Source organism: Streptomyces sp. NPDC056061, assembly GCF_042266885.1.
Lineage (GTDB): Bacteria > Actinomycetota > Actinomycetes > Streptomycetales > Streptomycetaceae > Streptomyces.
Genome location: NZ_JBHJWQ010000023.1, coordinates 1 through 57,671, shown reverse-complemented (window position 1 = coordinate 57,671; position 57,671 = coordinate 1). Strand labels below are relative to the sequence as shown.

Annotated in this window: 47 protein-coding genes and 1 pseudogene (1 of these 48 running past the window's edge); 17 read left to right on the top strand and 31 right to left on the bottom strand. The window is 71.7% G+C overall.

Annotated features, from left to right (window positions below):
* On the bottom strand, nt 1–1,197 hold the 5' portion of the coding sequence (gene glnA / locus ACFC79_RS27500; RefSeq protein WP_376245169.1) for a type I glutamate--ammonia ligase. 213 nt of this gene lie to the left of the window's left edge; the window shows 1,197 of its 1,410 coding nt (coding positions 1–1,197); it begins with the start codon at nt 1,195–1,197; the stop codon falls past the left edge of the window.
* Between the two features lie 304 nt (nt 1,198–1,501).
* On the opposite strand from glnA, the gene ACFC79_RS27495 reads away from it, so the two are divergent.
* Nucleotides 1,502–1,969: an RDD family protein gene (locus tag ACFC79_RS27495; RefSeq protein WP_376245166.1), complete on the top strand. Its 468-nt coding sequence runs from the start codon at nt 1,502–1,504 to the stop codon at nt 1,967–1,969.
* 150 nt (nt 1,970–2,119) lie between these two features.
* On the opposite strand, the gene ACFC79_RS27490 is transcribed toward ACFC79_RS27495, so the two are convergent.
* From ACFC79_RS27490 to lipB, 4 genes are all read right to left on the bottom strand, one after another.
* Nucleotides 2,120–2,827, bottom strand: coding sequence for a DUF4191 domain-containing protein (locus ACFC79_RS27490; protein WP_376245163.1), 708 nt, complete (start codon nt 2,825–2,827; stop codon nt 2,120–2,122).
* Between the two features lie 19 nt (nt 2,828–2,846).
* Nucleotides 2,847–3,047 (bottom strand): hypothetical protein, encoded by a 201-nt coding sequence (locus ACFC79_RS27485; protein ID WP_376245161.1) that lies wholly within the window; start codon nt 3,045–3,047, stop codon nt 2,847–2,849.
* A 347-nt stretch (nt 3,048–3,394) separates the two neighbouring features.
* A complete protein-coding gene (gene lipA / locus ACFC79_RS27480; RefSeq protein WP_376245159.1) occupies nt 3,395–4,360 on the bottom strand; it encodes a lipoyl synthase in 966 nt (321 codons plus the stop codon).
* Between the two features lie 131 nt (nt 4,361–4,491).
* On the bottom strand, nt 4,492–5,304 hold the full coding sequence (gene lipB / locus ACFC79_RS27475; RefSeq protein ID WP_376245156.1) for a lipoyl(octanoyl) transferase LipB: 813 nt from the start codon (nt 5,302–5,304) through the stop codon (nt 4,492–4,494).
* A gap of 426 nt (nt 5,305–5,730) precedes the next feature.
* Between lipB and ACFC79_RS27470 the strand changes: the two genes are divergently transcribed.
* Nucleotides 5,731–7,350: a regulator gene (locus tag ACFC79_RS27470; protein WP_376245153.1), complete on the top strand. Its 1,620-nt coding sequence runs from the start codon at nt 5,731–5,733 to the stop codon at nt 7,348–7,350.
* A 129-nt stretch (nt 7,351–7,479) separates the two neighbouring features.
* Here the strand turns inward: ACFC79_RS27470 and ACFC79_RS27465 are convergent, their stop codons facing one another.
* Nucleotides 7,480–8,787 carry an NAD(P)/FAD-dependent oxidoreductase gene (locus ACFC79_RS27465; protein WP_376245150.1) on the bottom strand — a complete coding sequence of 436 codons (1,308 nt, stop codon included), beginning with the start codon at nt 8,785–8,787 and terminating at the stop codon, nt 7,480–7,482.
* Between the two features lie 563 nt (nt 8,788–9,350).
* The gene (locus tag ACFC79_RS27460) at nt 9,351–10,250 is read right to left on the bottom strand and encodes a TIGR01777 family oxidoreductase (RefSeq protein ID WP_376245147.1); all 900 of its coding nucleotides are present in this window, start codon (nt 10,248–10,250) and stop codon (nt 9,351–9,353) included.
* 97 nt (nt 10,251–10,347) lie between these two features.
* On the opposite strand from ACFC79_RS27460, the gene ACFC79_RS27455 reads away from it, so the two are divergent.
* Nucleotides 10,348–10,875, top strand: a complete 528-nt coding sequence (locus ACFC79_RS27455; RefSeq protein ID WP_376245144.1) for a GNAT family N-acetyltransferase — start codon at nt 10,348–10,350, stop codon at nt 10,873–10,875.
* A gap of 57 nt (nt 10,876–10,932) precedes the next feature.
* Here ACFC79_RS27455 and ACFC79_RS27450 read toward each other — a convergent pair whose 3' ends face one another.
* From ACFC79_RS27450 to ACFC79_RS27420, 7 genes are all read right to left on the bottom strand, one after another.
* Nucleotides 10,933–11,454: a DUF4240 domain-containing protein gene (locus tag ACFC79_RS27450; protein ID WP_376245377.1), complete on the bottom strand. Its 522-nt coding sequence runs from the start codon at nt 11,452–11,454 to the stop codon at nt 10,933–10,935.
* A gap of 113 nt (nt 11,455–11,567) precedes the next feature.
* Nucleotides 11,568–12,539 carry a helix-turn-helix transcriptional regulator gene (locus tag ACFC79_RS27445; protein WP_376245141.1) on the bottom strand — a complete coding sequence of 324 codons (972 nt, stop codon included), beginning with the start codon at nt 12,537–12,539 and terminating at the stop codon, nt 11,568–11,570.
* A gap of 105 nt (nt 12,540–12,644) precedes the next feature.
* Complete coding sequence (gene aceE, locus ACFC79_RS27440; RefSeq protein ID WP_376245138.1) at nt 12,645–15,311, bottom strand: pyruvate dehydrogenase (acetyl-transferring), homodimeric type; 2,667 nt, start codon at nt 15,309–15,311, stop codon at nt 12,645–12,647.
* 265 nt (nt 15,312–15,576) lie between these two features.
* Nucleotides 15,577–16,200 (bottom strand): GntR family transcriptional regulator, encoded by a 624-nt coding sequence (locus tag ACFC79_RS27435; RefSeq protein ID WP_376245135.1) that lies wholly within the window; start codon nt 16,198–16,200, stop codon nt 15,577–15,579.
* Nucleotides 16,201–16,396: 196 nt separating this feature from the next.
* Nucleotides 16,397–18,217, bottom strand: a complete 1,821-nt coding sequence (sucB, locus tag ACFC79_RS27430) for a 2-oxoglutarate dehydrogenase, E2 component, dihydrolipoamide succinyltransferase (RefSeq protein ID WP_376245133.1) — start codon at nt 18,215–18,217, stop codon at nt 16,397–16,399.
* A gap of 62 nt (nt 18,218–18,279) precedes the next feature.
* Entirely contained in the window at nt 18,280–19,668 is a 1,389-nt protein-coding gene (gene lpdA, locus ACFC79_RS27425; protein WP_376245130.1) for a dihydrolipoyl dehydrogenase, read from the bottom strand.
* A gap of 379 nt (nt 19,669–20,047) precedes the next feature.
* On the bottom strand, nt 20,048–21,592 hold the full coding sequence (locus ACFC79_RS27420) for a leucyl aminopeptidase (RefSeq protein ID WP_376245127.1): 1,545 nt from the start codon (nt 21,590–21,592) through the stop codon (nt 20,048–20,050).
* A 258-nt stretch (nt 21,593–21,850) separates the two neighbouring features.
* Between ACFC79_RS27420 and ACFC79_RS27415 the strand changes: the two genes are divergently transcribed.
* Both ACFC79_RS27415 and ACFC79_RS27410 read left to right on the top strand, forming a co-directional pair.
* Nucleotides 21,851–22,693: an endo alpha-1,4 polygalactosaminidase gene (locus ACFC79_RS27415; RefSeq protein ID WP_376245124.1), complete on the top strand. Its 843-nt coding sequence runs from the start codon at nt 21,851–21,853 to the stop codon at nt 22,691–22,693.
* A gap of 9 nt (nt 22,694–22,702) precedes the next feature.
* A pseudogene (locus ACFC79_RS27410) lies at nt 22,703–22,873 on the top strand (IS5/IS1182 family transposase); the annotation flags it as partial.
* Nucleotides 22,874–22,931: 58 nt separating this feature from the next.
* Here ACFC79_RS27410 and ACFC79_RS27405 read toward each other — a convergent pair.
* Nucleotides 22,932–23,711 carry an adenosylcobinamide-GDP ribazoletransferase gene (locus tag ACFC79_RS27405; protein ID WP_376245121.1) on the bottom strand — a complete coding sequence of 260 codons (780 nt, stop codon included), beginning with the start codon at nt 23,709–23,711 and terminating at the stop codon, nt 22,932–22,934.
* A gap of 89 nt (nt 23,712–23,800) precedes the next feature.
* Between ACFC79_RS27405 and ACFC79_RS27400 the strand changes: the two genes are divergently transcribed.
* Nucleotides 23,801–24,562, top strand: a complete 762-nt coding sequence (locus tag ACFC79_RS27400) for a hypothetical protein (protein WP_376245118.1) — start codon at nt 23,801–23,803, stop codon at nt 24,560–24,562.
* Here the strand turns inward: ACFC79_RS27400 and ACFC79_RS27395 are convergent.
* The 5 genes from ACFC79_RS27395 to ACFC79_RS27375 all read right to left on the bottom strand — a co-directional run bounded on the left by ACFC79_RS27395 (nt 24,505) and on the right by ACFC79_RS27375 (nt 30,565).
* The gene (locus ACFC79_RS27395; protein WP_376245116.1) at nt 24,505–25,239 is read right to left on the bottom strand and encodes a hypothetical protein; all 735 of its coding nucleotides are present in this window, start codon (nt 25,237–25,239) and stop codon (nt 24,505–24,507) included. The two genes, ACFC79_RS27400 and ACFC79_RS27395, sit on opposite strands and share 58 nt — an antisense overlap.
* Nucleotides 25,236–27,038 (bottom strand): phosphatidylglycerol lysyltransferase domain-containing protein, encoded by a 1,803-nt coding sequence (locus ACFC79_RS27390; RefSeq protein ID WP_376245113.1) that lies wholly within the window; start codon nt 27,036–27,038, stop codon nt 25,236–25,238. The genes ACFC79_RS27395 and ACFC79_RS27390 overlap by 4 nt, the downstream gene beginning before the upstream one ends.
* A gap of 80 nt (nt 27,039–27,118) precedes the next feature.
* Nucleotides 27,119–28,237: a nicotinate-nucleotide--dimethylbenzimidazole phosphoribosyltransferase gene (cobT, locus tag ACFC79_RS27385; protein WP_376245110.1), complete on the bottom strand. Its 1,119-nt coding sequence runs from the start codon at nt 28,235–28,237 to the stop codon at nt 27,119–27,121.
* Nucleotides 28,238–28,413: 176 nt separating this feature from the next.
* Entirely contained in the window at nt 28,414–29,253 is an 840-nt protein-coding gene (locus tag ACFC79_RS27380; protein ID WP_376245107.1) for a class I SAM-dependent methyltransferase, read from the bottom strand.
* A 106-nt stretch (nt 29,254–29,359) separates the two neighbouring features.
* Nucleotides 29,360–30,565 (bottom strand): bifunctional adenosylcobinamide kinase/adenosylcobinamide-phosphate guanylyltransferase, encoded by a 1,206-nt coding sequence (locus ACFC79_RS27375; RefSeq protein ID WP_376245104.1) that lies wholly within the window; start codon nt 30,563–30,565, stop codon nt 29,360–29,362.
* Between the two features lie 314 nt (nt 30,566–30,879).
* Between ACFC79_RS27375 and ACFC79_RS27370 the strand changes: the two genes are divergently transcribed.
* On the top strand, nt 30,880–31,098 hold the full coding sequence (locus ACFC79_RS27370) for a hypothetical protein (protein WP_376245102.1): 219 nt from the start codon (nt 30,880–30,882) through the stop codon (nt 31,096–31,098).
* Nucleotides 31,099–31,162: 64 nt separating this feature from the next.
* Here the strand turns inward: ACFC79_RS27370 and ACFC79_RS27365 are convergent, their stop codons facing one another.
* From ACFC79_RS27365 to ACFC79_RS27355, 3 genes are all read right to left on the bottom strand, one after another.
* Complete coding sequence (locus tag ACFC79_RS27365) at nt 31,163–32,263, bottom strand: S1C family serine protease (protein ID WP_376245099.1); 1,101 nt, start codon at nt 32,261–32,263, stop codon at nt 31,163–31,165.
* A 128-nt stretch (nt 32,264–32,391) separates the two neighbouring features.
* Nucleotides 32,392–33,144 carry a class I SAM-dependent methyltransferase gene (locus ACFC79_RS27360; RefSeq protein WP_376245374.1) on the bottom strand — a complete coding sequence of 251 codons (753 nt, stop codon included), beginning with the start codon at nt 33,142–33,144 and terminating at the stop codon, nt 32,392–32,394.
* Nucleotides 33,145–33,239: 95 nt separating this feature from the next.
* Nucleotides 33,240–33,839, bottom strand: a complete 600-nt coding sequence (locus ACFC79_RS27355) for a DUF3043 domain-containing protein (RefSeq protein ID WP_376245096.1) — start codon at nt 33,837–33,839, stop codon at nt 33,240–33,242.
* A 295-nt stretch (nt 33,840–34,134) separates the two neighbouring features.
* Between ACFC79_RS27355 and ACFC79_RS27350 the strand changes: the two genes are divergently transcribed.
* The 5 genes from ACFC79_RS27350 to ACFC79_RS27330 all read left to right on the top strand — a co-directional run bounded on the left by ACFC79_RS27350 (nt 34,135) and on the right by ACFC79_RS27330 (nt 40,656).
* Nucleotides 34,135–34,914, top strand: coding sequence for a PspA/IM30 family protein (locus ACFC79_RS27350; protein ID WP_376245093.1), 780 nt, complete (start codon nt 34,135–34,137; stop codon nt 34,912–34,914).
* A gap of 9 nt (nt 34,915–34,923) precedes the next feature.
* Entirely contained in the window at nt 34,924–35,202 is a 279-nt protein-coding gene (locus ACFC79_RS27345) for a hypothetical protein (protein ID WP_376245090.1), read from the top strand.
* Between the two features lie 183 nt (nt 35,203–35,385).
* Nucleotides 35,386–36,642 (top strand): sensor histidine kinase, encoded by a 1,257-nt coding sequence (locus ACFC79_RS27340; protein ID WP_376245087.1) that lies wholly within the window; start codon nt 35,386–35,388, stop codon nt 36,640–36,642.
* Nucleotides 36,639–37,334, top strand: coding sequence for a response regulator (locus ACFC79_RS27335; RefSeq protein WP_376245084.1), 696 nt, complete (start codon nt 36,639–36,641; stop codon nt 37,332–37,334). The genes ACFC79_RS27340 and ACFC79_RS27335 overlap by 4 nt, the downstream gene beginning before the upstream one ends.
* Nucleotides 37,335–37,500: 166 nt before the next feature.
* Complete coding sequence (locus tag ACFC79_RS27330; RefSeq protein WP_376245082.1) at nt 37,501–40,656, top strand: efflux RND transporter permease subunit; 3,156 nt, start codon at nt 37,501–37,503, stop codon at nt 40,654–40,656.
* A gap of 103 nt (nt 40,657–40,759) precedes the next feature.
* On the opposite strand, the gene ACFC79_RS27325 is transcribed toward ACFC79_RS27330, so the two are convergent.
* A complete protein-coding gene (locus ACFC79_RS27325) occupies nt 40,760–40,954 on the bottom strand; it encodes a DUF397 domain-containing protein (RefSeq protein WP_376245079.1) in 195 nt (64 codons plus the stop codon).
* On the bottom strand, nt 40,951–41,778 hold the full coding sequence (locus ACFC79_RS27320; RefSeq protein ID WP_376245076.1) for a Scr1 family TA system antitoxin-like transcriptional regulator: 828 nt from the start codon (nt 41,776–41,778) through the stop codon (nt 40,951–40,953). The genes ACFC79_RS27325 and ACFC79_RS27320 overlap by 4 nt, the downstream gene beginning before the upstream one ends.
* Before the next feature lie 149 nt (nt 41,779–41,927).
* Between ACFC79_RS27320 and ACFC79_RS27315 the strand changes: the two genes are divergently transcribed.
* Nucleotides 41,928–42,236: a hypothetical protein gene (locus ACFC79_RS27315; RefSeq protein ID WP_376245073.1), complete on the top strand. Its 309-nt coding sequence runs from the start codon at nt 41,928–41,930 to the stop codon at nt 42,234–42,236.
* 17 nt (nt 42,237–42,253) lie between these two features.
* Here the strand turns inward: ACFC79_RS27315 and ACFC79_RS27310 are convergent, their stop codons facing one another.
* The 3 genes from ACFC79_RS27310 to nadA form a co-directional block, all read right to left on the bottom strand.
* Nucleotides 42,254–47,299, bottom strand: a complete 5,046-nt coding sequence (locus ACFC79_RS27310; RefSeq protein ID WP_376245371.1) for a tetratricopeptide repeat protein — start codon at nt 47,297–47,299, stop codon at nt 42,254–42,256.
* Between the two features lie 16 nt (nt 47,300–47,315).
* The gene (locus tag ACFC79_RS27305) at nt 47,316–48,725 is read right to left on the bottom strand and encodes a hypothetical protein (RefSeq protein ID WP_376245069.1); all 1,410 of its coding nucleotides are present in this window, start codon (nt 48,723–48,725) and stop codon (nt 47,316–47,318) included.
* A 198-nt stretch (nt 48,726–48,923) separates the two neighbouring features.
* Nucleotides 48,924–50,132 (bottom strand): quinolinate synthase NadA, encoded by a 1,209-nt coding sequence (gene nadA, locus ACFC79_RS27300; RefSeq protein WP_376245066.1) that lies wholly within the window; start codon nt 50,130–50,132, stop codon nt 48,924–48,926.
* A gap of 224 nt (nt 50,133–50,356) precedes the next feature.
* Here nadA and erpA point away from each other — a divergent pair, with 224 nt between their 5' ends.
* On the top strand, nt 50,357–50,713 hold the full coding sequence (erpA, locus tag ACFC79_RS27295) for an iron-sulfur cluster insertion protein ErpA (protein ID WP_335931768.1): 357 nt from the start codon (nt 50,357–50,359) through the stop codon (nt 50,711–50,713).
* Between the two features lie 114 nt (nt 50,714–50,827).
* Here the strand turns inward: erpA and ACFC79_RS27290 are convergent, their stop codons facing one another.
* Both ACFC79_RS27290 and ACFC79_RS27285 read right to left on the bottom strand, forming a co-directional pair.
* Nucleotides 50,828–52,309 carry a hypothetical protein gene (locus ACFC79_RS27290; RefSeq protein WP_376245062.1) on the bottom strand — a complete coding sequence of 494 codons (1,482 nt, stop codon included), beginning with the start codon at nt 52,307–52,309 and terminating at the stop codon, nt 50,828–50,830.
* A 209-nt stretch (nt 52,310–52,518) separates the two neighbouring features.
* On the bottom strand, nt 52,519–52,731 hold the full coding sequence (locus ACFC79_RS27285; protein ID WP_376245059.1) for a hypothetical protein: 213 nt from the start codon (nt 52,729–52,731) through the stop codon (nt 52,519–52,521).
* A gap of 160 nt (nt 52,732–52,891) precedes the next feature.
* Here ACFC79_RS27285 and ACFC79_RS27280 point away from each other — a divergent pair, with 160 nt between their 5' ends.
* The gene (locus tag ACFC79_RS27280) at nt 52,892–53,866 is read left to right on the top strand and encodes a carbohydrate kinase family protein (protein WP_376245056.1); all 975 of its coding nucleotides are present in this window, start codon (nt 52,892–52,894) and stop codon (nt 53,864–53,866) included.
* Between the two features lie 13 nt (nt 53,867–53,879).
* Here the strand turns inward: ACFC79_RS27280 and ACFC79_RS27275 are convergent, their stop codons facing one another.
* Nucleotides 53,880–55,289, bottom strand: a complete 1,410-nt coding sequence (locus ACFC79_RS27275; protein ID WP_376245053.1) for a cysteine desulfurase/sulfurtransferase TusA family protein — start codon at nt 55,287–55,289, stop codon at nt 53,880–53,882.
* A 335-nt stretch (nt 55,290–55,624) separates the two neighbouring features.
* On the opposite strand from ACFC79_RS27275, the gene coxB reads away from it, so the two are divergent.
* Nucleotides 55,625–56,587: a cytochrome c oxidase subunit II gene (gene coxB / locus ACFC79_RS27270; RefSeq protein WP_376245050.1), complete on the top strand. Its 963-nt coding sequence runs from the start codon at nt 55,625–55,627 to the stop codon at nt 56,585–56,587.
* Nucleotides 56,584–57,671, top strand: a 1,088-nt coding sequence (locus ACFC79_RS27265; protein WP_376245047.1) for a cbb3-type cytochrome c oxidase subunit I, incomplete at its 3' end; no start/stop codon positions are given. The genes coxB and ACFC79_RS27265, both read left to right, overlap by 4 nt.

Sequence of the window (57,671 nt, the reverse complement as noted above, 5' to 3'; positions counted from 1 at the left end):
CAGCTCGTAGAGGTCCTTGTCGATCGGCTCGGCGGGCTCGATCTTGTTCTTGATGCCGTCGAGGCCGGCCATCAGCAGCGCCGAGAAGGCGAGGTACGGGTTGGACGACGGGTCCGGGGCGCGGAACTCGACGCGCTTGGCCTTCGGGTTGGAGCCGGTGATCGGGATGCGCATCGCGGCGGAGCGGTTGCGCTGCGAGTACACCATGTTCACCGGGGCCTCGAAGCCGGGGACCAGGCGGTGGTACGAGTTCACCGTCGGGTTGGTGAAGGCCAGCAGCGACGGGGCGTGCTTCAGGATGCCGCCGATGTAGTGGCGGGCCATGTCCGAGAGGCCCGCGTAGCCCTGCTCGTCGTAGAAGAGGGGCTGGCCGCCGGCCCACAGGGACTGGTGGACGTGCATGCCCGAGCCGTTGTCGCCGAAGATCGGCTTCGGCATGAAGGTGGCGGTCTTGTTGTTGCGCCAGGCGACGTTCTTCACGATGTACTTGAAGAGCATCAGGTCGTCGGCGGCGGCGAGCAGCGTGTTGAACTTGTAGTTGATCTCGGCCTGGCCGGCGGTGCCGACCTCGTGGTGCTGGCGCTCGATCTGGAGGCCGCTGTTCTCCAGCTCCAGGGACATCTCGGCGCGCAGGTCGGCGAAGTGGTCGACCGGCGGGACCGGGAAGTAGCCGCCCTTGTAGCGGACCTTGTAACCGCGGTTGTTCTCCAGCGCACCGGTGTTCCAGGCGCCGGCCTCGGAGTCGATGTGGTAGAAGCTCTCGTTCGCCGACGTCTGGAAGCGGACGCTGTCGAAGACGTAGAACTCGGCTTCGGGGCCGAAGTACGCGGTGTCGGCGATGCCGGTGGAGGCCAGGTACGCCTCGGCCTTCTTCGCCACGTTCCGGGGGTCGCGGCTGTACTGCTCGCCGGTGATCGGGTCGTGGATGAAGAAGTTGATGTTGACGGTCTTGTCGCGGCGGAACGGGTCGACGCGGGCGGTCGACAGGTCCGCGCGCAGCGCCATGTCGGACTCGTGGATGGCCTGGAAGCCGCGGATCGACGAGCCGTCGAACGCGAGGTCCTCGGCCGGGTCGAAGGTCGCCGCCGGGACCGTGACGTGCTGCATCACTCCGGGCAGGTCGCAGAACCGGACGTCGATGAACTTGACGTCCTCGTCGGCGATGTACTTCTTCGCGTCGTCGGCGTTCTGGAACATCCAACTCCTCCTACTCCCGGCCCGGGAGGGACGGGGTTGTGGCCCATCGTGCGGCAGGTGCGGTGGCACACGCTGGCCCCGACCATAGGCAGACCGGATTTCTCAATCATGACCCATTTGTTTCGCAGAAGTTAACCGGAGCGTGTGCGCACGGCACCGCGTGGCCGGTTCGGAGCCGTCGTTCCGGGGCCGTCCGGGTGCACGGCGACGGGGTGCGCCGCGGGTGCGCGACCGCCCTCGCCGCGGGGGGGCGTGACGGGCCCCGCCCGGCGGGGTGCGCGGGCGGGCGCAGTACCGTGGTCGGGTGGACAACAGGCAAGTAATCGGATCGTGGCTCTCCGGACCGCGCGCGGCCGCCGAGGAGATGGGCGTCGACTTCGGCTACCGGGGCAAGCGGCTCGGCCTGCCCGAGAACGGGCCCGGGTCCGTGGCGCCGCTCGGCCGACGTTTCGGCGCGCTCTTCATCGACTGGGCCCTGTGCATGCTGATCGCGTACGGGCTGTTCGCCCGCGGTGACCAGCAGGCGGCCGGGAACTGGGCACTCGGCGTCTTCCTGGTACTCAGCGTGCTCACCATCGGGACCATCGGCTGCACGCCCGGCAAGCGCGTCCTGGGCATCAGGGTGGTCTCCGAGAACGGCGGCCGTCTCGGGTTCGGGCGGGTCGTCGTCCGCAGCCTGCTGCTCTGCCTGGCCGTCCCCGCGCTGGTCTGGGACCGCGACGGGCGCGGCCTGCACGACCGGATGGCCCACGCCGTGCAGGTGCGCATCTGACCGGACGCCTGACCGGGCACCGGTCGGAGGACCTGTATCGCACCGGCCGGAGAACAGGCGGCGGAACGAGGACGAGGGCGACGACGAGGGCGGGGCGCGAACCAACCGGTTCGCGCCCCGCCCTCGTCGTCCGCTCCGCCGCGTCGGGCGTCAGCGCATCTTCCCGCCACGAGGCATCCGCATGTTCTTCGGCATCGGCCCCTTGGGCAGCGGCATGTTGCTCATCAGGTCGCCCATCGCACGCAGCCGGTCGTTGGCGGCCGTCACCTGCGGGCCGGCCAGCACGCGCGGAAGCTTCAGCATCTTGGTGCGCACCTTCTTCAGCGGCACCTGGCCCTCGTCGTTGCCGACGATGATGTCGTGCACCGGTACGTCGACAAGGATGCGGGCCATCTTCTTCTTCTCGGCCGCGAGCAGCACCTTCACCCGGTTCGGGTTGCCCTCGCCGACCAGCACGATGCCCGCCTTGCCGACGGCGCGGTGGACGACGTCCTGGTTGCGGTTCATCGCGACCGCGGGGGTCGTGGTCCAGCCGCGGCCCACTCGGTCCAGCACCGCCGCCGCGGCGCCCGGCTGCCCGTCCATCTGCCCGAAGGCCGCACGCTCGGCACGCCGTCCGAAGACGATCGCCATCGCGAGGAGGGCCAGCACGAAGCCCAGGATGCCCAGGTAGACCGGGTGGTCGGTCAGGAAGCCGACCCCGAGGAGGACACCGAAGGTGACGATTCCCACGCCCGCGACGACAAGACCGACCTTGGGATCGGTCCGCCGGGTCATCTTGTAGGTCAGGGCGATCTGCTTGAGCCGCCCCGCGTTCTCGGCGCTCTCCGCGCCTTCAGTGTTTGCCTTCCTCGCCATGAACAGAAGTTTACGTGGCTCAGGAACGACGGTCCGCCGCGGCCTCCAGTACATGCTCGGCCTCGACCCGGTCCTTGGCCCGGCGCCGGTCCTCCAGGACGGCGGTCCAGGCATTGCGGCGGGCCGTGCGCTGGCCGCCGCCCAGCAGCAGCGACTCGACGGCACGGAGGGCGTGGGTGACGGAGGGGACGGCGGTGGCGCGTACCGGCACGGCCTGCATCGTGGAGATCTCCTCGGAGCGGATGTGCGGACTGAGTCGCGTGATACTCAGCTGCCCGGACCGAACTGCCCGGGACTGCGTTGCGCGAAGCGGGTGGCGTGCGCGGGTACGGGAAGCGGCGGTGACGGTGGCCCGGGGGCTGCCGCGCCCCGAGCACCCAGCGTCACTGCTCGGTGTTACCAGCGCATGACCGGTCGGTCAAACACCAATGAAACCTTGATCCGGTCGCCGCGCACGCCGAAGCGGCCCATACGCGCCCCCGACCTGCGGGGAGCGTACGGGCCGCGACGGACCTGCGATTACTGATGAGTAGCCTCTTGTGATCGGATTCACACGAGAGTTCGACTTCAGACGGCGGGCGCCGCGGCGGCGGCGTCGCGGCGCTGGATCGCCTGCTGGAAGAGGCGGCCGGCGCGGTACGAGGAACGGACGAGCGGCCCGGACATCACACCGGAGTAGCCGATCGCGTCGGCCTCGTCCTTCAGCTCCACGAACTCGTGCGGCTTCACCCAGCGCTCGACCGGGTGGTGGCGCACGGAGGGGCGCAGGTACTGCGTGATGGTGATCAGCTCGCACCCCGCGTCGTACAGGTCCCGGAGCGCCTCGCTGACCTCCTCGCGGGTCTCGCCCATGCCGAGGATCAGGTTGGACTTGGTCACCAGACCGGCCTCGCGGGCCCGCGTGATGACCTCCAGGGAGCGCTCGTAGCGGAAGCCGGGGCGGATCCGCTTGAAGATCCGCGGCACCGTCTCCACGTTGTGCGCGAGCACCTCGGGGCGCGAGGAGAAGACCTCGGCGAGCTGCTCGGGAACCGCGTTGAAGTCGGGGATCAGCAGCTCGACCTTGGTGCGGCCGGCCGCCCGCTCCGCGGTCAGCGCGTGGATCTGGCGCACGGTCTCCGCGTACAGCCAGGCACCGCCGTCCTCCAGGTCGTCGCGGGCGACGCCGGTGATGGTGGCGTAGTTCAGGTCCATCGTGACGACGGACTCGCCGACCCGGCGGGGCTCGTCCCGGTCCTGCTCCTGCGGCTTGCCCGTGTCGATCTGGCAGAAGTCGCAGCGCCGGGTGCACTGGTCGCCGCCGATGAGGAACGTGGCCTCGCGGTCCTCCCAGCACTCGAAGATGTTGGGGCAGCCGGCCTCCTGGCACACCGTGTGCAGACCCTCGCTCTTCACGAGCTTCTGCAGCTGGTTGTACTCGGGTCCCATCTTCGCCCGGGTCTTGATCCACTCGGGCTTGCGCTCGATGGGGGTCTGGCTGTTCCGGACCTCCAGGCGCAGCATCTTGCGCCCGTCGGGTGCGACAGCGGACACTCCGGCACTCCCCTTTGCTTTCACTGCATTGGATTCTTCGGCGAACACCAGGGTACGCCCGTGGTTCAGACGGCTTTACCTCTGGCCAACCTGTGGCCGGCAGGGCCTATTCCCTGCCGGGCCTCAGGCTGTCATGCCGTGGCCACGGCATCCGTCGGGCGTTCGACGGCGCGCGGGGCGAGTTCGGCGTTCTCCAGGACGTCGCGGAGGTGCTTCTCGACGACCGGGAGCACGTCGGCGATCGTGATGTCGCGGCCCAGCTCGTACGCGAGCGAGGTGACACCGGCGTCCCGGATGCCGCACGGCACGATGCGGTCGAACCAGGTGGTGTCCGGGTTCACGTTGAACGAGAAACCGTGCATGGTGACGCCCTTGGCGACCCGGATGCCGATCGCGGCGAGCTTGCGGTCCTCGCGGCGCTGACCGGCGTTGGACGGGGCGTACTCGGGGCCGTGCAGCCGCGCGTCGAACTCCTCGTCGTTCATCCGCGGATCGAAGTCGAGGGAGAGGCCACCGACGGCCGGACGGTCCTCGACCGGGTCGCCGAGGACCCAGACGCCGCTGCGCCCCTCGACCCGGGTGGTCTCCAGACCGAACTCGGCGGCGGTGCGGATCAGCGCCTCCTCCAGCCGACGGACGTGCGCGACCACGTCCACCGGCCGGGGCAGCTTCTGGATCGGGTAGCCGACCAGCTGTCCGGGGCCGTGCCAGGTGATCTTTCCGCCGCGGTCCACGTCGATGACCGGCGTGCCGTCCAGCGGGCGCTCGCTGTCGGTGGTGCGCCGCCCCGCCGTGTACACCGGCGGGTGCTCCAGCAGCAGACAGGTGTCGGGGACCGTGTCCTCGAACCTCGCCGCGTGCACCTCGCGCTGCTTCTGCCAGGCCCTTTGGTAGTCGACGGCTTCCTCGCCGAATCCCAGCCGGACGAACCGGAGCTCGGTCACGACAGATGCCTCCCTACTCGCGGTGTCGCGAGCCGGGGATGCCCGAAGCCGCGTCACCATGCACTGAATCAGCCCCGGGCCACTGTACGACCGGCCCCCGGGCCGCGGCCCGGCAGGTCGATCCCGTCAGCGCCGACCCCAATCCTCACACGATCGGATGAAAGCGGGGTGATGGCGCCTATGACCGCTGCTCAGGCCGCTAAATTCACGCCGTTCCATGAGGGCCTGTCCGGTGGATCAAGGCCGGACGGGACGCGGCGCCCGGTGCGGTGCATCGCAAGGCGACGGAGCGTCCCGGCAGCGAGGCTGTCGGCGTTTCGGCAACGCCGCGAGGCGCTGTGCCGGACGCCGCGACCCCGGCCCCGATCCACCGGACAGGCCCCAGGGCTGCCCGCCCGGCCCCGCAGGCAGGAGACCGTACAGCTGATGTCGGAACGACCTCCGCAGCGCACCCCCAACCGACGACTCGCCTCGCTCATCACCGAAGCCGGCTTCTCCCACGCCGGCCTGGCCCGCAGGGTGGATCAACTGGGGCTGGAACACGGCCTCGACCTGCGGTACGACAAGACCTCCGTGACCCGCTGGCTGCGCGGCCAGCAGCCACGCGGCACCACCCCCGCGCTGATCGCCGAGGTCTTCACCCGGAAACTCGGCCGCCGCCTCTCCGCGCAGGACCTGGGGCTCGACGCGTGCGCGCCCGTCTACGCGGGCCTGGAATTCGCCGCCACCCCCGCCGAGGCCGTCGACATCGTCAGCGGCCTGTGGCGGAAGGACTCGGGCAGCCACGCCGAACTGCGCAAGATCGCCTTCACTCCGGCGGGGCTGGTCGTCCCCAGCCGGGACTGGCTGATCGGCAGGCCCGACGAGTGGGTGGGACGGGACGGCGAGTACACCGCACCGGTGGCGGGCGCCGTGGGCGCGGGCCGTGCGGCCGACGGTGTCCACGCGTCCGGGGGACGGTACGGGTACCGGCCCGGTGGCCCCGGCGGACCCGGGGCGGCGAACGGGGTGGGAGGCCTGGGCGGTACGCGCGGACCCGTGCCGTCCCGGCCCACCGGACCGACCTCGCCCTCCGGCGCCGCCATCGGCTTTCCCGGTGCCCCCGGCGTCCCCCGGCAGCGGCAGACCGACCGGGGACCGGGCCAGCGGGTCGGCGGCGGCGACGTCGCCGCGCTCCGTTCGGTCGGGGAACTCTTCCGCACCCTCGACCACACCTACGGCGGCGGCCACGCCCGTCAGGCCCTCGTGCGCTACCTGGAGCACGAGACGGAACCGATGCTGCGCGGGACGTACGGGGAGGCCACCGGGCGCCGGCTCTTCTCCGCCGCCGCCGACCTGACCCGGCTGGCCGGCTGGACCTCGTACGACATCGCGGCCCACGGTCTGGCCCAGCGGTACTTCGTCCAGGCGCTGCGGCTCGCCCAGGCCGCCGGGGACCGTGCGTACGGCAGCTACGTCCTGATCACGATGAGCCGGCAGGCGGTCTACCTCGGCCACGGCAGGGAGGCCGTCCAGCTGGCCCGCGTCGCCCAGCAGGGCATCGGTTCGTCGGCGCCGCCCGTCGTCCAGGCACTGCTGCACTCCGTCGAGGCACGCGGCCACGGGGTGCTCGGCGACGCCCGCTCCTGCACCGCCTCGCTGGCGCGCGCGGAACACGCCCTGGCGGTCGCCCGCCCCGGCGACGAGGCCCCGTACTGGGCGCGGTACTTCGACGAGGCGCAGCTCGCCGACGAGTTCGGGCACTGCCACCGGGATCTCCAGCAGCACCGGGCCGCGGCGCAGCACGCGGAGCGCTCCCTTCAGCTGCGTGCCCCGGCGTACGCCCGCAGCCGGTTGTTCTGCCGGGTGGTGCTGGCCTGCGCGCGGCTCGGACTGGGCGAGCTCGACCAGGCGTGTGCCCTGGGCGCCGAGGCCGCCCAGCAGGCGATGGAGATGCGGTCGGCTCGTGCGGCGGAGTACGTCCGGGACTTCGAGCGGCGACTGGAGCCCTACCGGGACGCGGCCGCGGTGCGCGGCTACCGCGAACGGGTCGCCGCGCTGGGATGAGCCGAGCGGGCCCCGGGGCCGATCCGGTGGGGGCGCGTGGGGAGGGGGAACGGGGGACGGGGGAGGGGACGGCGTGCTTCCGGTGGGTGCCGGGTGCCGGCCCGGTTCCGGTGACCGTCCCCACGGCTCCTACGCGGCTTCGGGCAGCGGTGTCCCGCTCCCCAGCCCCGGTCGCACACCCAGGTCGGTGAGGATCGCCTCGGCCGCGCGGCGACCGGAGAACAGGGCTCCCTGCACGGTGCTGGTGTCGCGGTGGTCGCCGCACACGTACAGTCCGGCGAGCAGCCGGACCGGGCGACGCAGGTCGTGCGGGGCCGGCATGGCCGGGACGGCCTCGGGATCGTGGTGGGCGGCCAGCAGCTCCCAGTCGTCGGTCGGGGTGCCGTACAGGGTGGCGAGATGGGTGCGGACCGTGCGGCCCAGGTCCGGCGGCGGCGTGCCGAGCACCGTCGACGTGATCAGTGTCCGGCCGCGCGGGGCGCGCGACGGGTCGACCGCACTCATCACGGCGGTGTGCGCGACGGGGCCCGAGCGGTCGGCGTTCAGCAGCAGCGAGGAACCGGTCGGCGGGGCCACGGGCGCGGTGTGGTGAAGAACCGTCACCGGGTGGAAGGACGGCGTCCGCAGACCGGGCAGCAGTTCCGCCGCGGCGCCCGCGCCCGTCGCCAGCAGCAGCGAACGGCAACCCAGTTCGCCGTGCTCCTCGGTGCGGACCGAGGTGATGTCGGCGGCCGTGACGTGCACGCCCGTCCGTACGGTGCCGGGCGGCAGCGCCGCCGCGAGCAGGTCCGGCAGCCTTCCCGAACCGCCCGCGGGCACGCACAGCCTGCCTCGCGCGTAGTCGCGCAGGGCCAGATCGGCGCACCGGCTGGACGTGGTGAGCCCCGGGTCGCTGAGGAGTGCGGAGAGCAGCGGGCGCAGGAAGCCGGTGACCGTGCGGGAGGGCAGGCCGCGATGGGACAGGGCGGCGAGCGCGTTCTGTTCGGGCCGGGCCAGGATGCGGGAGGCCGGGGTGGTGGCGAGGCGGCTCAGGGCCGCGCCCAGCCGGGCCTGGTCGATCGGTCCGCCCATCGGCGGGCGGGGGGCGCCCGCCAGGGCGCGAGCCGCCTTGAACGCGCCCCGCGCGCCTCGTGCGTCGCCGATCCGGTACTGACGGCCCTCGCTGTGGACGAGCACCCCGGGGGCGAAGGCGCACAGGTCGAGCCCCGCGAGGGCGGGGGCGAGGCGGAGTTCCGGGTACGCGGTGCTGAGCAGCGGACCGAGGTGGTCGAGCAGAAAGCCGTCCGATTCGATGGTGGTCATCCTGCCGCCCATCCGGGGGCCGGCCTCCAGGACGGCGACGCTCACCCCCGCCGAGGTCAGTCGATGGGCGGCTGACAGGCCGGCGATCCCGGCCCCGATGACGACGACGTCCGCGTGGTGTGCCGAGCTGAGCACGTGCCCTCCCCGAGTCGGCGCAACTGGTGGGAGGCTTCTTGCCCCCCGACAGGCCCCCGGAATGTCCGAGGGCGCTGGTGCGGTGAGCGGAAGGTCCGTCGGGAAGCTCGCGGTGTCCGGTGCGGTGCGCCGCAGGGCGGGGCGCCGTCCGCGTACGGGATGCACGGGGCGACGCGACAACGCTGCGGGGGACGGGGTCTCCCTGGTCGAGAGCTCGGGGAAGTGCCGGGCGTCGCGAGCCGGTGAACCTTTCGGGTCACAGCACTGGGAGGCTAGGAGCGCGGCGGTGGCGGGCGCAGACGCGCGCACCGGGGGCACTGGTGCACGGGGTCGCACGCCCGTCCGAATGCCGGGCGGAGGCGTGGCCGGGCCCTGCGGGGGTCGGACCGATGTGTGCCAGTACCTCCCCGATGCGCGCGGCGCGGGCCTCGTCGGCGCGGGCCTCGCCGACGTGCCGGGTGCCCTGCACGGTCCTCGCCGACGCACGGGACGGCCCCGCTCGGCCCGCGTACGGGCTCGTACAGGTTCCTCGTACGGGCTCCTCGGGCGGGGTGTGCGGTCGTTCAGCGCAGTGCCGCACGGATCGCGGCGTCGATGCCCGGGAAGGCGAAGACGAAGCCGGAGTCCAGCAGCCGGACCGGCAGGACGCGCTGGCTGCCCAGCACGTCCTGGGCGAAGTCCCCGAGGGCGAGCCGCAGGGCCGGGGCCGGGGCGGTCAGCACGGTGGGGCGGCGCAGTACCCGCCCCATGGCGGCGGTCACCTCGGCATTGGTGACCGGGTCGGGCCCGGTCAGGTTCACCGGCCCCGAAAGGGACTCCGTGTCCAGGACGTGCCGCAGCGCCGCGACCTCGTCGTGCAGCGCGATGAAGCTCCAGTACTGGCGCCCGTCGCCCAGCCGTCCGCCGAGTCCGGCCCTGAACAGCGGGAAGAGCCGGCCCCAGGCCCCGCCCGCCCGGCCGACGACCAGACCGGTGCGGGCGTGCACCGTCCGCACGCCCGCCTCCTGGGCGGCGGCCGTCGCCGCCTCCCACTCCACGCACACCGACGGCAGGAACCCCTCGCCGGCCGGGGCGCTCTCGTCGACCGCGCGGTCCCCGGTGTCGCCGTAGTAGCCGACGGCCGATCCGGAGACCAGCACCTTCGGCGGCACGTCCAGCGAGGCGACGGCCTCGGCGACGGCGGTCGTGCCGAGCACCCGGCTGTCCCGGATCTCCCGCTTGTACGCCGCTGTCCAGCGATGGTCGCCGACCCCGGCACCGGCGAGATGGACGACGGCGTCGCACCCCACCAGGCCGGCCACGTCGACGTACCGGCGGCGGGGGTCCCACTCCACCTCGTCACCGGCCCGTGCCGGGCGGCGCACCAGACGCACGACCTCGCGGCCGTCCGCCCGCAGCGAGCGGACGAGCGCCGCTCCGACGAGTCCGGACGCCCCGGTGACAGCGATACGGGAGTGCAGCATGGAATCCATCCTGCCTCAGCGACTCCCGGATGCCCCACCGGCCGGGCCGGGGCAAAAGGGGCTGACCGGCGGGGCCCGGCGTGGCACAGTGGCGCGCATGTCCGAGATTCACATACGCCCGGCGTGTTCCGTCCGTCCAGCGACCGCCGCCGACGATGCCGCCCTCGCCGAACTGGACCGCTCCACCTGGTCGACCCTGCACGCGGTGATGCCGAGGCCGCAGCCGCCGTACGAGCCCTTCTTCGACGACCGGCACACCCCCGAGGACTTCCTCGTCGCCGAGTCGGAGAACGCGGCGGGCGAGCCGGGGATCGCCGGGTACGTCAGGGTGGTCCCGCCGACCCCGCTGGCCTGCAACGCGCATGTCCGGCAGATCCAGGGCCTGGCGGTGGCCGAGTGGGCGCGCGGTCGCGGGGTGGCCAGGACCCTGCTGCGGGCCGCGTGCGCGGCGGCACGGGACGACGGAGCCAACCGGATGACGCTGCGGGTGCTCGGGCACAACGCTCCCGCGCGCGCCCTGTACGCCTCGGAGGGATTCGTCGTCGAGGGCGTGCTGCCCGGTGAGTTCTTCCTGGACGGCCGATACGTCGACGACGTCATGATGGGCCGTTCGCTCGCCCCGTGACCCGGGCCCCCTCGCAGGCGTCCCGGTTCCCGTCGACGGTCCCGGCCCCCGCCCTTCTCAGGCGCCCCGGAACCGCTCCCAGAGCGCGGGGAAGCGTTCGGCGAGTGCCGCCTCGTCCTCGACGCCGAACGGGACACCCTCCGGTTCCTCGGCCTGGGGCGGCAGTCCGAGGTCCGGGGTGACCGTGCCGGTGAGCTGTTCGTACGCCTCGTCGGCGGCGAAGCCGAGATCCTCGCCGTCGCCGTCGATCTCCTCGTCGAAGTCGTCGAGGAGATCGGCGAGGCCGTCCGGATCGTGCAGCGCGCCCTCGAAGACCTCCCGGCCCTGCCCGATCAGCCAGCAGCGGAAGAAGTCGAAGGCGTCCTCGTTCGCCCCGCGCAGCAGCACGGCGGCGGCGCCCCACACGTCCCAGCGGTACGCGCGGTGGTATCGGGCCTCGAAGTGCCTGGCGAAGTCCAGCACGGCCTCCGGGTCCAGCCCCAGCAGCCGTTCGACGAGCAGGTCGGCCTGATCCTCGGGGTCGCCCTCGGCGGCCCCGCGGGTGCTGTCGACGATCTCCCAGAACTCCGTCTCGTCCATCACGGAACCAGCATCGGGCGTGCCGTCGCGCGCCGCACGCGGACGGCGGGCGAAGGAGGAGCCTGCGACCCGGCGAGGGGTGGGGAGCCCGCTCGCTCCTGCTCCCCGGGGCGTCAGCGATACAGCTCGTGCAGTCGCTGTGCCGCGGTGGCGAAACGGTCCCGCAGCGGAGCGGGGCCGAGAACCTCCAACTCCGCGCCCAGGCCCAGGAGCTGGCTGTACGCGATATCGAGGGTCTCGACACGCAGCGTGACCGTGCGCCACCCCTGCGCGTCGGGCGGGCCGGCCGTTCCCAGGGCCTCCCGGACCGCCGAACGGTCCATCACGTACGGCAGTCGGCGTACGCCTTCCGCGGACACCCGCACCGTCGCCTCGGTGCGCAGCAGCGAGCGGGCGAACTGCGCGGCCCTTTCCTCCCAGAACCCCGGCAGGTCGAAGCCCTCGTCCCGGGTGAACCGTTCGTCCGTCACCTCGACGGCCGAGAACCTGTCGATCCGGTACACCCGCAAGTCGTCCGCCACCCGCGCGCAGAGATACCAGACCCCGGCCTTCAGGACGAGCCCGTACGGGGCGAGGACCCGTTCCACGTCCTCGTCCCGGCCGCTCCGGCGGTAGCGGGCGCGGACCATCCGGTCGTCCCAGACCGCCTCCGCGACCACGGGCAGCAGCTCGGGTGTGACCGGCTCCTGGTACCAGCCGGGGGCGTCCAGATGGAAGCGACGGGCGGCGCTGTCCGAGGCGTTGCGCAACGACGGGAGCAGGGCCGCCGACACCTTGAGCCGGGCGGCGGACGCGGCGTCCTCCAGACCCATCTCGCGCAGGGCGGACGGCAGTCCGGAGAGGAAGAGTGCCTCGGCCTCGGTGCGGGCGAGGCCGGTGAGGCGTGTGCGGTACCCGCCGATCAGCCGGTAGCCACCGGCCCTGCCCCGGTCCGCGTACACCGGGACGCCCGCCTCGGAGAGGGCCTGCGCGTCCCGGGTGACGGTGCGCTCGGACACCTCCAGCTCATGGGCGAGCTCGGCAGCGGTCATGACGGGACGGGACTGCAGGAGCAGCACCATTTTGATGAGACGGGCGGCACGCATGAGGCCATTGTGGCCGTCGGCCCGGTCCGCCCCGGCCGAGGACGGGAACGGAACGGACCGACGGCCCAAAGCGGTGACCGGGACGGGCCCGGCCACCGCATCGCCTCACAGCCCGTAGCGCTCCCGGGCCTCCTTGACCGCGGACGCGTTCAGCTCGCCGCGACGGGCCAGCTGGGCCAGCGCCGCGACCGTGATCGACTGGGCGTCGACGCCGAAGTGGCGGCGGGCGGCGTCACGGGTGTCCGACAGGCCGAAACCGTCCGTGCCGACCGAGGACCAGTCCTGCTCCACCCACTGGCTGATCTGGTCCGGGACCTGCCGCATCCAGTCGCTGACCGCGAGCACCGGGCCCGGGGCGCCTTCCAGCGCCCGGGTCACGTACGGCACCCGCTGCTCGCCCCGGAGCAGCGCCTCGTCGCACTCCATGGCCTCCCGGCGCAGCTCGCCCCACGAAGTGGCGGACCAGACGTCGGCCGTGACACCCCAGTCCGCGGCCAGCAGCTCCTGCGCCGCCAGGGCCCAGTGGATCGCCGTGCCGGAGGCCAGCAGCTGGACGCGCGGGGCGTCCGCCGTCGCGGGCGTGCCCTCCTTGAAGCGGTAGAGCCCCTTGAGGATGCCCTCCTCGACACCCTCCGGCATCGCGGGCTGCGGCTTCGGCTCGTTGTAGACCGTCAGGTAGTAGAAGACGTTCTCCGCGTCGGGGCCGTACATCCGGCGCAGACCGTCCTTGACGATCACCGCGATCTCGTACGCGAATGCGGGGTCGTAGTTGAGCGCGGCCGGGTTGGTGGCGGCGATCAGGTGCGAGTGGCCGTCGGCGTGCTGGAGGCCCTCGCCCGTCAGCGTCGTCCGGCCCGCCGTGGCACCGACCACGAAACCGCGGCCGAGCTGGTCGCCGAGCTGCCAGAACTGGTCGCCGGTGCGCTGCCAGCCGAACATCGAGTAGAAGATGTAGAAGGGGATCATCGGCTCGCCGTGCGTCGCGTACGACGTGGACGCGGCGATGAAGTCGGCCATCGCACCGGCCTCGGTGATCCCCTCGTTGAGGATCTGGCCGTCCTTGGCCTCCTTGTAGTACATCAGCTGGTCGCGGTCGACCGGCTCGTACGTCTGGCCCAGCGGCGAGTAGATGCCGGCCGACGGGAACAGCGACTCCATGCCGAAGGTGCGGGCCTCGTCCGGGACGATCGGAACCCAGCGCCTGCCGGTCTCCTTGTCCCGCATCAGGTCCTTGACGAGGCGGACGAAGGCCATCGTGGTGGCCATCTCCTGCTTGCCGGAACCCTTCTTCAGCGTGGCGAACGCACGCTCCTCGGGCTCCGGCAGCGCCACCGCGTGCACCCGGCGGGCCGGGGCGGGGCCACCGAGGGCGGCACGGCGTTCCTGGAGGTAGCGCACCTCCGGCGAGTCGGCGCCCGGGTGGCCGTAGGGCACCAGGCCGTCGGCGAACGCGCTGTCCGGGATCGGGAGCCCGAGCAGCTCGCGCATGTCCTTGAACTCGTCGACGGACAGCTTCTTCATCTGGTGGTTGGCGTTCTTGGACTCGAAGCCCTTGCCGAGCGTGAAGCCCTTCACCGTCTGGGCGAGGATCACGGTCGGCGCGCCCTTGTGCGCCAGGGCGGCCCGGTACGCCGCGTACACCTTGCGGGGCTCGTGGCCGCCGCGCGAGGTGTAGAAGCACTCGGCGATCTTCGCGTCGGTGAGCAGCTTCGCCAGCTCGGCGAGTGCGGGCTCGGCGCCGAAGAAGTGCTCCCGGATGTACGCGATGTCGCGGGTGGCGTACGTCTGGAACTGGGCGTCCGGGACCTCGCGGAGCCGACGGACCAGCGCGCCGGCGGTGTCCAGCTGGAACAGCTCGTCCCAGGCGCTGCCCCAGAGCGTCTTGACGACGTTCCAGCCGGCGCCGCGGAAGGCGCCCTCCAGCTCCTGGACGACGCGGAAGTTGGCGCGGACCGGGCCGTCGAGGCGCTGCAGGTTGCAGTTGATGACGAAGGTCAGGTTGTCGAGCCGCTCACGGGCCGCGAGGGCCAGGGCGGCGGTCGACTCGGGCTCGTCCATCTCGCCGTCGCCGAGGAAGGCCCAGACGTGCGAGTTCGACGTGTCCTTGATGCCGCGGTTGTGCAGGTAGCGGTTGAAGCGCGCCTGGTAGATCGCGGAGAGCGGGCCGAGGCCCATCGACACGGTGGGGAACTCCCACAGCCAGGGCAGCCGGCGCGGGTGCGGGTAGGACGGCAGACCGTCGCCGCCCGCCTCCTGGCGGAAGTTGTCGAGCTGCTGCTCGCCGAGCCGCCCGTCGAGGAAGGCGCGGGCGTAGATGCCGGGGGAGGCGTGGCCCTGGACGTAGAGCTGGTCGCCGGAACCGTCCCCCTCCTTGCCGCGGAAGAAGTGGTTGAAGCCGGTCTCGTAGAGCCAGGCCGCCGAGGCGAAGGTGGCGATGTGGCCGCCGACGCCGAGCCGGGAGCCCCGGGTGACCATCGCGGCCGCGTTCCAGCGGTTCCAGGCGGTGATCCTGCTCTCCATCTCCAGGTCGCCGTCGAACTCGGGCTCGGCGGCGGTCGGGATGGTGTTGACGTAGTCGGTCTCCAGCAGCTTGGGCAGCGCGAGACCGGCGCCCTCGGCGTGCTGGAGGGAGCGGCGCATCAGGTACGCGGCGCGGTGCGGGCCCGCGGCCTTGGTCACGGCGTCCAGGGAGGCCGCCCATTCGGCGGTCTCCTCGGGGTCGCGGTCCGGGAGCTGGTCGAGCTCGCTCGGAAGCTTTACGAGGTCGGTCATGATCGCCGCCTTCCGGAGTGGGAGGGGGGTGGAGAAGGCCCTGACTGGCAGGACAGGGCGATGGGGCCGGTGAGCCCGCGAGTGAACTGTAAGTCGCCGATCGATGATCGATCAAAGGATGAAGGGCAAAACTTCTCGATATGAAGAAATTGGCATTCCGTGCCGCGAAACGGGGCACGGAGTGACGGGATTAATCACATAAATGGGGCGCCGTTCTGCACGGCCGAGCACGCCCCGCATCAGATGCGCCGCCCGCTTCCTTCGCTCAGGCGCGCGGCGCGCAGCCGAGCACGTGCGCCTTGACCAGCGGCCCGATGTCCGGGTCCTTCCGCAGGAACGCCTCGATGAGCGCCTCGTGCTCCTCCGCGTACGACTTCTGCACCGTGCCCAGCCACCGGATCGACAGGGCGGTGAACACCTCGATGCCCAGCCCCTCCCAGGTGTGCAGCAGTACGGCGTTTCCGGCGGCACGGACCATCTCGCGGTGGAACGCCACGGTGTGCCGCACCTGAGCCTCGCCGTCGGCGAGCCGGTCGGCCTCGTAGAGCGCGGTCACGTGCGGGGCCAGGCGCGAGCAGTCCTCGCCCAGGACCGGGGCCGCCAGCTCCGCGGCGATCTGCTCCAGACCGGCCCGGACCGGATAGCTCTCCTCCAGGTCGGCCGCGGTGAGGTTGCGGACCCGCACGCCCTTGTTGGGGGCCGACTCGATCAGCCGGAGGGTCTCCAGTTCGCGCAGGGCCTCCCGCACGGGCGTCTGGCTGACCTCCAGCTCGGTGGCGATGCGCCGCTCCACGATCCGTTCGCCCGGCTTCCAGCGCCCGCTGACGATCCCGTCCACGATGTGCTCGCGGATCTGTTCGCGCAGCGAGTGGACGACGGGCGGGGTCATGAGGAGCTCCTTCGGGGCAAACCGGTGCTGTCCGCGCCATCACGGCCTCCGGGCGACCGGCGGTCTTCGACGCGGCGACCGGAAGGGTTCACCGGCAATCCTTCCCGGTCACAGCACTAGACAATACGGCGGCGCCCCCGCCCGGAGGAGTTCCGGGCGGGGGCGCCGCCGGTGAGGCTGGTTACAGCCGCGGTGTTCAGAGGCCGAGCTCGACCTCGAACTCACCGGCCTCCAGGATCGCCTTGACCGTGGTCAGGTAACGGGCGGCGTCAGCGCCGTCCACCAGACGGTGGTCGTAGGAGAGCGACAGGAACGTCATGTCGCGCACCGCGATCGTCTCGCCGAGGTCCGGGTGGTCGATGACCACCGGGCGGCGGACCGTGGCACCGATGCCCAGGATGGCGGCCTGGTTCGGGGGCACGATGACGGTGTCGAACAGCGCACCGCGCGAGCCGGTGTTGCTGATGGTGAAGGTGGCCCCGGACATGTCGTCCGGCGTCAGGCCGCCACCGCGGGCCTTGCCGGCCAGCTCGGCGGTCTTCTTCGAGATGCCGGCGATGTTCAGGTCGCCCGCACCCTTGATGACCGGCGTCATCAGACCCTTCTCGGCGTCCACGGCGATGCCGATGTTCTCCGAGTCGAAGTACGTGATGGTGCCCTCGTCCTCGTTGATCCGGGCGTTGATGACCGGGTGGGCCTTCAGCGCCTGGGCCGCCGCCTTGACGTAGAACGGCATCGGGGACAGCTTGACGCCCTCGCGGGCCGCGAACGCGTCCTTGGCCCGGGCGCGCAGCTTCATGAGCTTCGTGACGTCGACCTCGACGACCGAGGTCAGCTGGGCCTGCGAGTGCAGCGCCTTCATCATGTTGTCGCCGATGACCTTGCGCATGCGGGTCATCTTGACCGTCTGACCGCGCAGCGGGGACGCCTCCAGCTTCGGCGCCTTGGCGGCGGCATGGCCTCCGGCGGTCGCAGCGGGGGCGGCGGGCGCCGGGGCGGCGGCGGCCTTGGCGGCCTCCGCGGCGGCGACGACGTCCTGCTTGCGGATACGGCCACCGACACCGGTGCCCTTGACCGCGCCCAGGTCGACACCGTTCTCGGCGGCGAGCTTGCGGACCAGCGGCGTGACGTACGCACCGTCGTCGACGGAGGGCGCGGCCGGGGCGACCGGGGCCGGAGCCGGGGCGGCGGGTGCCGGAGCGGCCGGTGCAGCCGGGGCCGGGGCCGGAGCAGCGGGTGCCGGAGCCGGAGCAGCCGGAGCGGCCGGGGCCGGAGCAGCCGGAGCCACCGGTGCGGGGGCCGGGGCGGGAGCGGCCGGAGCCGGGGCAGCGACCGGGGCGGGGGCGGCCGGAGCCGGAGCCGCGGCCGGGGCGGCCGGGGCAGCGGCCGGAGCGGCACCCGGGGCGCCGATCACCGCGAGCTTGGCGCCGACCTCGGCGGTCTCGTCCTCGGCGACCACGATCTCCAGCAGCACGCCGGAGACCGGGGCGGGGATCTCGGTGTCGACCTTGTCCGTGGAGACCTCCAGGAGGGGCTCGTCCTCCGTGACCTCCTCGCCGACCTCCTTCAGCCAGCGGGTGACGGTGCCCTCGGTGACGCTCTCGCCGAGCGCGGGAAGGGTGACGTCGGTGCCGGCCGCGCCACCGGCCGGAGCGGCGGCGGGGGCCTCGGCCACGGCGGCCGGGGCCGGTGCGGCGGGGACCTCGGCGACCGGAGCCGGGGCCGGAGCGGCCGCGGGCTCGGCAGCGGCGGGGGCCGCCGCTGCGGCGGGCGCGCCCGTGCCGTCGTCGATGACGGCCAGCTCGGCGCCGACCTCGACGGTCTCGTCCTCGGCGACCTTGATGGACGTGAGGACGCCGGCCGCGGGAGCCGGGATCTCGGTGTCGACCTTGTCGGTCGAGACCTCGAGCAACGGCTCGTCGGCCTCGACGCGCTCGCCCTCGGCCTTCAGCCAGCGGGTGACAGTGCCCTCGGTGACGCTCTCACCGAGCGCCGGAAGGGTTACGGAAACCGACATGGTTTCGGTTGCTCCTTACGAATGTGCGGAAGTTGGTCGGTCGTCGCGCCCGGTCGGCGGGATCAGTCGTGGGAGTGGAGGGGCTTGCCGGCCAGAGCCAGGTGGGCCTCGCCGAGCGCCTCGTTCTGAGTCGGGTGGGCGTGGATGAGCTGCGCGACCTCGGCGGGCAGCGCCTCCCAGTTGTAGATCAGCTGGGCTTCGCCGACCTGCTCGCCCATACGGTCACCGACCATGTGGACGCCGACCACCGCACCGTCCTTGACCTGGACGAGCTTGATCTCGCCCGCGGTCTTCAGGATCTTGCTCTTGCCGTTGCCCGCGAGGTTGTACTTCAGGGCGACGACCTTGTCCGCGCCGTAGAGCTCCTTGGCCTTGGCCTCGGAGATGCCCACGGAGGCGACCTCGGGGTGGCAGTACGTCACCCGCGGGACACCGTCGTAGTCGATCGGGACGGGCTTCAGACCGGCCAGCCGCTCCGCGACCAGGATGCCCTCGGCGAAGCCGACGTGCGCGAGCTGGAGCGTCGGGACCAGGTCGCCCACGGCCGAGACGGTGGGCACGTTGGTCTGCATGTACTCGTCGACGAGGACGTAGCCGCGGTCCATCGCGACGCCGGCCTCCTCGTAGCCCAGACCCTGCGAGACCGGGCCGCGGCCGATGGCGACCAGCAGCACCTCCGCCTCGAAGGTCTTGCCGTCGGCGAGGGTGACCTTGACGCCGTCCTGGGTGTACTCGGCGCTCTGGAAGAACGTGCCGAGGTTGAACTTGATGCCGCGCTTGCGGAAGGCGCGCTCAAGAAGCTTCGAGCTGTTCTCGTCCTCGACCGGGACGAGGTGCTTCAGGCCCTCGACGATCGTGACCTCGGTGCCGAAGGACGTCCACGCCGAGGCGAACTCGACGCCGATGACGCCGCCGCCCAGCACGATCGCCGACTTCGGGACGCGGTCCAGCTTCAGCGCGTGGTCCGAGGAGATGATCCGGTTGCCGTCGATCTCCAGGCCCGGCAGCGACTTCGGCACGGAGCCGGTCGCGAGCAGCACGTGGCGGCCCTGGACGCGCTGGCCGTTCACGTCCACCGAGGTGGGGGAGGAGAGCCGGCCCTCGCCCTCGATGTAGGTGACCTTGCGCGAGGCGATGAGACCCTGCAGGCCCTTGTACAGGCCCGAGATGACGTCGTCCTTGTACGCGTGGACGGCGTTGATGTCGATGCCCTCGAAGGTGGCCTTGACACCGAACTGGCCGGCCTCGCGCGCCTGGTCGGCGATCTCGCCGGCGTGCAGCAGCGCCTTCGTGGGGATGCAGCCGTTGTGCAGGCAGGTGCCGCCGACCTTGCCCTTCTCGATCAGGGCGACGTCCAGGCCCAGCTGGGCCCCGCGCAGGGCCGCGGCGTAACCGCCGCTGCCGCCGCCGAGGATCACTAGGTCGAAAACGGTGCTGGCGTCGTTCGCCACGTCACGTCCTCCATGCATGTGCGCCGTACGCCGGGCCCCGTCGCTGGGGGATGACCGGCCGGTCGGCTGGTGTGCGGCCGCTTTGTCTGTCGGCCCTGTGGTGGGGGCCCTGTCCTGCCGAAGACCCATCTTCGCACTTGTCGGCGGTCGGCGGGACGCGGGGCCCGGTCCGGGAAGGATGATCATCCGCCCCGAGGGGTTACCGCTCCGTACTGAGCTGCTGATTCCGTCGAGAGCGAAACCCCCTTCGCGCCGCGGTGCCCTCGTCGGCGCCGCGGGGGACGGCGTTCGCGCCACGACCGGATCGGTCCCCGTGATGCCACGGGGGGAACGCGTACGGCCCCGGACGTATGCCCGGGGCCGCAGGTCGGTCGAGAACTCAGCCGAGGTCGCCGGCCGCGGTGCGCTCGGCCAGCCCCACCAGCGTGCGGACCGCGGAACCGGTGCCGCCCTTCGGCGTGTAGCCGTACGGCGCGCCCTCGTGGAAGGCCGGGCCCGCGATGTCCAGGTGCGCCCAGGTGATGCCCTCGCCCACGAACTCCTGGAGGAACAGACCGGCCACCAGGCCGCCGCCCATCCGCTCGCCCATGTTGGCGATGTCGGCGGTCGGGGAGTCCATGCCCTTGCGCAGGTCGGCGGGGAGCGGCATCGGCCAGGATGCCTCGCCGACCTCCTCGGCGATCTCGTGGATGGAGGTCCGGAAGGCGTCGTCGTTCGCCATGATGCCGAAGGTGCGGTTGCCCAGCGCGAGGACCATCGCACCGGTCAGGGTCGCCACGTCGACGATCGCGTCCGGGTTCTCCTCCGAGGCACGGGTCAGCGCGTCGGCGAGGACGAGACGGCCCTCGGCGTCGGTGTTGAGGACCTCGACGGTCTTGCCGCTGTACATGCGCAGCACGTCACCGGGGCGGGTGGCGTTGCCCGACGGCATGTTCTCCGCGAGCGCCAGCCAGCCGGTGACGTTGACCCGCAGGCCCAGGCGCGCGACCGCGACGACGGCCGCGAACACGGCGGCGGCGCCGCTCATGTCGCACTTCATCGTCTCGTTGTGGCCGGCCGGCTTCAGCGAGATGCCGCCCGAGTCGTAGGTGATGCCCTTGCCGACCAGGGCCAGGGTCTTCTCCGCCTTCGGGTGCGTGTAGGCGAGCTTCACCAGGCGCGGGCCGTGGTCCGAGCCCTGCCCGACGCCCAGCAGGCCGCCGAAGCCGCCCTTGACGAGCGCCTTCTCGTCGAGGACCTGCACCTTGATGCCGTGCTCCTTGCCCGCGGCGGTGGCCACGGCGGCGAAGGACTCGGGGTACAGGTCGTTCGGCGGGGTGTTGATCAGGTCGCGGGCGCGGTTGATCTCCTCGACGAGCGCGGTGGCGCGCTCGGCGGCGGCCTTGTACGCCTTGTCGCGCGGCTTGGCGCCGAGCAGGGCGACCTCGGCGAGCGGCAGCTTGGCGCCGTTGCCGTTCTTCTTGCCCTTGGGGGCGAGCTTGTCCTCGCCGCCCTGGTACGCGGTGAAGGCGTACGCGCCCAGGAGCGCGCCCTCGGCGATCGCCCCGGCGTCCTCGGCGGACTCGACGGGCAGTGCGAAACCCGCCTTCTTCGTACCGGTCAGGGCGCGGGCGGCCGAACCTGCGGCGCGGCGCAGCGCCTCGGCGTCGTACGCCTCGTTCTTCTTCGGGGCGGAACCGAGGCCGACCGCGACGACGACCGGGACCTTGAGGCCGTCGGGAGCGGGGAGCTTGGTCACCTCGCCCTCGGCACCGGCGGCACCCAGGGCATCGAGGACGGTGGCGAGCTTTCCGTCGAACGCCTTGTCCACGGCCTCGGCGCCCGGCGCGAGAACCGGCCCCTTGGCGCCCTTGGCGACGCCCACGACGAGTGCGTCGGCGCGCAGCGTCGACGCACCTGCAGTGCTGAGAGTGAGAGCAGTCACGGTGGTGAAATCTCGCTTCCGTTGAGTTCGTTGGTGGTCGATGGGTGGGCCGACCGTGCCCGGCGCATCGTAGACGCCGCCGCAATGTGCCGGGAATGAGCCTACGCGCGCCTTTGCTGCGGGATCACGGGGGCGGGCCGACGACGGCGCGCGGCCGTGTCGTGCGCACGGTCGCGGACGGCCGGGGCGGGGGCGGCGGCGCCGGAGGAAGCGGTACGCATAGGGTCGTCGACGGTGCCGTACACAGGGGGGAGAACCATGCGCGCCCGAGGGGCTGCCCGCGTGACACGACCGGGGCCGGCGCTGCCGGCCGCCGTGCTGGTGCTGCTGGTGCTGCTGGCCGGCTGCACCGCGGCGGAGCCGGAGCCGGGCCCCGGCGACGAGGGCGGCGGCCGTTGGCGGCCGAAGCCCGGTATCGGCTGGCAGTGGCAGCTCTCCGGCAGGCTCGATCCGACGGTGGACGTCCCGGTGTACGACATCGACGGCTTCGACAACGAGGCGTCGGCCGTCGCCGACCTGCACCGCCGGGGCCGCCGGGTGATCTGCTACCTGTCCACCGGGGCCTGGGAGGAATTCCGCCCGGACGCCGGGAAGTTCCCCGCCCGGATCCTGGGGAGGGGCAACGGCTGGGAGGGCGAGCGGTGGCTCGACATCCGCCGTACCGACATCCTGGAGCCGCTGATGGAGAAGCGGATCGAGATGTGTGAGCGGAAGGGCTTCGACGCGGTCGAGCCCGACAACATGGACGGCTACCGCAATTCGACGGGCTTCCCGCTGACCGCCGCCGACCAACTGCGCTACAACCGGCTCATCGCCCGGATCGCGCACCGCCACGGACTCGCCGTCGGCCTGAAGAACGACCTCGGGCAGATCCCGGAACTGGAACCGGACTTCGACTTCGCGGTCAACGAGCAGTGCGCGCAGTACGACGAGTGCGCAAGCCTCACCCCGTTCGTGAAGGCCGGCAAGGCGGTGTTCCACGTGGAGTACGAACTGCCGGTCGCCCGGTTCTGCGCCACGTCGCGGAAGCTGGGGCTCAGCTCGTTGCTCAAGAAGTACGAACTGGGCGTCTGGCGCGAGGAGTGCCCGGCGGCCGGGTAGGTCGTGTCCGGTCAGGAAGCGGACAACGCCGAGCGTCGACGCGTGCGGGCCCGTGTGGAACACGCCTTCGTCCGCTTGAAGCACCACAAGATCCTCCGCGACTGCCGGCGACGCGGCAACGGCCTCCACTACGCAGTCCAAGCCGTCGCCACCCTCCACGACCACGCCCTGGCCGCCTGATCCACAACGTCACGGATCCCGGCTCCACCTGCCCGACCACAGCCTTCTGCAACACGCTTCAGCCGAGCGCCAGGACCACCAGGGCCGTCGTCGCCGCCGTCTCGGCGAGCGCCCCGAAGACGTCGCCGGTCACCCCGCCGAAGCGCCGCACGCAGTGCCGCAGCAGGAGTTGGGCGACCGCGAGGGCGGCCGTCGCGGCGAGGGCGTGGCGCAGCGCCCCGTACCCACCCAGCAGCGCACCGGCCCCCGCGCAGGCGGCGACCACGCCGACGCCGACGGCCACCGCCGCCGCCCCCGGGACCGTCCCCGCCACCGCCGCCCCCAGCCCCTCCGGACGCGCCGCCGGCACGCCCCGGCGCGAGGCCAGGGTCAGCGCCAGCCGGGCGGCGACCGCGGAGACGGCCGCCGCCGCCGCGCCGTGCGCCCAGCCCCGCGCGTACAGCTGGTCGAGGACCGCCACCTGGGCCAGCAGCACGAACAGCAGGGTGATCACGCCGAACGGCCCGATGTCCGACCGCTTCATGATCCGCAGGGCGTCGTCGGCCGGTCTGCCGCTCCCCAGGCCGTCGGCGGTGTCCGCGAGACCGTCCAGGTGCAGCCCCCGGGTCAGCACCGCGGGCACGGCGGCGGAGGCCGCCGCGGCGAGCAGCGGGCCGGAGCCGAGCAGCAGCGACAGGCCGCCCGCCGACGCCGCGAGCACCCCCACCACCAGGCCCGCGAGCGGGGCGCAGAGCATCCCGGTGCGGGCGGTGTCCCGGTCCCACCGGGTGACGCGGACGGGAAGCACGGTCAGGGTGCCGAAGGCGAAACGCAGGCCATGGCCGTTCAGGAAGGTCACGGCGCGCAGGCTAATCGCTGCGACCGGCCGATAGATTGGGTAAAACGTGATGAAGTGTGACGGAAGCTGTCGAATCGAGGGTGGGTGGTGTGAGTCACTGGTTCGACCGGAACATCATCGAGCCGGGCAAGCTGCCGCTGCTCCTCGCCCTTGCCGCGTTCGTGCTCACCTTCGCCGTCACCCGGGTCGTCACCCGGATGATCAGGGCGGGGAAGGGGCCGTTCCGCAACATCACGCCCGGTGGGCTGCACATCCACCACGTGGTGCCCGGCGTGGTGCTGAGCGTCGTCGGGGGCTTCGGGGCGGTGGCCAGCGGGCGGCACGGTGTCTCGGCGGGTATCTGCGCGGTGGTCTTCGGCGCGGGCGCCGGGCTGGTGCTGGACGAGTTCGCCCTGATCCTCCACCTCGACGACGTGTACTGGACCGAGGAGGGACGTCAGAGCGTGGAGGTCGTGGTGCTCACCACGGCCCTCGTGCTGCTCGTCCTGGCCGGGTTCTCGCCGTTCGGCGTGAACGAGCTGAGCAGCGACGAGCAGCAGAGCAGGCTCGGCGTGATCCTGACCCTGGTCGTCAACTTCTGCTTCGTCCTGATCGCGCTGTCCAAGGGCAAGGCGCGGATGGCGGTGCTCGGCACCCTCGTCCCGTTCGTCGCGCTGATCGGCGCGGTCCGGCTGGCCCGGCCCACCTCGATGTGGGCGAAGCGCTTCTACCGCCGGCGTCATCGCGCCCGTGCCCGGGCGGTCCTGCGCGCCTACCACCACGACGTGCGCTGGGCGGGACCGCGCCGCAGGCTTCAGGACCTCATCGGAGGCGCGCCGGACCGGGTTCCGGTCCCCGGACGCAGGTCCTGAGCGGGGCGGTTCGCGGCGCGGTGCCGGTGCCGCGCGGTCGTGACGGCGCACAGCACGAGCACCGCGGCGATCGCCGCCAGATGCTCCTTCCCGGCCAGGTTGTTCTTGAGGACCACCTCGACCACCATCGTCACGATCACCAGGCCGCCGGTGAACCGGGCCCGGTGGATGAAGCACACGTACACGGCGAGACCGACCACCGCCGCCGACGGGCCGGTGTCCACCACCGAGGCGTCGGACGCCGGAAGCCCGAACGGCCCGTCCGGGCCGAGCGCGATGCCGATCCGCGCGTACAGCGTCCCGGCGAGGGTGGCGACGTAGGCGAGCGCGAGCGTGCGCCACCGGCCCAGGCAGATCTCAGCGATCCCGAACACCACCAGGATCTGCGCCAGCGCCCCCCACGCCGGCAGGTCGAGCGCCGGGACGAACAGCGACAGCGGGGTGCGCAGCAGGGCCGCCCACAGCGGGTCCTCGGCCCGCACCGACCCCAGGGCCAGCACCGGGCCGACGCCCCACGGCCGGGTCTGCGCCGCGTGGAGCAGCCCCGTCAGGCAGACCGCGCCGAGCGTCAGGGGGATCACCCGCGGCGGGGGGCCCACCAGCCCCGCGCGCACGGTCCCCGCCAGTGGCGCCCACTCGCGGCGGGCCGCCCCGCGCAGGACGCCGACGGGTCTCACCCACCGGTCCCGAGATGCGAGCGGTGCAGCCACTTGGGCAGACCGGGCGCCTCCAGGAACCCTTCGGCACGGCCCGCGGACAGGCCGATGCGCAGCAGGTCGGAACTCTTCTCGAAGAGCATGAAGCGCGGCTCCCAGATCGGCCGGTACTTGGCGTTCGCGCGGTACAGCGACTCGATCTGCCACCAGCGCGAGAAGAAGCTGAGCATGGAGCGCCACAGGCGCAGCACCGGTCCGGCACCGAGCCGTGAGCCCCGCTCGAAGACCGAGCGGAACATGGCGAAGTTCAGCGATACCTGAGTCACCCCGATCGTCCCGGCGCGCTGGAGGAGTTCGATCACCATGAACTCCATCAGGCCGTTTTCGGCCTCCCGGTCGCGGCGCATCAGGTCCAGCGAGAGCCCGTTCGGTCCCCACGGCACGAAGCTCAGCAGGGCCCGCAGTTCGCCCCTGCCGCCCTCCTCGGCGGGCGCGTCACGGCATTCGAGCATCACGCACCGGCCGTCGGCCGGGTCGCCGAGCCTGCCCAGCGCCATCGAGAAGCCGCGCTCGGTCTCCCCGTCCCGCCAGTCGTCGGCACGGCGGACCAGCTCGGCCATCTCGTCGTCCGGGATGTCCTCGTGACGGCGCACGGTCACGTCGTACCCGGCCCGCTTCACCCGGTTGTACGCCTGGCGCACGGTCCGCATCGCCCGGCCCTCCAGGGTGAACTCGGCGGTCTCCACGATCGCCTCGTCGCCCAGTTCCAGCGCGTCCAGGCCGTGCCGCGCGTAGATCGTGCCGCCCTCCTCGCTCGCACCCATCACCGCCGGGACCCACCCGTGCTCGCGGGCCTCGGCCAGCCACGGCACGATCGCCCCGGGCCATGCCTCCGGATCGCCGATCGGATCGCCGGAGGCCAGCGAGACCCCGCCGACCACCCGGTAGGCGACGGCCGCCTTTCCGGTCGGCGACCAGATGACGCTCTTCTCCCGGCGCAGCGCGAAGTAGCCGAGCGAGTCGCGGTCCCCGTGCCGGTCGAGCAGGGCCCGCAGCCGGGCCTCGTCGTCGGGGGTGATCGGGTCGACGGCCCGGCGGGAGCGGAACGCCGCGTACACGACGGCGATCAGCAGCAGCGTGGAGAGGATGTTGATGGAGACGTTGACCCAGCTCGGCGTGGTGATCCCGTCGTAGTTGGTGTCGTTGTCGGCGATCGACACCAGGCGCAGGGTGCCGTAGCGCCAGCGGTCCAGGAAGGTCGAGCGGTATTCGTCGTGGGCGGTGTTGGTGAGCGTGACCAGGCCCGCCGCGATCAGCGAGGTGAACAGCAGCCCGACGCCCGCGACGGCGGTGGCCAGCTTCGGGTTGGACCGGTCGCCCTTGGCGTAGAACTCGCGCCGGCCCAGGAGCAGCGCCAGCACGAACACCGCGGTCAGGAGCAGCGAGATCCAGTTCTGCGGGTACTGCCGTACCTCCGGGAACGGGATCACCAGGGCGAACAGCAACAGCAGCAGACTGCTCACCACTATGTTCACGATCCACGCGGCCCGCTTGCGGCGGCGCATGGTGATCGCCAGGAAGAGCGCCACCACCCCGGACGAGAAGCCCGCGGTGAGCAGGTACGGGGTGAAGAGGTTGGCGGTGTTGTGGCGACGCAGATCGTTGCCGAGAGTGACCCAGACCGCGCTCAGGAAATTGATGAACGAAACGACGCGCAGGTACCAGATGGCGAACGCGGCACTGCGGCGTGACCGGACGGTGCTCGGTGCCCGGGTGCCGTCCCGCCCGGAATCCTCGGTGGACAATCGGACCTCTCCCATGAAAAGCGATCATATGGTGCATCGCGCCGTGGGAGAGGACCGCGCTGCGGCCGGTGTTGGCCACAGCCCTGTCGGGTCCGTCAGCCGTCGGTCGCGCCGATCGTGTCGGTCGTGCCGCTCCGGTCGGCCTCCTCGCCGGTGCCGCCCTCCCCATCGGCGACGGGTGCGCGTTCGGGCAGCTCCGCCGCCAGCGCGGCCGCGGCCCGAACGAGCGGGAGTGCGAGCAGGGCCCCACTTCCCTCGCCCACGATGACGCCGTGGTCCAGCAACGGGTTGAGTGCCATCCGGTCCAGCGCCTTGGCCTGTGCCGGTTCGCCGCTGGTCTGGCCCGCCAGCCACCAGTCCGGCGCCCGGAAGGCCGCGCGCTGGCCGACGAGCGCACAGGCCGCCGACACCACCCCGTCCAGGATCACCGGCAGCCTGCGCACCGCGCACTGGAGCAGGAAACCGGTCATCGCCGCAAGGTCCGCGCCCCCCACCGTCGCCAGCAGCTCCAGCTGGTCCCCGAGGACCGGCCGGGCCCGGCGCAGCGCGTCCCGGATCGCCGCGCACTTGCGCATCCACGCCAGGTCGTCGATGCCCGCACCACCGCGCCCGGTGACCACCGAGGCGTCCGTGCCGCACAGGGCCGCGATCAGCGTGCCCGCCGCCGTCGTGCCGCCGACGCTCAGGTCTCCCAGCACCACGAGGTCGGTGCCCGAGTCGGCCTCCTCGTCGGCGATCGCCATGCCGAGCCGCACCGCCCGCTCGGCCTCCTCGGCCGTCAGGGCGTCCTCGACGTCGATCCGGCCGCTGCCCCGCCGCACCCGGTGCCGCACCACGGACTCCGGCAGCAGCTCCGGATCGCAGTCCAGGCCGGCGTCCACGATCCGCACCGGCACGGAGAACTGCCGGGCCAGCACGGCGAGCGGGGTCGCGCCCTCCAGCGTGGCCCGCACCAGCTCGTGCGCGCTGCCGGCCGCACGTCCCGAGACGCCCAGCTCGGCGACCCCGTGGTCCCCGGCGAAGAGCACCACGCGCGGCCGCTCGATCGTCTTGACCGGCACGGACTGCTGGGCGGCGGCGAGCCATTCGCCCAACTCGTCCAGGCGGCCGAGCGCGCCCGGCGGGACGACGAGGCGTTCCCGGCGTTCCTCGGCATCGCGCCGTACACCGCCGTCGGGGCGTTCGATCAGGTCGGAGAAGTCGTCCAGATTCACGGGGGTCTGCCTCGCGGGTCGATGCGTGAGTGGGTCCGGCGAGCCCGGCGCGGGCTCACTGCGGAACAGTACCCGCCGTGTTTCCGGCAGCCGGGGGGACGAAGCGACCCGGCGGGCACGCGGGGCCGTCCCGGTGGAGCCCGGGGCCACCGGGCGGACACCCCGGTGGGGGAGCCTCACGGCGGCGCCGTGTCGCCGAACCGCAGCCGGGTCATCGCGGGCGTCAGGGCCCGCAGCCCCGGCAGCATCGCCTGGAGCCGGATCAGCTCGCCCGTCGCGCCCCGCCCCCGCGGCAGCCGCAGCGCTCGCACCTCGGTGATCCCCGGATGCGCGCCGAGCAGTTTGTGCCGTTCACCGGGGTCCATCGCCCAGCGCATCGGCGGAATGGTCATGCCGCCGACCTTCCACCGCCCGGTCATCGTGTGCCGGGCGGGGCGGCGCGCCATCGAGTCCATGACGAGGACGCCGCCCGGCAGCCGTTCGGCGCAGGCCGCGAGGATCGCCCGCACCTCCGGGGGACGCAGGTACATGAGCAGCCCCTGCGTCGTGACGACGACACCGCGCCCGCGCGGGTCCTCGATCTCGTCCAGCCACGCCGGATCGGTCGCCGACCGGTCCAGGACGCGCATCCGCTCCGAGGTGGGCAGCAGAGTCCGGCGCAGCTCGGCGACTTCCGGAAGCTCCACGCTCAGCCAGTTCAGCGTTCCGTTGTCCACCCGCCAGAAACCGGTCTCCAGACCGTCGCCGAGGGCGACCACGGTGGCCCTCGGCCGTTCCAGGAGGTACTCCTGCACGGCCAGGTCGAAGCAGCGCGAACGCAGCCCCTGGAGCTGCGCGTAGTACGCGTTCGGCCGCCCGAACCGCTCCTCGAAGGGATAGTCCAGGGCCTCCAGCAGCCTCGGGGCCAGCGGATCGTCCAGCACCGCATAGCGCTGCGCCGCCTCGTGGGCCCGGTTGTAGAGCGTCCACAACAGGGTCTCGGGGACCCCGCTCAGCATCGGTCGTACCCGCGCCATGACCGCTCCTCCTCGTCCGTGGTTCCGCCGCGCCGCCGCGTGTCCCGTGTCCCGTGTCCCGGCCCTCCGGCTTCCCGGCATCGCGGCCCGTCGGCCCGGCCGCCGGTCAGCCGCGCAGCACGAGCGCCTGTCCGGCCACGACCAGCAGCACCTGCTCGCACTCGTCGGCGAACGCGGCGTTCAGGCGCCCCAGTTCGTCCCGGAACCGGCGCCCCGCAGCGGTGGCGGGCACCACGCCGGAACCGGTCTCGTTGGTCACGGCCACGACCGTGCGACGGGTCCCGCGCACGGCGGCCACCAGCTCCGCGGTCCGCTTCCGCAGCGCGCTGCGCCCGCCGCCCGCCCACGCCGTGTCGTCCCAGGCGTCCACCCGGTCCATCGCGTCCGTCAGCCACAGCGACAGGCAGTCGATCAGCAGCGGCGTCCGGTCGTCCGACTCCAGCAGCTCCACCAGCTCACAGGTCTCCTCGGTGCGCCAGGCGGCGGGCCGCCGCTCCCGGTGCAGGCCGACCCGGACCGCCCATTCCGCGTCGCCCTCCCGGCTGCCCCCGGTCGCCACGTACACCACCTCGGGGAACGTCTCCAGGCGGCGCTCGGCCTCCACCGACTTCCCCGACCTGGCCCCGCCCGTCACCAGCGTGCGCCGCGGCACCACGGGCAGTGCGGGGTACTCGCCCGCCACCAGCGTCGTCCCGTCCGGCACGGCCCGCGCGCCGGCCGCCGCGAGCCGCCGGTCCAGCTCGGCGCCGGGCGGCGCGTCGTGGTCCAGATGGACGGCGATGATCTCGGTGTGCGGTCCGATCGCCGCGGCGGCCCTCAGCCGCGCCACCCCGTCCGGACGTGCGACCACGTCGCCGACCACCACGTCGTACGGCTGCGCCATCCGGTCCGTGAGGCCGGAGGGGGCGGCGCCCGGCGGCAGGTAGAGCAGCCGGGTGCCCTCCGGCGCGGTCACCTCGTAGCCGGTGCCCGGCGCGTCCATCGGCACCGCCCGCACCCGGTGGCCGCTGATCAGCGTCAGCTCCCGTCCGTCCGGCACCCGGCCGGCCGGCGGCAGCCCGGCGGGGAGCTCCAGGGCGGGCCCGTCGTGCGGATGGGTGAGCAGGACCTGTCGCACGCCGGTGAGCGAATGCCCCGCGCGGGCGGCGGCGAACACGGCCCCCGGAGTGAGATCGAGCAGCAGCGCGTCGTCGACCAGTACCGCGGTCGCGGCCCGTGAACGCGCCCCGCGGGAGGTGGCGCAGGCGGCGCAGAGGCATTCGGGGCGCGGCAGCCCGTCGGGGCCGCCGGTGCCGAGCAGAGTCAGTTCCACGCTTTTGATCCTCCCGCGTTCGCGTGGCGGATGCGCGCCCTGGGGTGTCCGGTACCGGGGCGGAGCACGGAGCGGGGCGGGGCGCCGAGCGCCGGTGAGCCGTTCCGGTCCGCGCCGCCGCCCGTCGAGGAGCGGGTGCGGGGCGCGTGCCTCGGGCGTGCCGGTCGTGGGCCCCGTACGGGACGCGGGCGGGCCGACGGGCGCGGGTCTTCGGCCGGTGCGGCGCCGAGCGTGCGTGCCGGGGGTCGCGACGGGGCAGACGTTGCCTGTCGCGGCACTAGGCTGCGGTGAGCAGAGCGACCCGGGAGGCGTGCATGGCGTGGACATGGCGGTTCGAGAAGTCCGACGGTACGGAGACGGAGCCGGCCCTGCCGGTGGAGGGATTCACCACGCAGGGTGATGCGGAGTCCTGGATCGGGGAGTTCTGGCAGGAGCTCCTCGACGGCGGGGCGGAGCAGGCGACGCTCTTCGAGGACACCACCAAGATCTACGGCCCGATGAGCCTCCGGGCCGATCAGACCGATCAGGGCTGATCTCGCGTCCCGGTTCCGGCGACGGGCACGCCCGGCGCGGCCCACCGCCGGAACCGGGCGGCCCTCAGATCTCGCCCAGCGTGACCTGGGCCGTCCGCTGCGCCCCGTTGCGCAGGTACGTCACCGTGACCTTCTGGCCGGGCTTGTCCGAGGCAAGGGCCTCCGACAGGGAGGTGATCGTGGTGACCGGCGTGTCACCGATCCCGGTGATGATGTCGCCCGGCCGCAGTCCCGCCTTCTCCGCGGCGCCGCCCCTGGCCACCCTGACCAGGGCCACCCCGGCAGGCCGGTAGTTCTGGTCGACGACAGTGCGTCCCGTGATGTTCAGGGCGGCCCGGCCCGAATCGATCACCCGGCCGCTCTTGATGATCTGATCGGCGACCGTCTTCACCATCGACACCGGGATCGCGAAACCGATCCCCGGCGCCGCACTGCCGCCCAGATCCGGGTCCGTCGCCGCCAGGGTCGGGATGCCGATCACCTCGCTGTTCAGGTTGACCAGCGCGCCCCCGCTGTTGCCCGGGTTGATCGCCGCGGAGGTCTGCACCATGTTCGCGATCGTCGCGCCCGTGCCGCCCCCGGCGCGCCCCTCGCTGACGGTCCGGCCGACCGCGGAGACGATGCCCTGCGTGACGCTGGAGGACAGGCCGAGCGGGGAACCCATCGCCAACACGATCTGCCCCACCTCGACCTTCTCCGAATTGCCGAACTTCGCCGGCTTCAGGCCCTTCGGCACGGTGCCGAGCTTGATGACGGCGAGGTCCTGTTCCGGGTAGGTGTACACGAGGGAGGCGCTCAGCTCCTTCTCCCCGGTGGCGGTCGTGACCTTGAACGTTGTCGCGCTGCCGACCACGTGGGCGTTGGTGACGATGTGGCCCTCGGCGTCGTAGACGACGCCGGACCCCAGCCCCGCGGGCGCCTCGATCTGCACGACCGACGGCAGCACGTTCTTGATCACGGTCTCGTATTGGCTCTGCAGGTCCGTGCCGTCGGCCGCCCGGGAGACGGAGCCCTGCCGCGAGGAGACCGGCGCGGTGGTGGCGCCGGACTCCTGCGAACCGGTGCCCTCGCCCGAGCAGCCGCTCACCAGGGCGATCGCACAGGCCCCTGCGGTCATGGGCAGCAGCAGCCGTTGCGCACGGCGGCGGGAGTGGATTGCGTCCATGTCCGGATCATTGCTTTTCGCCCCGGCGACGGCCCGCTGTATTCGGCCGTGCGGGTGATGCGTCGGGCCCCTCCGGAAGCCGTCGGGAGGGACGGGGAAGGGCCCGCGACCCCGTAACGCCGGGGCCGTCAGCCCCGTACGCCGCAGAGGTGCAGCAGCGCGGCCACCCGGCGGTACGGGTCGGTCCTTCCGGCCCGGTCCTCCACGGCCAGCATCCGTTCCAGTTCGGCGGCGGCCGGCAGCTCCACGTCGTTGCTCACGTTGTCCGTGAAGACACGCACCCCGTACCAGGCGTGCAGGGGCGCGGCGATGCCCGCGAGCGTGGAGGTCAGGGCGTCCAGCCGGTCGGCCCGGACCGCGAGGCCGAGCCGGTTCGTGTACGCGTCCGTGTCGAAGGCGTCCAGCGCCGCCTCCCAGTCCCCGGCGTTGCCGGGCCGCATCACCAGCGCGTCGGCGTTCCGCACGAGCAGCGAGAGCAGTCCGCCGGGAGCCAGCATCCGGGCCAGCCCGGCCAGCAGCGCGTCCGGTTCCCGGATGTACATCAGCACGCCGTGGCAGAGCACCACGTCGAAGCTGCCCGGCAGGAAGTGCACCCCGGTGTCCAGGCCGTCGCCCTCGATCAGCCGCACCCGCTCCCGGATGCCCGCCGGCTCGCCGCCGAGCGCCTCACGGGCCACCAGCAGCATCTCGGCGTCGGACTCCAGCCCCGTCACGGTGTGCCCGGCGCGGGCCAGGCGCAGCGCCTGGGTGCCCTGCCCCATCCCGACATCGAGGATGCGCAGCCGCTGGCCGACCGGGAAACGGGCCGCGATCTGCTCGTCGAGCTGCCGGGCGACGAGCTCCTGGCGGACCGTGTTGCGCAGCCCTCCGAGTCCCTTCAGCCATGCCGAGGACGCCCCCGAGAAACCGGTGACGGGGACGATGTCGCCCGGGGAGCCGGCGGGCACGCCGCCGGGCGAGCCGGAGATGTCTCTGCTCAGGGCCTTTCTCCACGCTTGACCTGCGGCTTCGGCAGCCGAAGCCGACGCATCTGGAGCGAGCGCATCAGCCCGTAGGCGACAGCGCCGCGCTTGGGGGTGTTGGGGAAGCGCTCCTTCAGTTGCTTCCTCATGCGGAACGACAGCCCGATCGAGTCGACGACGATCAGGACGATCACGAAGAGCCAGAGCAACAGCGAGATGTTCTGGATGTTCCGTACCTGGATCACGCTGAGGACCAGGATGATCACCGCCATCGGCAGGAAGAACTCCGCGACGCAGAAGCGCGAGTCCACGTAGTCGCGGACGAAGCGCCGCACCGGGCCCTTGTCGCGGACCGGCAGATAACGCTCGTCGCCGTTGGCGAGTGCCTCGCGCTGCCTGGCGAGATCGGCGCGGCGCGCCTCGCGCTGCCGCTTCATGGCCTCCTTGCGGTCCAGCGGCGTGCCGCTGGAAGCACGACGGCGCTGCGACTGGGCCTCGCTGCGCTTGGGGGTGGGGCGACCCTTGGGTGCCTGCGGGTCGCGGGGCTGCTTGGAGAGGTCGGCCGTCACCTTGTCGGTGGGCGCCTTCTCTTCCTTCGAACGGCTACGGAACACAAGGCCCAAGGGTACGGGGTCGATCGCCGCGCCCCCAGGCCGGTCGGGAACGATCCGGCAACGGAGCGCGTCCTCGCAGGTGTCACCATGGATTCCGCACGGATGCCGCGCCGGTTTCCCGGGCCGTCACCTACTCCCTGGGCCGGAGCGGTGACCGGACGCAGTCGTCCTTGGGGAGGAGCACATCCGTGCTCGAACAGTGCGGTAATAGAGGCAGGGCCCGTACTGTGGGTTCTGTTGGAGTGCTGGAGCTCAGTCCGTCAGAAGGGGGCGCGCGAAGCCCATGAGCGGTGTCATGAAGCGTATGGGGATGATCTTCCGCGCGAAGGCAAACAAGGCCCTTGACCGGGCCGAGGATCCGCGCGAGACCCTCGATTACTCGTATCAGAAGCAGCTGGAGCTGCTTCAGAAGGTGCGCCGCGGTGTTGCCGACGTGGCCACCTCCCGCAAGCGGCTGGAACTGCAGCTGAACCAGTTGCAGGGGCAGTCGGCCAAGCTGGAGGACCAGGGCCGCAAGGCGCTCGCGCTCGGCCGCGAGGACCTGGCCCGCGAGGCGCTGTCCCGGCGTGCCGCCCTCCAGCAGCAGGTCACCGACCTGGAGACGCAGCACTCCACGCTGCAGGGCGAGGAGGAGAAGCTCACCCTCGCGGCCCAGCGGCTGCAGGCCAAGGTCGATGCCTTCCGTACCAAGAAGGAGACCATCAAGGCCACCTACACCGCCGCCCAGGCGCAGACCCGCATCGGCGAGGCGTTCTCCGGGATCTCCGAGGAGATGGGCGATGTCGGCCTGGCGATCCAGCGGGCCGAGGACAAGACCCAGCAGCTCCAGGCCCGTGCGGGCGCGATCGACGAGCTGCTCGCCTCCGGCGCCCTGGACGACCCGAGCGGCACGGCCAAGGACGACATCGCCGCCGAGCTGGACCGGATCTCCGGCGGTACGGACGTCGAGCTGGAGCTCCAGCGCATGAAGGCCGAGCTGGCCGGCGGCCCCGCCCAGCAGGCGATCGAGGGCGGCCCGCAGGACGCCGCGCAGCAGCAGACGTCCCAGTCCCCGCACAAGTTCGACAAGAACTGAGGAAACGTCATGATCGTACGGATCATGGGGGAGGGCCAGGTCGCCCTGGCCGACAGCCATCTCGCCGAGCTCGACAGGCTCGACGAGGAACTGCTGGCCGAGATCGAGAGCGGTGACGGTCCCGGTTTCCGTGCCACCCTCCACGCGCTCCTGGCCGGCGTGCGCGAGTTCGGCACACCCCTGCCGGACGACTCCCTGGAACCGTCCGAACTGATCCTGCCGTCGCCCGACGCGACCCTCGAAGAGGTGCGCGCGATGCTCCGCGACGACGGCCTGATCCCCGGCTGACGCACCTCCGGCACTCCAGCACCGCACCATGCCCTGCCCCGGACCGGCCCGCCGGTCCCGGGGCAGGGGTGTGTCCGGAGTGCCCGGTGTGTCCGGCACCGGGGCGTCCCGGTCCGCCGCGCGACGCCTCTTCTTCGAACCGGCCGGACGGAATTCGCGCGACACGCCGTAACGTGGCTTGACGTGACCACCCTCGGAACCGGCGTTCTGCGTGCCCGGCACTGGCTGCGCGGCCATCGCCTGGCGCTGGACGCCGCGCTCGCGCTGGCCGTGCTCGTGGCCATGATCATCGGGTCGTTCCTGCATCCCGGCGCACCGGACGGCGCGGCCCTTGGTTCCCGAGATCCCCGTCCGAGCAGCGTGCTGATGATGGTGCTCGGCGCCGTGGCGCTCGTCTGGCGGCGGCGCAGCCCCATGGCGGTGCTTGCCGTCACCGCCGGGCTGACCATCGTCGAGCTGATGATCAGCGACCCGCCGATACCCGTGGTGATGAGCAGTGTCATCGCCCTGTACACGGTCGCCTCCCGCACCGACCGGCCCACCACCTGGCGGGTGGGCCTGCTGACCACCGCCGCGCTGACGGCGACGGCCATGTGCTTCGGTGAGCCTCCCTGGTACAGCCAGGAGAACTTCGGCGTCTTCGCCTGGACCGGCCTGGCCTGTGCGGCGGGGGACGCCGTCCGCTCCCGGCGCGCCTTCGTCGACGCGATAAGGGAGCGGGCCGAGCGCGCCGAGCGGACCCGTGAGGAGGAGGCCCGGCGCCGGGTCGCGGAGGAGCGGCTGCGGATCGCACGCGACCTGCACGACGTCGTCGCCCACCACATCGCGCTGGTCAACGTGCAGGCCGGGGTGGCCGCCCACGTCATGGACCGGCGGCCCGACCAGGCGAAGGAGGCGCTGGCCCACGTCCGGGAGGCGAGCCGCAGCGCGCTCGACGAACTCCGGGCCACGGTCGGGCTGTTGCGGCAGTCCGGCGACCCGGCGGCGCCGACCGAACCGGCCCCCGGGCTCGCGGTCCTCGACGAACTCGTCGACACCGTGCGGCGGGCCGGGCTCCCCGTCGAGGTGGCCTGCACCGACCGGCGGCCACCGCTGCCTGCGGCCGTCGACCTCGCCGCGTACCGGGTCATCCAGGAGGCGTTGACCAATGTGCGCAAGCACGCCGGGCCCGGCGCGAAGGCCGAGGTCAGCGTCGTACGGGTCGGGGTCACCGCCGAGATCACCGTGATCGACAACGGCACGGGCGGCGGCCACAACACGGACGGCGGCGGCCACGGCCTGCTCGGCATGCGGGAACGCGTCACGGCACTCGGCGGAACCCTCAGCGCCGGGCCCCGCTACGGCGGCGGGTTCCGGGTGCATGCGATCCTGCCCGTCGAGGCCCGGACGGCAGAGCCCCAGGAGCCGGGCACGGCGGGCCGGACGGGGGAGAACGCATGACACCGCCCATCAAGGTGCTGCTCGTCGACGACCAGGCGCTGCTGCGCAGCGCGTTCCGGGTGCTCGTCGACTCGGAGGCCGACATGGAAGTGGTCGGCGAGGCGGCGGACGGCGGCCAGGCCGTGGAACTGGCCCGCGCGAACCGCCCGGACGTGGTGCTGATGGACATTCGGATGCCGGGCACGGACGGGCTCGCCGCGACCCGCATGATCAGCGCCGATCCGGAACTTGTGGACGTCCGGGTGGTGATGCTCACCACCTTCGAGGTGGACGAGTACGTCGTGCAGTCGCTGCGGGCCGGGGCGTCCGGCTTCCTCGGGAAGGGCGCCGAACCGGACGAACTGCTGAGCGCCATCCGCATCGCGGCGGCCGGCGAGGCCCTGCTCTCCCCGACCGCGACCAAGGGACTGATCGCCACCTTCCTCGCGCAGGGCGGCAGTTCGGACGCCGGGGGTCCGGGCTCCGCCGCGTACTCCGAGCGGCTCGCCGCGCTCACCGGCCGGGAACGCGAGGTGCTCGTCCTGGTGGCGGGCGGACACTCCAACGACGAGATCGCGGAGCGGCTCGTCGTCAGCCCGCTGACCGTCAAAACCCATGTGAACAGGGCGATGGCGAAACTGGGCGCCCGGGACCGCGCGCAATTGGTGGTCATCGCCTACGAATCGGGTCTGGTGCGCCCCAGGGTGGAGTGAGGGGTGGAGACGGGATGTACTCCACCTGCGGTATGCGCGGCCCCGGAAAGCGACCCTGGGACCGAGGCTTTCGGCTCTTCCGATGGGCGATCGTGTACGTGGGCAGGGTCTGTCCCCCCGCTACCCGCCCATCTGCCGCGCAAGCCACAGAGGAGAAACCTCACCCATGTCCTGGCTGTCCAGATTCAGCCTCGCGCAACGGGCCCTGATCGGGCTGATCTCGATCGTCGCCCTCGTCTTCGGCGCGATCGCGATACCGCAGCTCAAGCAGCAGCTGCTGCCCACCATCGAACTGCCCATGGTGTCGGTGCTCGCCCCCTACCAGGGCGCGTCGCCCGATGTGGTCGAGAAGCAGGTGGTCGAGCCGCTGGAGAATTCCATCAAGGCGGTCGACGGCGTCACCGGCATCACCTCGACCGCGAGCGAGGGCAACGCCGTCATCATGGCGTCCTTCGACTTCGGGGACGAGGGCACCAAGCAGCTCGTCGCCGACATCCAGCAGGCGGTGAACCGCACCCGCTCCCTGCTTCCCGACAGCGTGGACCCGCAGGTCGTGGCCGGTTCGACGGACGACATCCCGACCGTCGTCCTCGCCGTCACCTCCGACAAGGACCAGCAGGCGCTCGCCGACCAGCTGGACCGCACCGTCGTTCCCGCCCTGGAGGACATCGACGGCGTCGGCCGGGTCTCCGTCGACGGCGTGCAGGACCTCCAGGTCTCCGTCACGCCCGACGACAAGAAGCTCGCCGCGGCCGGTCTGACCGGCGCGTCGCTCTCCGAGGCGCTGAAGTCGGGCGGCGCGACCATGCCCGCCGGCGCCTTCTCCGAGGCGGGCAAGAGCCGCACCATCCAGGTGGGCGGCCCCTTCACCTCGCTGAAGCAGATCGAGGACCTGCGGGTCGTCGCGATGGACAAGAACACCGGCAAGTCCGGCGACCCGGTCCGGCTCGGTGACGTCGCCACCGTGAAGCAGACGCCGTCCACCGCGGTCTCCATCACCCGCACCAACGGCCGTCCGAGCCTCGCCGTGGTCGCCACGATGGACAAGGACGGCAGCGCCGTCGCCATCTCGGAAGCCGTCAAGGACAAGCTCCCCGACCTGCGCAAGGACCTCGGCTCCGGCGCCGAGCTGACCGTCGTCACCGACCAGGGCCCGGCCGTCTCCAAGGCGATCTCCGGCCTGACCACCGAGGGCGCCCTCGGCCTGGTCTTCGCGGTCGTGGTGATCCTGCTCTTCCTCGCCTCGCTGCGCTCCACCCTGGTCACGGCGGTTTCGATCCCGCTCTCCGTGGTCCTCGCGCTGATCGTGCTCTGGACCCGCGACCTGTCGCTCAACATGCTCACCCTCGGCGCGCTGACGATCGCGATCGGCCGCGTCGTGGACGACTCGATCGTGGTCCTGGAGAACATCAAGCGCCACCTCGGCTACGGCGAGGAGCGCCAGTCGGCCATCATCACGGCGGTGAAGGAAGTGGCCGGCGCGGTCACCTCCTCGACCCTCACCACGGTCGCCGTGTTCCTGCCGATCGGACTCGTCGGCGGCATGGTCGGCGAACTCTTCGGCTCGTTCTCGCTGACCGTCACCGCCGCCCTGCTGGCGTCCCTGCTGGTCTCGCTGACCGTCGTGCCCGTCCTGTCGTACTGGTTCCTGCGGGCCCCGAAGGGCACCGTCGAGGACCCGGACGAGGCCCGCCGCAGGGCCGAGGAGAAGGAAGCCCGCAGCCGGCTCCAGCGGCTGTACGTCCCGGTGCTGCGTTTCGCCACCCGGCGTCGGATCACCAGCATCGTCATCGCCTTCGTGGTGCTGTTCGGCACCTTCGGCATGGCCCCGCTGCTGAAGACCAACTTCTTCGACCAGGGCGAGCAGGAAGTCCTCTCCATCAAGCAGAAACTGGAGCCCGGCACCAGCCTGGCGGCGGCCGACGAGGCTGCCAAGAAGGTCGAGAAGGTCCTCACCGGCGACAAGGCCATCAAGGACTACCAGGTCACCGTCGGTTCCTCCGGCTTCATGGCGGCCTTCGGCGGCGGCACGGGCTCCAACCAGGCCTCGTACCAGATCACCCTGAGGGATGCCGGCGATGCCGAGGCGGTGCAGAAGCGCCTCGAAGCGGAGTTCGGCAAGCTCGACGGCATCGGCGACACCACCATCTCCGCCGACGGCGGCTTCGGCGGCCAGGACCTCGGCGTCGTCGTCAAGGCCGCCGACGCGGACGTGCTGAAGAAGGCATCCGAGCAGGTACGGGCCGAGGTCGCCAAGATCAAGGACGTCACCGACGTCCAGAGCGACCTCGCGCAGAGTGTCCCGCGCATCTCCGTCAAGGCCAACGACAAGACGGCCGACGCCGGTTTCGACCAGGCCACGCTGGGCGCGGTCGTCGCCGGAGCGGTGCACGGCATCCCGGCCGGCAAGGCGACCATGGGCGACACCGAGCGCGACATCGTCATCAGGTCCGCCCACCCGGCCACCACCATGGCTGAGCTGAAGAAGCTCCCCCTCGGCCCGGTCGAGCTCGGCCAGATCGCGGACGTCGAACTGGTCCCCGGACCGGTCTCGATGACCCGGATCGACGGCCAGCGCGCCGCGACCATCACCGCCCGCCCGGTCGGTGACAACACCGGAGCGATCAGCGCCACGCTCCAGACGAAGATCAACGCACTGAAGCTCCCGGACGGAGCCACCGCCAGCATCGGCGGCGTCTCCGAGGACCAGGACGACGCGTTCCTGAAGCTCGGCCTCGCCATGCTGGCCGCGATCGCGATCGTCTTCATGCTGCTGGTGGCGACCTTCCGGTCCCTCGTCCAGCCGCTGATCCTGCTGGTCTCCATCCCGTTCGCGGCCACCGGCGCGATCGGCCTGCTCGTCCTCACCGGCACCCCGATGGGCGTCCCGGCGATGATCGGCATGCTGATGCTGATCGGCATCGTGGTCACCAACGCGATCGTGCTGATCGACCTGATCAACCAGTACCGGGCCCAGGGCATGGGCGTCGTCGAAGCGGTCGTCGAGGGCGGCCGTCACCGACTCCGCCCGATCCTGATGACGGCACTCGCGACGATCTTCGCCCTGCTCCCGATGGCGCTCGGCGTCACCGGCGAGGGCGGCTTCATCTCGCAGCCGCTCGCGGTGGTGGTCATCGGCGGCCTGATCACGTCGACCCTGCTGACGCTGCTCCTGGTGCCGACGCTCTACGCGATGGTCGAACTCCGCAAGGAGCGCCGCGCGGCGAAGAAGGCGGCCAAGCGCGCCAAGAAGGCCGGCGTGCCGGCCCCGGCAGAGTCTGCGCAGACCCCTTCCGAGGAGCCGGAGCCCGTGAAGGCCTGACCTGACCGGCATGACGAGGGGCCTGTCCCACACGCGCGTGTGGGACAGGCCCCTCGGGTTTTCGCTTGCTGCTTGAGTGCTGCTACTTGCTTGAGCGCCGCTACTACTTGAGCGAGGAGACGAACGCGCCCCAGGCCGCGGCCTGGACGACGAGTGCGGGACCGGCGGGGTTCTTGCTGTCGCGTACGGGGACGACGCCGGGGAAGTCGTCGCTGATCTCGACGCATTCGCCCCCGTTGGAATTGCTGTAGCTGCTGCGGCGCCAGTGGGCGTTGCTCAGCTCGGGGGAGTGGGTCATGGTCGGTAGCCCTCCATCGCGGTCCGGATCAGTTCCGCCGACTCGGCCAGAGGGAGGGAGTTGGCACGCAGTACCTCGTACTGCCGCCGCCACTTCTTCACCGCGGCCGGATCCTCGTAGAGATGACCGGCCTGGATGCCCTCCTCGTACGCCACCGAAGTGCCGTCGGGCAGGGTCAGCAGAGTCAGCGCGCCACCCAGCAGCGAGTGGAGTCCCGCACTGAACGGCATCACCTGAACTTTACTGTTCGGAGTATCCACCTGCTCCAGCAGCGAAGCCAGTTGCTCACGCATGCAGACCGGACTGCCCATCTGCCGTCGCAGCACGGCCTCGTCGACGATCGCCCACCGGAACGGCGGGTTCTCCGAACGCTGCCGCTCCTGCCGCGACATGCGCGCGGCGACGCGTTCCTCGACCTTTTCGGCACTCAGGTCCTCCTGGCAACGGAGAAACGTGCGCGCGTACTCCTCGGTCTGCAACAGACCCGGCAGCGCCTGCGCGCCGTACTGCTCTATCACCTCGGACCGGAACTCGAAGTCCATGTACCGCTGGTACTGGTCGGGGTGGATCTCGCGCCGGGCGAGCTCGTACAGCCCGTGGAAGTGGTCATCCGTCCCGAAGGCCATGTCCAGTCGGCTGGGAATGTCCGGCGGCGGCATCAGGTCGGCCGTCTCGATCCGGGCCAGCGTGCTCTTGCTGGAGTTCACGACGCCCGCGAGCTGCACGAGCGACAGGCCCGCCCGCTCGCGATGGCGGCGCTGTTCGGAGCCGAAGTAGTGGCGGGCGGACAGATATGGGGTGAGCGGCTGGGGCTTGAACGTCACGGTGCGTGCCTTTCGTGTGTCCCGTTCCCAAGGCCGGGACAGCGGCGCCCTGTTGGGGCGAGGTTCCCCAGGGCGACGATTGCGGCACACACCGTAACCGTCCTCTCGTGCGACGCACCAGAGGGCCTGCTCCGGAGGTAGCGACCGACATGATGTCCGACGGACAGGGCCGGGCCCTGCGACTGCTCCCGTGGACCAACGAGCGCGGCGGCCCGTGCTGGCTGAGTACGGCGAACCCGGACAGCCGCATCTCCCGGATGGCCGACGAACTGGAGGCCGACATGATCGCCTCGGCCGAGTACGTACTGGAGCAGGCCCGGGCGCTGTTGACGGAGACCGTGGTGGGGGAGCAGGAGCTACGGTTCGCGGGCACCCGGCTCGCCGAGTCGCTGGGGGACACCCTGCGGATCGCGGAGAGCCGGGGCGGGCGGTTGGAGAGCGGCGAGAACGCCGGCTGACAGCGGGGCGGCGGGCGTCAGGCGGTCCCGTTTCCGCTGAGAGCCTGGACGATCCGGAGCCACGTCTCGCCGTGTGGATGGGCGTGCCGGACGCTGAGGGCGGTGATCTCCTTCAGTAGCCGGGCACGGGTCGTCTCGGGTGCGCGGGGGAGGAGCGTGGCAAGCTCGTCCGGCTCGATGCCCTCGACGACTCCCGAGAGCACCATGCCCGCCTGGGCGTGGGCGAGGGAGGACAGCCTGTCGTCGAAGACCTGGCCCTCGATGGCCGCCGCGTGCAGCAGCGCGTTGCCGTCCCCGGCCGCCAACGCCCTTTCCACGTACGCCTGGAGGGCATTGCGGTCCTCGACGAGGCGGTACGCGGCGTCCAGTCCTTCGGTGCCGGCGACATCGAGGACGGCGACGTGCGCGAGCGGGGTGTCCTCGGACGGCTGGGCCCGGAGGATGCGCGGGTGGTCCTGGAGGAAGGCCCGTGACTCCGCCCAGTCGGCGCAGTCCACCCACTCCGCCACCTGCTCCGCGAGGATCAGCGGATCGTACGCGGCGGTCACGCCGTGGGCGAGGACGGCCTCGCGGAGCGCGGCGTGCCGCTGTGCGGTGTGTGGGTCCAGGAGCGCCAACTCGTCGAGGGCTGTGGCTGTCTCCTCGCTGCTGAGCACCTCGGCGTTCCGGGACCAGACATCGCGTGACTGGGGCCAGTTGGGTGCGAACATCCAGGAACTGACGAGGTTCACAGTCTCCGGCGGCAGGGTGAGCCAGGCCGGTGCGGGGGCGAAGGTCTCTTCTTCCCACGCGGCGCGTACGGCCTCGGCGTCGCTGTGGGCGCGAAGCGCCCGCCGGGCCCGTACGGTCACGGGGTCCGTGCCGCTGTCGTCCGGCGCGGAGCCACCGGCGAGAAAGGACACGAGCCCGCGTACGCCGGCCGAGGCCTGGGGATCGGGACCGTCCAGCAGGAAGACATTCCGCTCGACACGGAGACGCCGGGCGGTTGCAGGGTGGGCGGAAGCGAACTCCGCCACGACCTCGTCGAATGCCCGGATCGCCGACACGCGGTCGTCGGTGCGGACGAGTGCCCGTGCCAGGTTGGCGAGAGCGGAGACCAGGGCGTTTTCGAAGGTCCCGGGATCTGCTAGCGCCAGCGTCCGGTAGGCGGTGACCGCTTCCTCTGCCGTGCCCACGGCTCCTTCGGAGTCCTGGTTCCGTCCCAGGTGCTTGCTGAGATTCCGCAGGGCAAGAGCCAGATGAGGGAGGTAGGTGCTGCCCAGTTCTTCGACGAGTCCGCGCAGGAGACGGACGCCCTCCCGGGCCGGCGCCAGGGCTTCCTTCCGGCTGCCGGTATCGGCGAGGTTCTGTGCCAGCGCGCCGAGTGCGCCTGCGAGAGCGACGCGGAAGTCGGGCTGACGTTCGACGATTTCACGATGGAGAACGACAGCTTCCTCCGCTGCTCGCAGTCCTGACGCCGGATCTCCCGCCTTGTTCAGGTGAGCGGCCAGGTTGGTGAGTGCCGTGGCCAGGTCCTGCCGGAAGACGGCGGGCTGCTGTGCGGCGAGCACGCGGCGGATGGAGACGGCTTCCCGACCTGCTGCGAGCGCCCCCGAAACATCACCCAGGGCCGCGCGATGGTTGCCGAGGTTGCTGAGGACTGTCGCGAACTCGGGGAGAAAGGCGTTCGGATCCTCGGCGGCCAGGCGCCGGTAGACATCGGCCGCTTCCTCGGAGTGGAGCAGGGCTGTCGCAGGCTCACTTGCGGAGACGAGGTGCGTGGCGAGGTCGTTGAGCATCGAGGCCAGGCCGGGGAGGGACGCTGTCGGCCGGTCCGCGGTCAGTTCGCGCTGGATGCGCACGGCCTCCCGTGCGAACAGTACCGCTGCTGCCCGGTCTCCCGCGGCGGCCGTCTTATTGGCCAAGGAGGTCAGGGACCGGGCGAGATCCGGCTGAAAGACGTCCGGGTGCCGCGAAGCGAGCCCGGCGTACATGCGCGCTGCCTCCCGCGCCGGAGCGAGCGCGCCCGCGTGGTCCCCGGTATCGGAGATCCGGTCCGCCAGGTTGTGGAGGGCGCCCGCCAACTGCTCCTGGAAGGCGGCCGGATGACGTGCGACGAGTTCCCGGCAGATCTCCACGGCCTCCCGTGCGGGCGCGAGGCACCCTGCGACGTCACCGACGTCCTCGCGGTGCACGGACAGATTGGTCAGGGAGCCGGCCAGGGCGGACCGCAGGACGGTGGGGTGACGTTCGGCCACCTTCCTGTTGACCTGGACCGCTCGCTCCGCGTGAGGAAGGGCTTCCGCGTGGCTCCCGGTGGCCCTGAGGCTGCTGGCCAGAATGGTCAGGGCGGCGGCGAGGCCAACCAGGAACTCGTCGGGGTGTGACGCGGCCAGCTCGGTGTGGATCTCCACGGCCTCCTGTGCGGGTGGCACAGCGGCCCGGCGTTCCCCAACGGCTGCGAGGCTCACCGCCAGGTTGGTCAACGCGGCGGCGAGGCCGGGACGGAACGCCTCCGGCTTTCGTGCGGCGAGCTGTCGGTAGACGCCGACGGCGTCCCGATTGAGTGTGAGCGCCCCCTCGTGGTCGCCGATGGCGTGGAGGCGCGGGCCGAGAGTGCCGAGGGCGAGAGCCAGGCCGGGGAGGGACGCGCTTCCTCCCGCGTCGGCAAGGCTCCGCTGGAGCATGACTGCTTCGCGCGCCGGCGTCAGCGCTCCCTCATGGTCGCCGACGGCGGCGTATCGGTTGGCGACGTTGACGAGCGTGCGTACCACCGCCGTCGTACAGGACCCCGGAGAGGCGCGCTCCAGTGCCTTTTGCAGGGCGAGCGCCTCCCGCGCGCGGGCCAGCGCACCGTCCAGATCCCCTTCCGCCCCGAGCCGCTCGGAGAAGCGATGCAACGCCTCGGCCAGAAACAGCGCCGCGCCCGCCCCGCCCCGCTCCACCAGCCCCCGCAGCATCCCGATTCCCGGCTCACCCGCCCGCGCCGCGTGCAGCGCCAGCCCCCGCACCACGTACGGATCGACCGCCCGCGAGTCCTCGCTCGGCGCCCGTCCCTCCACGTGCGAGATCAGCGCTCCCAACACCACCTCATCCGCCCTCGCGCGCGCCGGCCCCTCCCGCCCCGCGAGATACGACACGAACTCGCGGTGGTACAGCCGGAACACCGCCTGCCCGTCTTCCACGTCCTCGACGATGTAGCGGCCGTAGGCGGACAGCACCCAGTCCACGTCGCTCTCGTCGTATGACACGTCACCGCCGCCCAGCGCTCCGGCCACCTCCTCCCACACGCCCCCGGCGGGCATGCCGCGCCCGACCGTCCACGCCAGGGCGGTCAGCAGATCCCGCGCAGCGGACGGCAGTTCGGTGCCGTCCACCCGGAGCCGTACCGGCCCCGCCCGCAGGTCCTCCTCGAAAGCGGCCTCGATGGAGCCCGGCAGTCCGGTCAGCCACCGGTCGTCCTCGGCGCCACGGCTCCCCGCCAGCAGTGAGCCCGCCACCAGCCGCGCGAACAGGAACCCGCCCCCCACGCCCGTGGCAAGCGAGGCGACTGCCTCGCCCGCCTCCCGCGCATGGTCCTCGGGGACACCGGCCGCCGCGCACCGGCGGAACACGTACGCACCGATGTCCTCCTGCGTGTGCGGCTCCCGCTCCAGGTCCGCGGTGGTGACACCCGCGCCGATCAGCCGGGCCAGGGCGTCGGGCAGGGTCTCGTTCCCCCGTCCGTCCTCCTCGATACGGCTGCGGAACGCGCGCTCGCGGGAGCCGAGCAGGACCGGGACCGTCCGGCTGAGCGGGAAGACCAGCTCCTCGATCATGGCGCGGAGGTGCTCGGCGGGCACCTCGTCCAGGCCGTCCAGCACCAGCACCGGCCGCGGGGACAACTCGCGGAGTTCGCCCCGGAAGTCGTCCGCGTTGCGGGGCTCCGGAAGCCCGAGCTGCCGGGCCAGCTCCGAGGCCGCCTGGAGAGGGCTCAGGCCCCGCAGATGCACGGAGGCGAGGGAGGAGCGGTCGCGGCGGAGGCCCGGGTCCGGGTCGTCCTCGCGCAGGCCCCCGTGCGCCTCGGTCTCCTTCCGCTGCACGGGATCGGTGAGCGTCGCGATCCGGCCCAGCACTGCCGACTTGCCGCAGCCCGCCGGGCCGGTCACCAGGAAGAGCCCGGCCTCGTCCGCCTCCAGCCATGCGGTGATCCGGCCCAGCACCTCCTTCCGGCCTGTGAAGAACCAGCCCTCCTCGCGGTACCCGACCCCGCGCGCCGCGAGCACCAGGTGCTCCACCAGCCGGGCGGGTGCCCCGGGCACATGGCACGGGTTCGGGAAGACCGGCCGCCCGGTGCCGAGCGTGGCGGGCACCGGTGTCTGCCCCTCGCCGCGCCATCGCTCGCCCAGCGCGGCCAGCAGGTCCGGGCCGCTGACGAGCGCGTTGTGGGCGCTCCACGCGGAGCGGTACTCAGTGGTGGCAGGGCCGGCCCTCAGTACCTCCGCCAATGCGGTGAGCAGGGGGCCGCCGCCGTCCGACGTCTCGTTGCGCCGACAACTCGCCATGATCCCGAACCATTTGGCCTGGCCAGGAGGCGTGGAGGTGGCCTCCCAACGCCGCAGAGCCCTCTCCAGGCCCCGGCCCACCGCGTCCCCCGCGTGGCAGGTGTCGATGATCACCAGGATCTGGTCGGCGCCCGAGGCCACCGCGTCATCGACCAGTGTCTCGGCCGAGACGCCCCGCTTGCTGGCGCGTGCGTCACGAATCACCTGCTCCACGTCGAGATCCAGGTCGCAGAGCGCGAGGCGCAGTTCGTCGTCGATCAGCACACCGTGCCCCGACCAGACGATGATCGCGGGCCGCGCGGCCCCCGTTTTCTGCCAGCCCTCGCTCCAGGCGGTGAGGGCTTCGTCGAAGGCCGTCCAGGACGGGTTCCCGCCGCCCGCCACGTGCGCCGCGATCCCCAGGCCCTCCAGCAGTCCGGCGATCTCCTCCATCTGGGCCACTGCCCCGGTCAGCCGGGGAAAGCTCCGCCGGTCGGCATACTCCTCGCACACCACGCACAACGCCGTCGCCACCGGCTCGCGTTCGTTGTCGCCTGTCATGCCCGCCACGCCCGCCTCACTCACCATCGTCCGCCCCGCCCTCCAGCACCAGCACCAGCGCGGTCATCACGACATGGCCCGCGTTCCCCGTACTCACCCGCACCCGGTGCGGCCCCGCCGACAGCCCGGCCAGGCGTGCCACGTAATGGCCTCCGCCCAGGTTGTTCAGCGTCCGCACCGGTCCGCCCTCGGCCGCCGCGAAGACGGCCACCCGGTCGTGGCCCCGTATGTCCGGCGGGACCGCGGCCCGCAGCTCGTACACCTCGCCCTCGTCGATCGCGTCCGGGGCGTCCACCACCAGCGGGATGTCCGCAACCTCCGGGCCCCGGTGCACCGGCAGGTCCGGGGTGAGCCAGTTGTAGAGGTTCTGGCGCAGCGCCGTGTTGTTCTGGAGCGAGCCGTGCTTTTCCCAGGGCGTGAGCGCGGGTCGTCCCGCCGCCCCCACATGGGCGCTGGAGAGCCTGGGCACGCGGCCGTCGCCGCCCTCGTCGGTCCCGTCGATCGTGAGCAGTCCGGCCAGCTTCTCGCCCCGGACCTCGGCGGTGGTCGGGGTCGGCTGGAGCACCCCGCTGATCGGTACGTACTCCACTCCGTACGCCGCCCCCGCCCCGGACTCCCGCAGCGCCTCGTGGAAATGGGCGGCGTCCTCGATCAGTGCCGCGTCGGTCCCGGGCAGGCCGGTCACCTCGCGGGCGTATCGCAGCGGCTCGCCCGGTGCGGTGATCAGCGCGGCGTAGTCGGGGACGAGCTGGTGGAGCGACGGAAGGCTGCGGGCGAACGAGGCGAGGCCGGTCCTGGCCGGGCCCACCCCGTTGACCAGGTGGAGGAGGGCATCCAGGGAGCCCCGGTAAGGGGTCCCGAGCGTGATCACACGGCGCGTCACCTCCGCGCCGCCGCACCGCTCCACGTACTGGCGGGCGACCAGGCCGCCCATGGAGTGGCAGATGAAGACCACCCGGGCCTCCGCCCGCTCCGGTGCCGAGGCCCGCCAGCGGCCGAGCTCCTCGTCCACCCGCTCGGCCAGCCCGTCCGCGTTGTAGCGGCAGGACAATCGCCAGTCGTAGGCGAAGTCGACCAGATTGGCGGGGGCGTCCGGTTCGTCCTCCTCGCGCCGACGCCGGAGGGTGAAGTTGTTCTCCAGCCACGTCAGGAAGCCGTCGTAGCCGTCCACGAGCGTCCCGATGCCCAGCAGCCCGTGCAGGTCGCGCATCGGACCGAGCGGGCGCACACCGTCGCCGGGGTGTCCGTCGCCCAGGTCCGGGGGCAGCGCCAGGCCCGTGACGGTCCGGCCGAACGTACGGATCCCGCGGAGGAGGGCAGGGCCCGAGAGGCCCCAGACCTCGTGCCCGTCCGCGTCCGCAAGCCGACTGCCGAGAATGCCCGGGACGACGACCACCATGTCGTGGACCCGGCTGCGAGACGTCATGTGGCGCCGTACCCCCGTGAATGTGCGCTTGCTGCCATGGATAAGGCAGCGTAATGACGAAGGGGGCTGTTCGAGTGCCGTATGGGGGAAACCGGGCAGCTCGGGGCGTTCCGCACCCGTATTTACGAGCGGAAGGCCCGGTCCACCGACCGTCCGACGGTGGACCGGGCCTCGTAGCCGGGCCGTGAGCAGTACCCGCTACGGCAGCGCCAGCATCCGCTCCAGCGCCAGCTTCGCGTACTTCTCGGTCTCCGGGTCGACCTCGATCCGGTTGACCAGGTTGCCCTCGGCCAGCGACTCCAGGGCCCACACCAGGTGCGGCAGGTCGATGCGGTTCATCGTCGAGCAGAAGCAGACCGTCTTGTCGAGGAAGACGATCTCCTTGTCCTCGGCCGCGAACCGGTTCGCCAGGCGGCGCACCAGGTTCAGCTCGGTGCCGATCGCCCACTTCGAGCCGGCCGGGGCCGCCTCCAGGGCCTTGATGATGTACTCGGTCGAGCCGACGTAGTCCGCCGCGGCCACGACCTCGTGCTTGCACTCCGGGTGCACCAGCACGTTCACGCCCGGTATCCGCTCGCGCACGTCCTCGACCGACTCCACCGTGAAGCGGCCGTGCACCGAGCAGTGCCCGCGCCACAGGATCATCTTCGCGTTCCGCAGCTCCTCGGCGGTCAGACCGCCGTTCGGCTTGTGCGGGTTGTAGACGACGCAGTCCTCCAGGGACATCCCCATGTCCCGGACCACGGTGTTCCGGCCCAGGTGCTGGTCGGGCAGGAAGAGGACCTTGGCCGTCCCGGACTCCCGCTGCTCGAACGCCCACTCCAGCGCCCGCTTCGCGTTGGAGGACGTGCAGATCGTGCCGCCGTGCCGCCCGGTGAAGGCCTTGATGTCGGCCGAGGAGTTCATGTACGAGACGGGCACGACCTGCTCGGCGATCCCGGCCTCGGCCAGCACGTCCCAGCACTCGGCGACCTGCTCGGCGGTGGCCATGTCGGCCATGGAGCAGCCCGCCGCCAGGTCCGGCAGCACGACCTTCTGGTCGTCCGTGGTCAGGATGTCCGCGGACTCGGCCATGAAGTGCACACCGCAGAAGACGATGTACTCCGCCTCCGGGCGCGCGGCCGCGTCCCGGGCGAGCTTGAAGGAGTCGCCCGTGACGTCGGCGAACTGGATGACCTCGTCGCGCTGGTAGTGGTGGCCGAGGACGAAGACCTTGTCCCCGAGCTTCTCCTTGGCCGCGCGGGCACGCTCCACCAGGTCCGGGTCGGACGGGGAGGGCAGGTCGCCGGGGCACTCGACACCGCGCTCGCTCCTCGGGTCGGCCTCGCGGCCGAGCAGGAGCAGCGCGAGGGGCGTCGGCTGGACGTCGAGATCCTGGACGGGGTGGGCCGTGGTCACGTCACGCACCCTTTCTTCTCTGCGGAGGTGCCTTTTCGTCTAATTGACGCTATCTATCATATCTGCTTTGCGTCACTTTGACGACTGCCATAGCGTCGATGTGACGCATCCCCCGGCACGGCCCGTGTGCGAGCATGAAGGGAACAGGCAAGCGCGCGGCCCGGAATGAATCCGCGGTCCGGACGGTTGCAACGTCGGCAAGCAGTCTCCGTACAACCTCGGGAGAGAAGCAGATGTCCGTATCGGACGACACCACCACCGTGAGCGACGGCATCCTCCTGTCCGACGCCGCCGCCGCGAAGGTCAAGAGCCTGCTGGAGCAGGAAGGCCGTGACGACCTGGCGCTGCGCGTCGCCGTCCAGCCCGGCGGCTGCTCGGGCCTGCGCTACCAGCTCTTCTTCGACGAGCGTTCGCTCGACGGCGACGTCGTCAAGGAGTTCGACGGCGTCAAGGTCGTCACCGACCGGATGAGTGCTCCCTACCTCGGCGGCGCCTCCATCGACTTCGTCGACACCATCGAGAAGCAGGGCTTCACGATCGACAACCCGAACGCCACGGGTTCCTGCGCCTGCGGCGACTCCTTCAGCTGAGCCACGAGGGAGAAGTTCCCGGCCGCGACGGCGGCGGAATACGACAGAGGCGGTCGCCCCGGAACCCGGGGTCACCGCCTCTGTCGTGTCCGCGCGCGGACGCGGGTGTCCAGCTCAGGCGCGGGGCACGAGCTTGCCCGAAGCCGCGTCGACCACCGTGCGGTCACCGAGCGGCGCGTCCAGCGTCACCGTCCGGGTCAGTTCCTTGGCGAGCAGGACGCAGACCTTCTTCCCCTCCTGCTTCGACTCCGCCACCGTCACCCGTACCGTCTTCCCGTCCTCGGCCGCGCTCGCCGTGTACGTGCTGCACGCCCCGCCCCAGAACGTCACCGACAGGTTCCGTCCGTCGGCGCCGTACGACAGGACCTGCCGCGAGGCCCCTGTCCCGTCACCGCCGTCGCCCGTCCCGGCCGGGGCCTCGGGGGTCGCCGGGGCGTCCTTCGTCAGGTACGCGGGATCGACGGCGACCTGCGTCACCGTGGCGCCGGTGCCGCCCGCGGCCGGTCGCACGGAGAACAGCCAGGACGGGACGAGCGTCCGCTCGCCCGCCACGTACTGTGCCGACAGCCCGAAGACCGCCTTGTCGATCGTCACGGTCGTGGTCGCCCGCTCCGCCCCGGTCCGTGTGCCGCAACGGACCTTCGGCGAGGTCCGGCCGTCCTCCAGCGGCACGGGATCGGCGCACCCGCCGATGTCCGTGCGTCCGCCCGCCCGGGACGACGACCCGTTCAGCTGCTTCAGCGCCTCGCCCGCGCTGATCACCGGATAGCCGGCCCCCTTCTTCAGAGGCTTCAACTGACCGCTCCCGCCGACCACTTCACCATCCGGACCCACCTGGATCCCGGTCGACCAGCCGTACGTGGGCAGTCCGCCCACCCGCGGGTCGGCGTTCACCACCCGGGCCGAGCCCATGAGTTGGCGGGCGTCGAGTGCGGCGTCGTCCTGGCCCGCCGCCTTCAGGACCGGGGTCGCGGCGGCCCTGGCCGTGCTCTCGTCCACCGGCGAGCCGCTGTCGCCCGGAGCGATCTTCCCGCTCGAACAGGTCGACGTGCCCGTGCAGTTGTCCGTGCCCCCGGAGCCGTACCGGGCGAAGGACCAGGTGCCGGGGGCCTGCTTCTCCACCCGCAGGACCGGCCCCGATCCGTCCTTGTCCGAGCCCACCGTCCAGGACGTGCCCACGGCCCGCGGCGCGCCCGCCAGGCCCAGCGCCTTCGCCAGCCGGGTCACCTCGGCCGCCGTGACCGCACCCTCCGCCCGGTACACCTCGGCCCGGCCCGGCCCCTGGGGGAGCGTCCCGGACACCCGGTAGACCACCCGGCCGCCGTGCGGATCGGGCTCGCCGATCGCGATGCCCTGCGGGGGCCCGTCCGGCGGCGAGGCCGGACCGTCGGCCCGGTCGTCCAGGGCCAGCGGGGGAGGGGTGGCGGAGGACCCGCCGCCCGCCGTACCGCTGCCGCCGTCGTTGTCCGCGGCGGTCGCCGCCCAGTACGCGCCACCGCCCCCGGCCAGCAGCACCGCCGCCGCCACCGAGGCCACGGTGAGTCGTGAACGCCGCCGGGGGCCGGTCACATCGTTGTCGGGTCGCTCGGTGCTCACCGGATCCGCTCCTTCACCTGCGTTGCCATCACGGACCGTCACCCGGTCCGTCGTGCGCCCCGCGATCGGGGCAACGGTGGGACGGGGCACGGGCGCGCGCGGTTCCCTCGGTGGTGGCGGGTTCCCCCGGTCGGGTGGCGCGACCCCTCCGGGAGCACGGCTCCGGGACGTCCGGCGGCGACCGGATCGGGGTCGCCGACGGACGGCGCTCAGTCGCCGTAGTCGGACATGGTGTCCACCAGCCGGGCGGAGGCGGCCGGAACGGTCACCCCGTGGATCCTGGACGGGGTGACCGGGGCGGCGGCGGACTTGGCGTGCGCCGCCCAGCGCGGGGTCATGCGCGCGCAGTCGCCGCGCAGCTCGGCCAGGCTGATCTCGGTCTCGTCCGTGGCGGTCTCGCGCATGGCGATGTGGTTCGACATAACCGCACCGTAGGCATCACACGTCTCGGGAAGAAAGCCCTACTATTGGGTAGTTTTCCCGTCTTCAGGGCGGCTGACGACAACGGGTAGCGTGAACTGTCACGCCGCCCCGGGAACACCGTCACCCGTTCCCCCCGATCTCCGCAGGAGCAGTCTCCCCGTGCGAATCGCAGTCACCGGCTCCATCGCCACCGACCACCTCATGACCTTCCCCGGCCGTTTCGCCGACCAGCTGGTCGCGGACCAGCTGCACACGGTCTCGCTCTCCTTCCTGGTCGACAACCTCGACGTGCGCCGGGGCGGTGTCGCCGCCAACATCTGCTTCGGGATGGGTGTACTGGGCACCGGACCGATCCTGGTCGGCGCGGCGGGCGCCGACTTCGACGAGTACCGCGCCTGGCTCGACCGCCACGGCGTCGACACCGGTTCGGTCCGGATCTCCGAGGTCCTGCACACCGCCCGGTTCGTCTGCACCACGGACGCGGACCACAACCAGATCGGCTCCTTCTACACCGGGGCCATGAGCGAAGCCCGGCTGATCGAGCTGAAGGCCGTCGCCGACCGCGTGGGCGGCCTCGACCTCGTCTCGATCGGCGCCGACGACCCCGAGGGCATGCTGCGCCACACCGAGGAGTGCCGCTCCCGCGGGATCCCGTTCGCCGCGGACTTCTCGCAGCAGATCGCCCGCATGGACGGCGAGGAGATCCGCATCCTCCTCGACGGTGCCACGTACCTCTTCTCCAACGAGTACGAGAAGGGGCTCATCGAGTCCAAGACCGGCTGGACCGACGAGGAGATCCTCGCCAAGGTCGGCCACCGCGTCACCACGCTGGGCGCCCGCGGCGTCCGGATCGAGCAGGCGGGCCAGGAGTCGATCGAGGTCGGCTGCCCGGAGGAGGAGAGCAAGGTCGACCCGACCGGCGTCGGCGACGCCTTCCGGGCCGGTTTCCTCTCCGGCCTCGCCTGGGGCGTCGGTCTGGAGCGTGCCGCCCAGGTCGGCTGCATGCTCGCCACCCTGGTCATCGAGACCGTCGGCACCCAGGAGTACACCCTGCGCCGCGCCCACTTCATGGACCGCTTCACCAAGGCGTACGGCCACGACGCCGCCGCCGAGGTCCGCACGCACCTGGGCTGATCCCCGCGGGAGATCAGGTCAGCCGGCGGACCACATGGGCCGAGCCGCGGTCCGCCGGCTCCTCGCCCACGTACTCCTGCTCGCGCATCGCGCACCACGCCGGGATGTCCAGGCGCGCCGCCTCGTCGTCGGAGAGCACCGTCACCGTCCCGCCCAGCGGTACGTCGCCGATCACCTTCGCCAGTTCGATCACCGGGATCGGGCATCGCTTCCCGAGCGCGTCGACCACCAGGGAGGCGGACGCGGCGGGGGAGGACGACGGGGCGACGGGCGCCTCCGGCCGCTCCCGTACCTTCTGCACCCCCAGCGTCTCCCGTGCCTCCGACACCACCCGGGGCAGCACCTCCAGGAAACGGTCGACGTCCTCCTCCGTGGTGCCGACGGGCAGCGACACCCGCACGTTCCCCTCCGACAGCACCCCCATCGCCCGCAGCACATGGCTCGGCGTCAACGTGCTGCTGGTGCAGGACGAGCCGGACGACACGGAGAACCCCGCCCGGTCCAGTGCGTGCAGAAGTGTCTCCCCGTCGACATAGAGACAGGAGAAGGTCACCAGATGCGGCAGCCGCCGCACCGGATCGCCGACCACCTCCACATCGGGCACGAGCTCCGGAACCCGGGCCCTGATCCGCTCCACCAGGGCCCGCAGCCGGGCCGCCTCCGCGGCCGCCCCGGCCCGTACGGCCCGCAGCGACGCCGCCGCGGCCACGATCGCGGGAATGTTCTCGAACCCCGGGGCCCGCCCCGACTCGCGCTCGTCGACCGCCCCGCGGACCGCGAACCGGACCCCCTTGCGCACCGCCAGCAGCCCCACCCCGGGCGGCCCGCCCCACTTGTGCGCGGAGGCGGTGAGCAGCGACCAGTTCTCCGGCACCGGCCCCCAGGGCAGCGACTGCGCCGCGTCCACCAGCAGCGGCACCCCCGCCGCCCGGCACGCCTCGGCGACTTGGTCCACCGGCTGCTCGGTGCCGACCTCGTGGTTGGCGGACTGCAGACAGGCGAGCGCGGTGTCCTCGCGCAGCGCCCGCGCGTACGCCGACGCGTCCACCGCGCCCGAACGGTCCACCGCCACCTCGGTGATCTCCCCGCCCTCCGCCTCATGGGCGGCGGCCGCGTGGAGCACCGACGAGTGTTCGACCGCGGAGACGACAAGATGACGCCCGACACGCCGACGTCCCGCGAGGGCCCCGGAGATCCCGGAATGCACCGCCAGCGTCCCCGAAGGAGTGAAGATCAGCTCGTCCGGGCGACACCCGACGGCCTCGGCGGCGGCCTGCCGGGCCGAGTCCAGCAGCAGTCGCGCCCGCCGCCCCTCGCGGTACGGCCGGGCCGGATCGGCCCAGCCCTCGTCCAGTGCGGCGAGCAGCGCCTGGCGGGCGACGGGGTGCAGGGGGGCGGAGGAGGCGGCATCGAGGTAGGGCACACGGCCACGCTAATGCCCCTCCCGGTGGGTGTGCGTGCCGGGCGGCGCCCCTCCCCGGCGACGATCGCCGGTCACGGCGCGGGCCCGGCCCGCGCCCCGGCGCGAGGGCCCCCGTCGGGCGAGGAGAGAAGGCGTCAGATGGCGCCCGCGAGCCCGTGTTCCACCCCTTCGGGGAGTCGGGCGGCGCGTTGGGCACCCTCCCCGCGCGACCTCAAATAGCGTCCAGTAGGGTTTGGTCCGCATAAACATCCAAACCCCTGCCCGCGTCAGGGCGGCGACCGACCAGAAAGACGGCCGCGCCGACCGCGCGGGCGAGACTCTCGGGAAGGCGCTACGTGAGTCCCAACGGCTCCGACCGCTCGTCGCGGCGCCCGATGCGGCGGAAGCTGCCGCAGGTGCTGACTGCGGGCCTGGTCCTGGCAACCGCGACCGGTTGCACATACAAGGACTTCCCCCGCCTCGGTATGCCAACGCCGGTAACGGAAGAGGCACCACGGATCCTTTCCCTCTGGCAGGGCTCGTGGGCGGCAGCGCTCACCACGGGCGTGCTGGTCTGGGGCCTGATCCTGTGGAGCGTCATCTTCCACCGGCGCAGCCGCACCAAGGTCGAGGTTCCCACCCAGACCAGGTACAACATGCCCATCGAGGCGTTGTACACCGTCGTCCCCCTGATCATCGTCTCGGTGCTGTTCTACTTCACCGCGCGCGATGAATCGAAGCTCCTCACGCTCTCCGAGAAGCCCGACCACACCATCAACGTGGTCGGCTACCAGTGGAGCTGGGCCTTCAACTACATCGAGAACGTGGAGGGCTCCAACGCCGCGAGCATCGAGGAGTCCAAGGAACTCGCCTCCATCCCGGACCGGTTCCGCAAGGACTTCCCCAAGGATGCGAAGGGCGTCTACGACTACGGCATCCCGGGCACTCGGAACCCGCAGAACGGCAACCCGGGCCCGACCCTGTGGCTGCCGAAGGGTGAGACGGTCCGCTTCGTCCTGACTTCGCGTGACGTCATCCACTCCTTCTGGGTGGTGCCGTTCCTCATGAAGCAGGACGTCATTCCGGGCCACACCAACGCCTTCGAGGTGACCCCCAACCACGAGGGCACGTTCATGGGCAAGTGCGCCGAGCTCTGCGGCGTCGACCACTCCCGGATGCTCTTCAACGTCAAGGTCGTCTCCCCGGAGCGCTACCAGGCGCACCTCAAGGAGCTGGCGAAGAAGGGCCAGACGGGCTACGTGCCGGCCGGCATCGCGCAGACTGACCCGGCCAGGAATGCGGAGACGAACAAACTGTGAGCATCCTCAACGAACCTCAGGGTGCCGCGGCAGCAGACGACTCGTACGAGGACGAGCTGCCGGTCCGGCGGAAGCAGCCGGGAAACATCGTCGTCAAGTGGCTGACCACCACTGACCACAAGACGATCGGCACGATGTACCTGGTCACGTCGTTCGCGTTCTTCTGCATCGGCGGTCTGATGGCGCTCTTCATGCGCGCCGAGCTGGCCCGTCCCGGCACGCAGATCATGTCGAACGAGCAGTTCAACCAGGCGTTCACGATGCACGGCACGATCATGCTGCTGATGTTCGCGACGCCGCTGTTCGCCGGGTTCGCGAACTGGATCATGCCGTTGCAGATCGGCGCGCCCGACGTGGCGTTCCCGCGGCTGAACATGTTCGCGTACTGGCTGTACCTCTTCGGCTCGCTGATCGCGGTGGCCGGCTTCCTCACCCCGCAGGGTGCTGCCGACTTCGGCTGGTTCGCCTACTCCCCGCTCTCGGACGCGGTCCGTTCGCCGGGCGTCGGCGCCGACATGTGGATCATGGGTCTTGTCTTCTCCGGATTCGGCACGATCCTCGGTTCGGTCAACTTCATCACCACGATCATCTGCATGCGCGCACCCGGCATGACGATGTTCCGCATGCCGATCTTCACCTGGAACGTCCTGCTGACCGGCGTGCTGGTCCTGCTGGCCTTCCCGGTTCTCGCCGCCGCGCTCTTCGCCCTGGAGGTGGACCGCAAATTCGGTGCGCATGTATTTGATGCAGCAAATGGCGGGGCATTGCTCTGGCAACACCTCTTCTGGTTCTTCGGCCATCCAGAGGTGTACATCATCGCCCTGCCATTCTTCGGAATCATTTCCGAGATCATTCCGGTCTTCAGCCGGAAGCCGATGTTCGGCTACATCGGTCTGATCAGCGCCACCATCGCCATCGCGGGTCTTTCCGTGACCGTGTGGGCCCACCACATGTATGTCACCGGTGGGGTACTGCTGCCGTTCTTCTCCTTCATGACGTTCCTCATCGCGGTACCGACCGGGGTGAAGTTCTTCAACTGGATCGGCACGATGTGGAAGGGGTCGTTGTCCTTCGAGACCCCGAT

Excerpts from the sequence above, each read along its gene's own strand:
- ACFC79_RS27490 (WP_376245163.1), bottom strand. The coding sequence starts at position 2,827 with ATGGCGAGGAAGGCAAACACTGAAGGCGCGGAGAGCGCCGAGAACGCG.
- ACFC79_RS27485 (WP_376245161.1), bottom strand. The coding sequence starts at position 3,047 with ATGCAGGCCGTGCCGGTACGCGCCACCGCCGTCCCCTCCGTCACCCAC.
- ACFC79_RS27470 (WP_376245153.1), top strand. The coding sequence starts at position 5,731 with ATGTCGGAACGACCTCCGCAGCGCACCCCCAACCGACGACTCGCCTCG.
- ACFC79_RS27460 (WP_376245147.1), bottom strand. The coding sequence starts at position 10,250 with ATGCTGCACTCCCGTATCGCTGTCACCGGGGCGTCCGGACTCGTCGGA.
- ACFC79_RS27455 (WP_376245144.1), top strand. The coding sequence starts at position 10,348 with ATGTCCGAGATTCACATACGCCCGGCGTGTTCCGTCCGTCCAGCGACC.
- ACFC79_RS27450 (WP_376245377.1), bottom strand. The coding sequence starts at position 11,454 with ATGGACGAGACGGAGTTCTGGGAGATCGTCGACAGCACCCGCGGGGCC.
- ACFC79_RS27445 (WP_376245141.1), bottom strand. The coding sequence starts at position 12,539 with ATGCGTGCCGCCCGTCTCATCAAAATGGTGCTGCTCCTGCAGTCCCGT.
- aceE (WP_376245138.1), bottom strand. The coding sequence starts at position 15,311 with ATGACCGACCTCGTAAAGCTTCCGAGCGAGCTCGACCAGCTCCCGGAC.
- ACFC79_RS27435 (WP_376245135.1), bottom strand. The coding sequence starts at position 16,200 with ATGACCCCGCCCGTCGTCCACTCGCTGCGCGAACAGATCCGCGAGCAC.
- sucB (WP_376245133.1), bottom strand. The coding sequence starts at position 18,217 with ATGTCGGTTTCCGTAACCCTTCCGGCGCTCGGTGAGAGCGTCACCGAG.
- ACFC79_RS27415 (WP_376245124.1), top strand. The coding sequence starts at position 21,851 with ATGCGCGCCCGAGGGGCTGCCCGCGTGACACGACCGGGGCCGGCGCTG.
- ACFC79_RS27390 (WP_376245113.1), bottom strand. The coding sequence starts at position 27,038 with ATGGGAGAGGTCCGATTGTCCACCGAGGATTCCGGGCGGGACGGCACC.
- ACFC79_RS27380 (WP_376245107.1), bottom strand. The coding sequence starts at position 29,253 with ATGGCGCGGGTACGACCGATGCTGAGCGGGGTCCCCGAGACCCTGTTG.
- ACFC79_RS27370 (WP_376245102.1), top strand. The coding sequence starts at position 30,880 with ATGGCGTGGACATGGCGGTTCGAGAAGTCCGACGGTACGGAGACGGAG.
- ACFC79_RS27365 (WP_376245099.1), bottom strand. The coding sequence starts at position 32,263 with ATGGACGCAATCCACTCCCGCCGCCGTGCGCAACGGCTGCTGCTGCCC.
- ACFC79_RS27350 (WP_376245093.1), top strand. The coding sequence starts at position 34,135 with ATGAAGCGTATGGGGATGATCTTCCGCGCGAAGGCAAACAAGGCCCTT.
- ACFC79_RS27345 (WP_376245090.1), top strand. The coding sequence starts at position 34,924 with ATGATCGTACGGATCATGGGGGAGGGCCAGGTCGCCCTGGCCGACAGC.
- ACFC79_RS27335 (WP_376245084.1), top strand. The coding sequence starts at position 36,639 with ATGACACCGCCCATCAAGGTGCTGCTCGTCGACGACCAGGCGCTGCTG.
- ACFC79_RS27330 (WP_376245082.1), top strand. The coding sequence starts at position 37,501 with ATGTCCTGGCTGTCCAGATTCAGCCTCGCGCAACGGGCCCTGATCGGG.
- ACFC79_RS27325 (WP_376245079.1), bottom strand. The coding sequence starts at position 40,954 with ATGACCCACTCCCCCGAGCTGAGCAACGCCCACTGGCGCCGCAGCAGC.
- ACFC79_RS27315 (WP_376245073.1), top strand. The coding sequence starts at position 41,928 with ATGATGTCCGACGGACAGGGCCGGGCCCTGCGACTGCTCCCGTGGACC.
- ACFC79_RS27310 (WP_376245371.1), bottom strand. The coding sequence starts at position 47,299 with ATGACAGGCGACAACGAACGCGAGCCGGTGGCGACGGCGTTGTGCGTG.
- ACFC79_RS27305 (WP_376245069.1), bottom strand. The coding sequence starts at position 48,725 with ATGACGTCTCGCAGCCGGGTCCACGACATGGTGGTCGTCGTCCCGGGC.
- erpA (WP_335931768.1), top strand. The coding sequence starts at position 50,357 with ATGTCCGTATCGGACGACACCACCACCGTGAGCGACGGCATCCTCCTG.
- ACFC79_RS27285 (WP_376245059.1), bottom strand. The coding sequence starts at position 52,731 with ATGTCGAACCACATCGCCATGCGCGAGACCGCCACGGACGAGACCGAG.